We start from the raw sequence: 57,671 nt of genomic DNA on the forward strand, positions 1-57,671 counted from the left end.
GATATCTTTTATCCATGCCCCTGACCCTTCGGTTACAATCAAAGATGGGTTGTTGCTGTAAGGCCGCATGGCGTGCCAAATGCTTTCCATGTCCCGCGTTTTCATATCTTCCGACGAACGATTGGTTGTAGTCATATGGGTATCATCCTTTCTCTTTTCTATGTTTATGCTTCTTCTTGATTAAATGCTTCCGGATTCAGGAGATGGTCCGGCTTTCTCCCGGACAGGGCATCCTTTAAATTTTTTGCGGCAAGGCTGGCCATACGGTGCTCGTTTTCATACGTGGCCGCTCCAATATGAGGCAGTGTCACCGCATTGGGTAGAGAAAGCAGCGGATTATCCGCGGGCATTGGTTCCTCCGCGAACACATCCAGGCCTGCAGCACGGATTTCATTTGTCTGGAGAGCTTCTATTAATGCTTTTTCGTCCACGGTTTTCCCGCGCGATCCATTCACAAAAACAGCAGACGATTTCATTTTTTTAAAAGCTTTTTTTCCAATCAGATGATGGGTGTCAGAAGTGAGCGGCGTCATCAGACAGATAAAATCCGAGGTTTCCAACAGTTCGTCCATTCCGCAGTACCAGGCCTTATATTTATGTTCCACTTCCGGCTTTCGGGAACGGTTATGATAATGAATATTCATATCAAACCCGTAATGGCCCCGTTTCGCGATAGCTTCCCCAATCCGCCCCATGCCGATGATACCAAGGGTTTTATGATGAACATCAACGCCGAATTTATCCGCCGGCAGCACCGTCTGCCACTCTCCGTTTTTTACATACTGATCGAGTTCACACACCCTGCGTGCCGCTGCCATTAGAATCACAAATACCGCATCTGCTGTGGTATCCGTTAAGACATGCGGGGTGTTCGTCGCCAAAATTCCCCGTCTGCTTAATGCTGGCAAATCAAGATTGTCGTAGCCGACAGAGATATTACTTACCACCCGGAGGTTCGGTGCGTGTTTCAGCACTTCCTCGGTTCCTTTCCATTCTACACCAATTACTCCTGCCGCTTCCCCCAATTCCTGCAAAAAAGCTGGGTCCGATAAGCTTTCTCTTCCTGTAAATTCCGCCACATCGTAGTCCTCGCGCAGTTTTTTAACCACCTCCGGACTAACACGCTTATAAGCAATGATTTTTTGTTTTTTCACACTACCTTCTCCCTTTTGTCGACAAACGACAAACAGCTAATGAAATTATATTCAATGTCACACAATTCTTTATGTTTGTCAATTGATCTTTTTTTCTTAAATAGCAAGTCAAATTACTATGATATGTTTTCTTCCAAAACAATTGATATTGCAGTGAAACAATGATTACATAGACGCCAACGCAACAACAACTGCCTGTTTCAGCCAGGCTTTCTTTCTTTTCAAAAAAACAGTTTGACATTTCTGAAAGTGATCCTTAAGATATGGGATAACGCTTTCATTTTTGTCGACAATCGTTATTAGACAATAAACATCATGGCTCGCTTTACCTGCTTTATTTTTGATATAACAGAAACAAGAATAAATTTTCTCAATAAAGGACGTTGATGTATGCAATCAAGGATCATGAACCATAATCCGCGGGCCATTAAACAACAGTCGCTAAGCCAGATGGTCGCTGATGAACTGCGGAAACGGATTTGGATCGGAGAATTGAATTACGGGGAGCGCCTTTTGGAAACGGAACTTTCTACGGAGCTTGATGTGAGCCGCAGTTCACTGCGCGAAGCTTTTCAAACGCTCGAATATGAAGGATTGATTACTAACAAGGCCAGAAAAGGCACGTTTGTTTACAACTTTACAAAGGAAGACATGGAGGAAATTAATGAACTCCGCAACCTTATTGAAGTACCGGCTCTGCGGAAAACGGTCCACCATATGACGGCTCAGGATTTTTCCTATCTGGATGACATACTTGCTTCGATGAAAGAAGAGATTGAAGCGGAAAACTGGTATGAATTGTTTAACCTGGATATGGAATTTCACTTATTTCTGGTTAACCAATGCGGTAATACCCGGATTGTTAAAACATACGGCATTATACAGATGCAGATCCGCACCTTCTTATCCCAGCTTGAATCGTTTTATTCCGAGAATAAATCGATGTTTACAAAGGAGCACGAAATCCTCGTCGATGCGCTGAAAGCACAGGATGAAGACCATGTAGCGCGGTTAGCTGAGGCTCACATTAAGCAGATCGGCAGTCATTTTTAATACTTGCGGAGGAGATCTTCTCCACCGCACTGCTATTTTTTTCGTAATATTATTAATTTTCATAAAGGAGTGGGCTCTATGACCCTGCGTTCCGCAATTCATCATTATATCAAACAAACGAAAGAGTCCTACTTAACATTCTTTCAACAAACCATAAGGGAAGCCAGCGTGGCCGGTAAAGAAGAAGGTGTCCAGCAGCTGATTGCAGATCGGCTGAAGCAGGCCGGTCTTGAGGTTGACACCTGGGAGCTTTCTTATCATGAGTTGTCCCAAAGTTCATTTTTCAATTCCACGCGGAAAGACTTTGCCGGCAGCCCGAATGTAGTGGGAGTCTGGAAAGGAAGCGGCGGCGGTCCGTCTCTTATTTTAAACGGTCATGTCGATGTCGTCCCAGAAGGGGAAAGAAGCCAATGGGACGAGGAGCCATTTTCAGGGACGATTAAAGATGGGAAAGTTTACGGACGTGGAACAACAGATATGAAAGGAGGGAATCTCTCCGCCCTTATTGCCCTGGAAGCTCTTATTCAAAACGGGATCCCATTAAAAGGTGATGTTATTTTTCAAAGTGTAGTAGAAGAAGAAAGCGGCGGCTCCGGCACCCTTTCCTGCATTCAGAGAGGCTACACGGCAGATGCTGCTATCATTCCAGAGCCGAGCCAGCTCCGGATTTTCCCAAAACAGCAGGGATCTGTCTGGTTCCGTGTCACCGTTCACGGAATTTCGGCCCACGGCGGCACACGGTATGAAGGTGTAAACGCGGTCGAAAAGGGGTGGCATACCTACCGTGAGATTCAAGCCTTGGAAAAGCGCCGCAATGACCGTATCACTGAGCCTCTTTATGACAATAACCCTATTCCTATTCCTATTAATATAGGAAAGTTTTCCGGCGGATATTTCCCCTCAGCCGTCCCGGACAAGGTAACGATTGAAGGACGAATGGGAATTGCTCCAGGGGAAACCATTGAGGCAGCTCAGGAAGAATTTGAGGAAATGCTCCGCGGTCTGCCCGATGTGGATGACTGGTTTACAGACCACCCAGCCGAAGTGGAATGGTTCGGCCTTCGTCTTCCTCCGGGAGACTGCCCGCTCGATCATGATGTCATCAAATACCTGTCTCGGCATCATGAAACCATAGTCGGGGAAAAACCCGATATCGCCGGTTCTACCTGGGGCACAGACGGAGGTCTTCTCACGCAGGCCGGGGGTATTCCTTCTGTCATATTTGGTCCCGGCACTACGAGTATGTGTCATTTTGCCAATGAATTTATTGAAGTAGATAACATTTTCACCACCGCAGAAATTCTGGCTCTTACCATTGCGGACTGGTGTCAGGTAGCAGAGAGAGGATGAAATCAAGTGAAAAAATTACATTTTGTTAACGGAAAATGGTCTGGACAACACCTGGAAACAATCAACGTCTACAACCCGGCTACTCAGGAAGTAACCGGGGAAGTACCAAAAGGAGGCCGGGAGGAAGCAGCGAACGCCATTAAAGCAGCTCATCTTGTATTTCCCGAGTGGCGCGGAAAAACCGCATATGAACGGGCAGCCTACATGCAAAAACTATACCTTCTTATGCTGGAACATAAAGAAGAGCTTGCCCATATTATGACAACAGAAATGGGGAAGCCAATCGCAGAAGCCCGCGGGGAAGTAGAATACGCCTCTTCGTTTCTCGATTGGTTTGCGGCTGAAGCAAAACGGATGTACGGGAAAACGATACCGGCCCACGTTCCAAACAAACGGCTCCAGGTTTGGAAACAGCCGGTCGGAGTGGTAGCAGCCATTACTCCATGGAACTTCCCGCTTGCTATGCTGACCCGGAAAATGGGTCCCGCTCTCGCTGCAGGCTGCCCGATTGTCATGAAACCTTCCGGGGAAACCCCTTTATCCGCTATCCGTTTAATGGAATTATGCGAAGAGGCTGAGTTTCCCGCGGGAGTGGTTAATCTTATTACAGGATCTTCCTCTGCCATCGGGGCAGAAATAATGGCAAATGAAAAGGTACGCAAAATAACATTCACTGGTTCAACGGAAGTGGGCAAAACCTTAATGCGGCAGGGAGCTGATCAAATCAAACGTCTTTCCCTGGAACTTGGCGGTCATGCCCCTATCGTTGTGCTGGATGATGCCGATGTGGAAAAAGCAGTACAGGGAGCCGCCGTCTCTAAATTTCGAAATGGCGGGCAGACTTGTATCTGCGGCAATCGCATTTACGTGCAGTCCGGCATTTACGAAACCTTTATTTCCCGGTTTTCGGAAGTGGTGGCAAAGCTGAAAATAGGAAACGGTTTAGAAGCAGGAGTGGATGTCGGCCCCCTCATTAATCAAGCAGGGGTGGAAAAGGTGGACAAACATGTACAGGATGCTGTTTCACGCGGAGCATCTTTGATGGTAGGAGGGGAACCTGTACAAGACCTCGGACCCTGTTACTACAAGCCAACAGTCCTGAAAGATGTAGATCATTCGATGCTTATCATGAAGGAAGAAACCTTCGGACCTGTGGCTCCGATACAGGCGTTTGAAACAGATGAGGAAGCAGCGGCACTTGCCAACAGTTCTCCTTACGGCCTCGCTGCTTATGTCTTCACAGAAAGCCACCGCCGCGGCATTCATCTTATCGAAAACCTGGAGTATGGAATTGTCGGCTGGAATGACGGCGCCCCATCCGCTGCCCAGGCACCATTTGGAGGCATGAAAGAAAGCGGCCTGGGACGCGAAGGCGGAGAACAGGGACTTGAAGACTTTCTGGAAACCCAGTATGTATCCATAAGTGTTTAACTTAATTAAAGGAGTGAATGTGTTGATGAAATGGAAATGGACATTACTTTCTGGAGTCGTTTCGGCAGCCCTATTGAGTGGTTGCGGAGCAGAGGACAGCGGAAGCAGCAGTGATGCCGAAGGGGCTGACAGCGGGGATTCCGGGACTTCTTCTGAAGAATACACTATCGGCGTTTCCCATACCATCCCCGAAACCGGCTCCACGCATTTAGGAATGGAAGAATTTAAAAAAATTGTAGAGGAAGACACGAACGGACAGGTCACCGTTGAAATTTATCCAAACGGGCAGTTGTATTCCTCCGAGCGGGAAGCCATTGAAGCCGTGCAGTCCAATAATATAGAAATGACCGTTACTGCTTCCGCGCCAGTTGCTGGCTTTAACCCGAAATTTGCCGTATTGGACCTGCCTTTCTTATTCCCGGATCATGAAACAGCTTATGAAGCCCTGGATGGAGATTTTGGGCAAAGCCTTCTGGACGAGCTTCCTGAAAGCGGCTTGCGCGGCCTCGCCTATGGAGAAACCGGAATGCGCCAGATCACCAATAACAGCGGCCCGATCGAAACCCCGGAGGACTTAAAAGGGGTGAAAATCCGCACTATGGAAAATGACGTGCACATCTCCACCTTTGAAGAATTCGGTGCCGACGCCTCTCCTTTTGCTTTTGGAGAATTATACAGCGCCCTGCAGCAGAACACTTATGATGCCATGGAAAACCCGATAAACCTGATTGACCAGATGAAATTTTACGAAGTTCAGGATTATCTAACGATCAGTAATCATGCCTACACTGCCACAGTAGCCTTTATGAATGACGATTTCTATACCTCCATGCCGGAAGAACTCCAGACTGCTGTTTCCGACGCAGCAAAAGAAGCGCTTAATTATCAGCGTGACCTGGCCCGTCAACAGGATGAGGAGGGATTGGAAGTCGTTGAAGAAAACATGGAAATTAATGAGTTAAGCGAAGAGCAGCGCCAGGAGTTTATAGATGCGGCAGAACCAGTATATGAAAGTGTAGCGGACGATCTCGGAGAAGATTTGGTAGAAGAAGCCAGATCGTTCAGCGAATAACGAAGGTGCAAGTGCGGGAACAGGGAGAAAGACTCTAAGGCTGCTGAAAAAGTTCACCTATCAAAAATACGATGCCTATAAAAACAGATGCTGTTATATCAGCACAGGAGTTGTGACCGCAGAAGGCGACACTCCTGCGGAAAAAGCATGAGTCGAAGACCCCGCAGAACGAGCCGGTAAGGCTCGTTGGAGGAGGCTGAGGCCATGCCCGCGGAAAGGAAGCCTTCGCAGGGAACAACGGACTATATTCAAGGCATCTTCTAAATATACAGCATGACATTCTTATATATAGTTTTTCAGCAGGCTCAAAGACTCTCCCTGAAAACCCGTCCTTTTCCGTAGAGGAGGACTAATGATGTGGCAGCGAATATTGGATGAACGAATAGAAGAAGGGCTTCTCACAGCGACCATGGTAGTCATGGTTATTCTCATTTCGATGCAGGCCTTATCCCGTTATCTGATCGGAAGTTCTTTTGACTGGGGAACCGAATTGGCTATTTATCTTCATATCTGGCAGATCTGGATTGGAGCGAGTTTAGCCATAAAAAAACAAGAACATATTCGTATCGATGTGTTTGTAAAAATGTTCCCCTCGAAAATGAAATTAGGTCTTGATCTGTGTGCTCTTTTTATTTGGTTTGGCTTTGCCCTCTTTCTGGCGATTCAGGGAACGATTTTTGTGTTCGGATCGATTTATACAAGCGGTCAGACTTCCCCCACACTGGATATCGGCATGTGGATTCCTTATCTCGCTGTCCCACTTGCCGGGGCCTTAATGGCTGTACGATTAGTTCAGCAGATGTATCACATGCTGAAGCAGAGCGCACCAGCGGATGAAGGAGTGAAGTAAATGACGGTAGCGTATTTATTCGGAACTTTCTTTTTTCTTATATTAATAGGGACACCAATCGCCCTTTCCTTAGGCATTGCCTCCCTTATCACCGTGGTGCTGGCCACAGATGTAGCGGTGAATACGATCGTACAGAACGCCTTCACTTCGCTCGACTCCTTTCCGCTGCTGGCCATCCCGTTTTTTATTCTGGCAGGCTCCTTAATGAGCAGCGGCGGGATTTCCAGACGTCTGCTTGATTTAGCCAATGTATTAATAGGGTATGTCGTCGGTGGGCTTGCTATGGTCACCGTTGTCGCCAGTATGTTTTTTGCAGCTATATCCGGCTCAGGGCCCGCTACTGTAGCGGCGATTGGCTCGTTTATGATTCCGTCGATGAAACAGCACAACTACGGGGCGGGATTCGCTGCTGCGATTACTGCTGCAGCTGGCTCTGTTGGTGTTCTGATTCCACCGAGTATCCCATTTGTCATGTATGGAGTTGTCGGGAGTGTCTCGATTGGTTCCATGTTTCTAGCCGGGATCCTGCCGGGTATTATTTTAGGACTTTGCCTTTTAATCATCGCCTACGCCATTTCAAAGAAAAACAATTATGTCGGAACAGGAGAAGCCCCCAGTCTGAAAGATGTACTAAAAGCTGTAAATGAAGCAAAGTGGGCACTTCTTATCCCGGTCATCATCTTAGGAGGAATTTACGCCGGTATCTATTCTCCGACAGAATCTGCTGCCATTGCTGCCTTGTACGCGTTAATTATTGGGGTATTCATCTATCGGGAGCTTGACCTAAAGGGTTTGTATAAAGCCTTTGCAAGTGCGGCCCTGACCAATTCCACCACCGTCATCATTATCGGCTTTTCCATTTCCTTTGCCTATTTAATGACACTTGAGCGCATTCCAAACACGATTGCCTCTTTTATTACAGGAGCGTCTGAAAATCCAATTATCATTCTGCTTATCATTAACGTGTTTCTGCTTGTCGTTGGAATGTTTATTGACACCATTTCTGCACTCGTTATTCTTACCCCTATCCTGCTGCCTGTAGTAACAAGCCCGGAAATAGGAATGGACCCGGTTCATTTTGGTGTCATTCTTGTCACCAACCTTGCCATCGGTTTCGTCACGCCTCCGCTTGGAATTAATTTATTCGTAGCCTCCGGTACTGGAAAAGTTCCTTTTGAACAGATATCAAAAGCGATTATCCCGATTTTTCTTATGATGATCGTTGCGTTAATGGTGATTACTTACATTCCCGAACTCTCTACCTTCCTCCCAGACTTGGCCGAATAAATCAAGTCTGGGACAAATTACATAAGATACAAACTTTCTACCGTTGTTTCTCTAACACACAATTTTTCTGGTATCCTGAGCTCCTCCTTACAGATAAATGCAAGTTAAAGATGAAAGCGCGGGGTCAGAGCAGCGTAGTCGCCTGCGAGGCGGGCAAGCGGTTTCCAGTTATCCATGTCGGTTTTGTAATTGCCTAGATACGCTTCAGCTTCGACATGGGCTCGTTGAATACGTCCGAGAACCAGATGGTCTGTTCCTACGGGGATAACTTGATCCAGGGTGCACTCAAACGAAATAGGAGCTTCACGAACCATCGGAATGTCTATTGTTTTCGAAGGGTGAGGAGTTAACCCTGCTTCTGAAAATTCGTCCACTTCCGGAGCATAATGCTTGGAAGAAGTCTGCATCTGTTTGCCCAGCGCATATGGAACGATATTAATGACATATTCTCCCTGTGCCCGTATATTTCCAAGCGTATCTTTAACGGTACCTTTCCTCTCCTGTACACCTGGACCAATCGACACAGCCAGGGTCGGCGGCTGTCTGGAAGCGACCGTGAAAAAGCTGAACGGCGCCAGATTCAGTATGCCTTTGCTGCTTTTTGACGAAACCCAGGCTATAGGGCGCGGCACTACCGAGCCAATCATAATTTTATAAAAATCCTGTGTTTCTTCTGCAGCCGGATCAAAGATTTCAGCTCTATCACTTGGCATATGTATATACCTCCTTTCTTTTTTCGTCTTCAGTATTCCCTTTTTCCCCTGCACAGAAACCGAAGCAGTCTCAAACCTTGCAGAACCACATTTCAAACGAACGTTATCCTCTTTTGACAGATTGATATAATTCAAACTTCTCTCTTCTCCAACAATTTGCTTAAAATATAACGCGCAAAAGGGTGAACATCTTTATTTTCCCCAATATTTCCCGGGAAATTTAATACGACATGTTAGAAAGACTCAGGTTATACCCGACTTATGGCGATTGCTGAAGTTTCCTTGCCCCACAATAAAAGAACGGGCCCTACGCCTTCAATCCGTTTCTTTTTTTATAACATTAAAATTTTTTCCTGTTTAATATGGTTCATCACTTCCGCGGGCTGAAAGTGATCATCCACAATAACCCGGCCTTTCTGATGATATTCTGTTTTCTGAAGTACTTCCAGCTTTAATACGAATCGAAAGAGAAGTGTCACAAATTGCTTCAGAGTCGAAGACTGATATTTAGTTAAAGGCTGCAGGTTTTCATAAAACCGTTCGTAATAATCTTTGGCAGTGAACGGCGACTTCGTCTTCCATTGCTCCAGATTAGTAAGAAACTGCATAAAGAACTTTTCCGCCGCGGTATAGGTCTGCGGCTGTTTTTTTATCTTAATTAGTGCATCTTCCGCTATGTAATATAAAATCAGAGTCTCTGCTTCCGGATTTTTCTTCGTCTCGTCCTTTTCTTCTGCAGCAGGAACAGGAGGTTCCGAACTGGGTATGGTAATAAAATCCTCGATTCCTGCTAATTTTCGTAAATGGACAATGGACTCTTCTGCTTTATCAAATTTCCCATTCTCAATAGATTCAGTAAGAATAAGCTGCAACTGTTGTTCTAATAAAGATGACATAATCGCAGGCCGAACTCCTTTCGATGTTTAGTGGGGCATCTATGAAAACAATGTGTTTCCCTGTTGAACAAGTCCTCTTATATTGTTTCGGAATCTTTTTAACAATTTTTAGTATTAACGTTTTCCTCTATTAAAACAGCTTGGGCAGCGCCCAAGCTCAGAGAAAATTATTTGTGTTTTTTTACAGCTGAACAACCTTCTTTTCAAATATTTCATTCATGACCTTTTCCGTCTCCATATCCCTTGCCACCACATACCGGCTGCGCTGTGGAGGGGTCGGCTTTTCCAGCAGGCCCAGCTGATAGGCTATCCGGAACAACAGGGTAATAAACTGCCGAAGCGTTGAACTTTGATACGTTGAATAAGGCTGAAGGCTATCAGCAAATTGGTCAAAATAATCTTTTGAACTGAAAGCCTCCCTCCCTTGCCATTCCTGTATATTTTCAAGAAACGTCTGTAAAAATTCCACCTGGACTGCATACGTCTGAGGTGGTTTTTTAAATTTGATAAGGTTTTCTTCCTTTATGTAATAGATGGTAACTCCTTCTCTGGTACGTTCGCTTCCTGCCTCCCCTTCCTGAACGGCTGCCGCCGAGTGGGACGAAGCAGAATCAGACTTTATTCGGGCTCCTTGTCTTCTCTCTGCCGTCTGCCTGCCTGCCCGACGTTCCTCCGCAATGAATGCCTCTATTTCCGATAATTCTCTCAAATGGCCGACAGCCTGTTCCGCCCGCTCAAATTGATGATTATCTATAGAGTATTGAAGGATAGCCTGAAGTTTTTGTTTCAATTCAAAAGACAAGAACAAAACCCCTTTCTATTCATTGTTCATTTTACACAAAACCCGATTCTATGGCTATGGGACTTTAACAACTGCGACGACAGCCCTAAAGATTTCTTTTCTTTGATCTCCTCCTTCTATGCCCAACGCTCTTTCTTTTTATTATATCTAATAAACTTCAGGAAAAATATATATTTATGACGCAAAAAAGCCCCGGGCGAACCGAGGCTTTAACTATTGCGTGAGCTTCCTTCAAGCTTTTTTATAAAGACCATTTTCCCGTCAAAACATATCGATGTTGGAACAATTGCCACATTCGGCGTAGTTCTTACTTTTCATGAGTTCATCGATATACTGTTGGTCATGGGTTCCTTCTCTCTGTTCCAGCGGAGTTTGATATAATTGGCATGCGTCTCCAGCGTAAGGTGTTCTGTGAATCAAGCAGGTCGTGTGGTCGATTAGAAACTTCAATGTGTTATATCCTCCTTGCCGCATTTCGTTTAAACAAACGTTTAATTAAATAAAGAAAACTCTGGGAAGGCCCTTAGGAAGTGAATTTTTTACAGTAACTAATCTATCGATTATCTCCCATTGATGTAAAAAAGCCGAAAAGGAGGGAATCCTCCTTTTCGGCTTATGTTCGGCTCTATTTATCCGACTCATTTCCACCGTTCGGCTGGCTGGGTTGTAAAATGATAATAATATAGCTTTTATCCCTATTGAAATCCCAGTCCACAAAGATGTTATTGACTTTTGTGTCCAGTATTTCTTCAAAATGGCTGGCATCAAGCAGTCTTTTTTCTAAATGACGTTTTGCCAGCCTTAGGTGCTCTCCAAATCCATTCTGTATAAGTTCTTTTTCGATTTTCACCAGAATCCCGAACCTGGTAATAATGAGGGTGCGGTCATTTAAAAGGCAGGAATCTACGGCTTCCGGCCATTTTTCCGCCTGCATACTCACCTTTCCAATTTCTTCATGAATGGCTGCTTTTTTCTCATAATTGTCGAGATGAACTTCTTCTTTGTCGTTCCCCATCTCCCCGACGAGAAGGCCGGTTTGGTCATCAAGAGACCAATCGTAATACATATTCTTAATGTCTAGATTCCCGCTTGCTTTTAACGTGGCTTTGATATCGGGAAGGAGCTCCTGCATAAGCAGATCTCTTGTTTCCTCCACTTTCATCATTTTATTTTGACTGATCAGCACCCGTTCCATCGGAGCAAGAAAATCTCTTAAATAAATAGTGACAAACGGGCGTTTAATCGAAACATATACGGAAGATGGCCCTTTACCAAAATTATCACGCAATAGTTTACCTGTATAGCTGGCGATCTCCGCCTGTATGGAATTCTTTTCCATGGGGCACCTTCCTTTTTATATAGACAGAGACATTATTTTCCCTATCCTATGACTTATTATACTTATATTTCTAGCGTAAAAAAGGGTAAACCGGATCTAGGTTTTCGAATCGTTAACTGGCTACATCATTCCCCAAACCCTGCTTCTTAAAACATTACTACTCATGCGTTATTGGTATAGACAACTATAAATATAGATGATAAAATAACCAAAGCATTTATCCTATAGGGTCAATTTTAGGGATGTTTGAAATAAAGAAAGGAGTTTCTTGTAATGCTTAATTTTTTACAGCGGATTGGAAAGGCATTGATGCTTCCCATAGCTACTCTGCCTGCCGCTGCATTGCTGCAGCGATTGGGACAGGACGATCTATTTGATATTCCGTTTATGGCGTCAGCTGGGGCAGCATTGTTTGACAACCTTGCCCTGCTCTTTGCTATTGGTGTAGCAGTCGGCCTCTCGAAAGATGGCAATGGAGCAGCAGGACTTGCTGGTGTGATAGGGTTCTTTGTGTTACAGGAAGGAACTGCTGCCATTAATGAAAATGTGGATATGGGATTTTTAGGCGGTATTATTTCAGGTATTATTGCGGGTCTTTTATACAACCGCTTTCACGATATTAAACTGCCAAATTGGCTCGGCTTTTTCGGAGGCCGCCGATTTGTCCCGATTGTTACGGCTGGAACGATGGTTCTCCTTGCCGGTATTTTCGGATATGTCTGGCCGCCAGTCCAGGGTTTTATCGATTCGATCGGACAGTGGATCATAAATGCCGGGGCACTCGGCGTCGGCGTATATGGCTTCTTAAACCGGCTGCTGATTCCAATCGGCCTTCACCACGTACTGAACAGTTTAGTATGGTTTGAGTTTGGTTCCTTTGAGGGGGCTACCGGTGATCTTAACCGCTTCTTTGCCGGGGATCCATCGGCCGGTATATTTATGGCGGGGATGTTCCCGATCATGATGTTCGGTCTTCCAGCTGCCTGCTTTGCGATGATTGCAGCTGCAAAGCCGGAAAAACGGGCCCAGGTTTCCGGGCTGCTCGGCGGGCTTGCCCTGACCTCTTTTTTAACCGGTATCACCGAGCCGATTGAATTTTCTTTTATGTTTATTTCCCCACTGCTTTATGTTGTGCATGCCTTATTGACAGCGGCTTCGATGGTGATTGCCAATTTGGCCGGAACACTGCATGGTTTTGGATTTTCAGCCGGAGCTTTTGACTACTTCCTGAATTTCAACTTGGCCACCAAACCCCTGTTGTTAGCTGGTCTCGGAATTGTTTTTGCCATCATCTACTTCATTGTTTTCTACGCAATGATTAAGGGGCTTGATCTTAAAACGCCCGGACGGGAAGATGATGGAGAAGAAGCCGTTGTCCATGAAGGCGATGACAAGTATAATGCCATGGCAAAAGAGTATGTGGCAGCAATTGGAGGATATGATAATATTCAATCTATTGATAATTGTGTCACACGCCTTCGCCTGCAGATGCATGACATGGACAAGGTAGATGAAAACCGGCTCAAGCGCAACGGAGCCAAGGGAGTAATGAAAGTAAGTAATACAAACTTACAGATTATCGTAGGAACCGATGTTGAGTTTGTCGCAGATGCGATGAGAAACAATCAAAGAGACGGAACAGAAACAAACACAGCTCAACTCACGCTGTCGAGTCCATTAAAAGGGACTATCCTTCCGCTCGATCAAGTAAACGATGAAGCTTTTGCCAGCGGAACGCTCGGCAAAGGAACAGCGGTCGTACCGGAAAGCGGAAATTTATATGCACCTTCAGCTGGTACAGTCAGCACTGTTTTCCCAACAAAGCATGCCTATGGTATTACCACAGGGGATGGCCACGAAATACTTCTTCATATCGGCCTGAATACTGTAGAATTAAATGGAGAATTTTATACGGCTCACGTCCACCAGGGAGAGGAAGTAAAGGAAGGACAGCTGCTTGCTGAGTTTGATGATAAGCGGATCCGGGAAGCCGGATATGATATTACCACTCCTATTATCATTACAAATGCCGATGATAAACTGGACGTTATCAGCAGCCGGGAAGCTTCCATTCAGCCGGGCGATGTACTCCTAACTATCCAATCTTCCTGACAAAACAAAATGGCTGGGAAACATCGTCATCACAAGGTAAAAAACTTCCGAACGATTCTTTATTATGAATCCGTTCGGAAGTTTTTTATATCTTTCATCGCTGCAACAAAATTCTGCGGACATGGCTTTTTTGCAGAGGATACAACAAGAGAAACTACGAAAACCGCGCACGTCCTATGCCTGAAGGCGACCGGCCGGCTGCTGCTTTTAACATGAAATATTCGCTTTTGCCAGGACGTTTATCTTTTGATTATTTTAATAAAGGAATTCTTTGTTTGTATTTTTCGATGAGCCGGCGGTTGTGCTCATCCGCACCGTCCACGTTACCGGATAAAAAAACCGGTGGGGTTTCTCCTTTATCTGCAAGCTTTTCAATAATGCCGGCAAACAAACTCTGAATCAGAACCGCTCCTATTACGGTGGAGCTTGCTGCGTATGGTTCCGGCACCCTGGGATGTGTCAGCAGGGCGTCGCCTTTTTTGCTCAAATTGTCGAGAACCAGATCGACGCTGTCAAAAAGGCGGTCCCCGCTTTCATGGCGGGACGGCTGACTTTTTGAGTATTCAATTGATGTTATTCCCATCACAAACATTCCTTTGGCTTTTCCATATCGGGCGACATCTATCGGGACGGGGTTGCGTCCGGAAGTAGAAATAACAATGAGCGAATCCTCGGACTGAAAAGAAACCTGTTCCAGAAATTCTAAAATATAATTTTCTTTCCGTTCATTCAGCGACGACTGACGTGCACCTTGATGAAGCATCAGAGATTCCTCCAGCAATGGATTTACCGGCACCAGCCCTCCTGCGCGGTAAAATACTTCTTCGCTGAGGACATGGGAATGACCCGCACCAAAAACATGAATAACACCGTTATTGCTGATAGTATGGGCCAAGTGTTCTACGGCCTGTGTCATTGTGTCAGCCTGGTTGATTTTCACTGCTTTCAATAATTCCTGAATGTGATTAATATAACGAAACACCATACAGTCCCCTTTTATCTGCAGACTTTTTCCTTTCTATATTCTACACTAAGTTATGACACAATCAATCGCAGCCTCCATAAAATAAAAAGAAAGGAACCGCCTCTCCTCCCAGTAAAGGCCGGTTCCTTGTTTTCTCCAGTAGAAAAGCAGCTGGATCCGTTTATCGAGTATTCTTTATCTGGGCATTTTAATTGTAAATTTATAGCGGTCCCCGCGGTACGCAGATTTCACATATTCCAGCGGGGTACCGTCTTCCAGATAAGTGATGCGTTGAATCAGCAGGATTGGATCTCCTTCATTGATATCGAGGCGGCCGGCTTCCTCTGTGTTAGCAAGAGAAGCTTCAAATGTCTGCTCTCCATCGCCTATTTTAAATCCCTTTTCTTTCTCAAGAAAATAGTAAATCGAGCGGTTTTCTATATCTTCCGGCAGTTCCCCGACAATGGCACTGTTTATAAATGTTCTTTCATAGGCCATCGGAACATCATCGGCCAAGCGGATCCGTTTAATTTCATAAACCGGCACGTCCGTATTGGCCTGAAGTTTTTCAGACACTTTCAATGGAGCAGTTCGGAGAGTGTACTGAATCAGTACACTTCCGGGAGTAAGCCCGCGTGCTTTCATATCTTCGGTAAAACTGGTCAGCCCCTGCAGCGGCTGCTCAATTTTCGGTTCAGCGACAAATGTGCCTTTCCCTTTCTCTCGGTGGAGAAGACCTTCATTCGCCAGCTCCGTTACAGCCTGGCGGACCGTCATCCGGCTTACATCAAAATCTTCCGCAAAGATCCGTTCGGAAGGGAGCATATCTCCGGGTTCCCATTCTGCGGTATCTATTTTTTTTCGTATCATTTCCTGGATTTGGTAGTAAATCGGTAAGGGTGAATTTTTATCGATCATCGCAGCTCCCACTCCCTTTGGTCGGCCATATATTCTGCAGCCGGCTCTCCTTTCTCAAAAGAAACAGCCGAAAGAGCCGGTTCATCCGCTATTATTGTAACATATGGATGATCCTGCAGGATCGAAGCAGGAAAATCTTGCGTTTTTTCCTCATTCAACAGCTTGGCCATGGCCTGCTTTTTTCGCTCCCCGGACGCCAGCAGTATAATCCGGCGGCTGTCCATGATGGAGGCGATTCCCATTGTAATGGCTCGGTTGGGCACATTTTCTTTTTTTTCAAAATAACGGGCGTTTGCTTCGCGGGTGGATGGATTTAAATCTACAATGTGCGTCCGTGACGTAAAGGAGGTGCCTGGTTCGTTGAAACCGATATGACCATTTTCTCCGATTCCAAGCAGCTGCACATCGACCCCGCCCTTTTCTTGAATGAGTTGTTCATAACGCTCTGCCTCGTTTTCCAGATCTGCTGCATCTCCCCGTGGCAGATGGGTTTGAGAAGCCTTCAGCTGCAATGGTTCAAATAACCGTTCTGCCATGTAACGATGATAACTGTTCGGATGCGACGGAGACAGCCCCTCATACTCATCCAGGTTAAATGTATGAATCCTGGAAAGATCCAGGTCCTGCGATTTTTGAATCAATGAACGATAGGTAGCTTCAGGGGTTCCTCCGGTAGCAAGGCCGAGCACCACCTCTGGATCATTCTTTATTTCCTGTATAAACAGCTCTGCTGCCAGATCACTCATTTCTTGATAATTATTTACTGGTATCACTCGCATAGTTACCCCTCCTTTCCTTTTTCATAGGCGATTTCTCCCCGGCACCACGTGCGGAGTACTTCCTTCTCCCTGTCTAGCAGGACAAAGTCCGCATCTTTGCCCGGTTCGATACTTCCTTTACGGCTCAGACCAAGCTTTGCTGCAGCATTCCAGGCGGTCATGGCCGCGGCTTCTTCCACTGTGCATCCAGTATAATCCAGGATGTTTCTCATCGCTTCATTCATTTTTAACATGCTCCCGGCAATCGTTCCGTCTTCAAGGTATGGCTTGTTCCCTTCCACCGTAACCGTCTGCCCTCCCAAATCATACGTGCCGTTGTGAAGACATTTGGCACGGATCGAATCCGTGATTAAAAGGAGACCAGCCGCTCCTTTCATGTGAAACGCCAGCTTCACCATAGCTGGATGAACATGAACGCCATCGGCAATGATTTCATTGGTAACGTTTTGATTCAGCAGGGCGGCGGAAGCGACACCCGGTTCGCGGTGATGGAGACCGCTCATGCCGTTAAACAGATGGGTCACGTGGGAGACGCCGCTGTTTGCTGCCTTCTCCACCTCTTCCAGCGAGGCGTTCGAGTGTGCCGCGGCGGTGATGACTCCATTCTTTGTAAGGTATCGGATAAGAGCATGATCTGGATCCTGCTCCGGGGCCAGGGAGACCCATTTAATGAGGCCTTCTGCTTCCTTCTGCCACTTTTGGAACAATTCTACGTCGGCCTGCATTAAATGCTCCTTCGGCTGTGCCCCGGCTTTATCTTTTGAGAAAAATGGGCCTTCCAGATGAACGCCGATCATTTCCGCACACCCGGCAGACCGATCTTCTGCCGCAAATGACGCGGCATTTTTTAAAGCCTTTGTGATCAGGTCCGGATGCTGGGTAATCGTCGTGGCAAGAAAAGAGGTTGTTCCCTCCGAAGGAAGGGTTTCAGCCATTGTTTTCAGCGCTTCCTGCGTTGCATCCATCGTATCTACATTGTTTGTACCGTGAATATGCACATCAATCATGCCTGGCACAAGGACAGCACCCGATTCGACTTCTTTTTCCTCTACTATCTCCGGCAGGTCTTGTGTGATATACTGATCTTCTCCAATGGCTGCAATTTTGCCGCCCTTCACCAGTACATAAGCATTATCCATAGTGTGATCTGGATTGACCACTGTAACATTACGAAGGACAAACTCTTCCATCCCTGCTTCCTCCCCTGCGTTTCTCATTTCCTCTATCATATCAAAATAAAAATATAGTTGTCTATACCATTAATCTTCTATATCCCATCCTTTCAAAACAGTATCGTAATTACGAAATAAACGGATATAGACGAATGATAAAGAGACTATCCCCGCTGGATAGCGGTAAAAAAGCGTTTACCGCATAATATACGAATTGCCAGGGCATACTTTCATGGTACAGTATAAAAAGGACAACGTTTCGACATTTTTCACTATTTTGGGAGGATATTGGCATGAACCGGAATATTATGGACTGGCCTACGTTTTTTGGTGCCCTGCTTTTATTGATTGTCGTCGCAGCACCATTAGTCATGGTTCCTGATTTCGGCGCAGCAGTCGTCGAAGCCGCAAATACGTTCGTTTCTAAAAATTTTGGGGCATTATACTTAGTCATTGGTATGATTTTGTTTATTTTTCTGTTATATATCGCCTTCAGCCAGTACGGCCGTATTGTACTTGGCAGCCGTGGTGTCGTCCCGGAATTCAATACATTAACATGGGCAGCGATGCTGTTCGCTGCCGGGATTGGTTCGAGTGTGCTGTATTGGGGAACGATTGAGTGGGCGTATTACTACACGGGGCCTCCGTTCGGCCTGGAACCAGAATCCGATGCAGCGGTGGAATGGGCAACGACGTACGGAATCTTTCACTGGGGCCCGATTGCCTGGGCGATTTACTGTCTTCCTGCTCTTCCAATCGCTTATTTCTTTTATGTCCGTAAACGCCCGGTCTTGAAAATCAGCGAAGCCTGCCGTCCGGTGCTGAAGAAATATTCTGATGGGATCGTGGGCACGATCGTTGATATTTTGTTTATGTTCGGACTCTTGGGGGGAGCCGGCACCACGATGGCCCTGGCCACTCCTCTTATTGCCGAAGGTGTGAATTATTTCACCGGAATTGACCCGAATATGGCAGTAAACACGGTCGTATTGATACTATGCACGATGATTTTTGCGGTCAGTTCCTATACCGGACTCCGTAAAGGAATCCGCTGGCTCAGCGACATTAATTTATGGCTTTCCTTTGTTCTGCTTGGCTTTATTCTGATTATCGGACCAACTGTATTTCTTACCAATACCATGGTAAACAGTATTGGTACCCTGGCGGATAACTTTTTCAAAATGAGTATGTGGACGGAGCCATTTGCCGGTATTGGAGGATTTGAAGAAACAGCCTTCCCGGAAAGCTGGACGGTATTTTACTGGGCCTGGTGGCTTGTTTATGCTCCGTTTGTCGGGTTATTCGTAGCCCGGATCTCACGCGGCCGTACCATTCGGGAAATGATTGTCGGTACACTCGTATATGGAACCATCGGCTGTACCCTGTACTTTGGCATTTTGGGTAATTACGGCCTGTATCTGGAATTAAGCGGTCAATACTCTGTCGTGGATGTTTTGAATAGTGAAGGGGCTCCAGCCGCCATCATCGGCACCATTGCCCAGCTTCCGGGCAGTGCTTTGTTCGTCGGTATTTTCGTAATCCTTGCCATCATCTTTCTATCCACCACTTTTGATTCCGGCTCCTACATTCTGGCATCCGTGACCCAGAAGGAGATTGATGATGAACCGGAACGCTGGAATCGGCTGTTCTGGGCTTTTGTCCTCGCCGCTCCATCCCTTGTTCTCATGTATCTCGGAGGACTGGAAACCCTGCAGACCGCAAGTATCGTAGGCGGTTTCCCGCTCATTTTTATCATGATCATGCTCGTCATCTCTTTTACCCGCGCGATCAAAGAAGACATGCCAAAGACATTTGGAAGCAAGTATTTTATTTATCGAGAGGATAAGGAGTAGGAGCTGTCTAAAAGGTACAGAAAGAGAAGTCTATCAAGGGCAGGAAGCCGGCGACTTCTGCGGGAATGAGGCGCTTCCCGCGGCAAAGAAGATACGGCGATCCGAAGGGATATAAGGTAATGTGTCCGGCCTGCAAACTTACTGAATCGTTGGAGAACGCGGTTCTAAATAGTATTACAGAGTTCCAGCTGCTTTTTCCAAAAAAGAAAATTACCACGAACATGATATATGAGTGGACACAAATGAAGGGGGACAAACAACGGGTTCATCGTATTCTCGCCAAACACTATAAACAAAAAAAGCAGAGAAAACATACTTATTATGTATGACTGAGCAAGTTTGGCTGACATTTTTGCTGTGATATTGAAAATGTAACGCTTAGGTTGGTTTTAAGCGTTAGTATTTCACTAATATCCTTAAAAAGTAACGTTCACTTCGCCTGTCAGCCTCGCATTTTCGAACTAACAAGAAAAATGTAACGCTAACCTCTTCCCTCGCAGGCATCGAAGGCTCTCGATTAATACCCATACCCAAGTTTCTTCGATAATTCCATTCCGGTTTCTTTAAGCAATTCGATATAACGGGCCATCTCTTCCTCGCTGGTTCGCATAATGAGGGTGGAGATGCTGGCGGCGGCGGTAACACGGCCGGTATGATCACGGATGGGAATGGCCGCGCAGCGTACGCCGGGTTCATTTTCTTCAAGATCTTCAGCATACCCCTGTTCCCGGACTTTTTCGATTTCTTTCCAGAAGGCGTCTTTCCCGGTGATGGTATGAGCAGTGTGCTGGATAAAGTCATAGTCCTTCAAAACAGAAGCAATCTCTTCATCGGGCTGAAAGGCGATCAGCGCTTTGCCGACACCGCTGCAGTGCAGCGGGATACGCCGTCCGATGCGGGAATATAATATCGTGGCGGAAGTGCTTTCGACTTTATCAATATAGACACCTTCCTGACCGTCCTGAATCACCAGGTGGACCGTTTGATCCGTGTTTTTGGATAAGTCATATAAAAAATCCTGAGCAACGGCCCGGATATCACGGCTTCGAATGACGTAGTTGCCGCGTTCAAACAGCTTCATGCCTAAGCTGTACTTCCCCGACTCTTCTCCCTGCTCGATGTACTGATATTTTTCCAGCGTTTTCAGCAGCGAATGAACGGTGCTTTTATGAAGATGCATGCGTTCGCTGATGTCGGTAATTTTTAATTCTGTTTCGTGTTCATCAAATAAGTCCAGAATTTGCAGGGCTCGTTCAACGGATTGAATAATAGGCATCACACTGTCTTCCTTTCTGTCACATATATTGTAAAACGAGAGCTATGATCGTCCCCCCGCTGCTGAACATAAAGGCAAAAGGGAGGTTCCAAAGCGAAACACGGTATGGATTTTGATGAAGCAGCATGCCGGTCAGCGACACCGAGATATTAAACGGTCCTGCCATGACGGTGGACAACCCGGAGGTAATTAAAACAATTGCAGCACCAGCTGGCGAAATAGGGCCGAGCAGCGGCTGCAGCATTTCCCCTGCCAAGGTGATCGTGACAATCGGATGAAATCCGATCATGGCTAATCCAAGAAACATAACCTGCAGCGCCAGAAACAATAATATTGGAACACCTTCCAAATACATAAAGGGATATTGCAGGTATTCCATCCATGCAGACTCTTCCAGCACACGGATGAAAAATCCTACGGACAAAAACAGCACGATATAATTTTGCAGAGATCCCGTCCGCGCTTTCCAGTTCCGAATGCCATATATCAAAAACGAGCGGATCCTCCCGATGACAAGGGCCCATCCAAACGAAAAAGGAATAATGACAAGAGCTACCGTTTCCAAAAAAGAGATGGGAAGCAGGTCATGCAGACCGATAATCGCTGAAATAAATAAAAGCAGGAAAAAGGAAAGCCCTGCAATTTTTTTATAGACAGGCCCCATGTTTACGTCTTCTGCATGAATCGTCGTTTCTGTGTGCCGATACTTGTGTCCGGTGATCATCGTAATCAACAGAAACGAAAGGGCAAAAAAGAGAAGCAGAGGCAGCAGCTCCAAATATCCCGCCCCCGTAATATCCACCGATATGGCCACCAGCAGTTCCATCGGGCTCCATACGAGACAGAGTGCATATCCCCGCAGCATCGCGGAGCTGATAAAACGAGCGGAGAGCCGGGCCGCCTGACCTTGTAAATTGCGCCGCAGTACACTGACCACCAGCGGCAGCGTACTAATATTTAAAAAGGTTCCGATAAGAAAACTAACCCCGGCTGCCCGGCGGTACAACTGCCCGAGATGGGTGATGTTTGTCTTCAACAGTTTGTTAACCTTTTGATCATATCGTCCCACCACAATAACACTATTTATAAAAGGAAGGACATAAAATACCATAATCAGCATGACCATCGAAGTCATATATAATGGATAATCTGAAACCGGCAGTTTTTCCGTCCACGCCACCCCGGCTGCGATGCATAAAAAAACAGCTGCCGTTCCCTGGTACAGCCGATTTGCTTTCGGAAAGGAGACCGCCACAGCAGCGATTGCGATCCCTCCCGTAAGATAATGCAGCCATTCGGCTTCTACAAACAAAGAAAGACCGTATGAAGCCACCAGAGCAGTATACAAAATAAAGTAGATCATACCTAACTTTCCTTTATTTTCTATGTTTTGGCAATAATAGCAGGGGGAAAATAAGAATACACTTCCTATGAAAGGAGGGAAAACGTATGCTTTTTATAAAAGCAAGAGAATTATTCGGTAAAGATGCCGGTTATGTGCCACCGTCAAAAACAAAGCGCCGCCTTTTAAAGAAACAGCAGGCGCCTCGGCCTCAGAAACAATAAAAGTTTAGCAGGGCGCATACTATAAAAAATAACGACGCCCTACGGTAACGCAACAATCAAAAGAACGTATGCCCCCTGCTTTATCATACCAGCATAAGTTATTGAACCGCCTCTTTAAATGCCTCCGTAAACGCACGCGCCTTTTTCGTAAGAGCTGCTTTTTCTTCACTATTCCAAGGTTTCTTCGTATTGACGAGTGCACTCCCCACACCTACTGCAACGGCACCCTGATCCATATAATCTTTAACATTATCCGTTGTAATACCGCCTGTCGGCATAAGCGGGATATGCGGAAGCGGTCCTTTAATATCTTTTAAATAGGTAGGACCAAACTGGTTCGCAGGGAATACTTTAATAACATCTGCGCCGCTTTCATAAGCCGTTAAAATTTCCGTTGGGGTCATAGCCCCGGGAATGCTTATCACCCCGTAGCGTTTGGGCATTTTGATCGTTTCCGGATGTACCGTCGGAGAAAATATAAACTGAGCTCCTGCCATAATCGCGGATCTGGCTGTTTCCGGGTCAAGCACTGTACCGGCTCCGGTAATCAATTCATTCCCGTAAGATTTACGTAGTTTTTCGATCGCGGCAAGAACGTTCGGTGTTTCCATCGTTATCTCCAGCGTCCGTACGCCTCCCTCCAGAAGCGCTTCCGCCATGTCTTCAATATTATCCGGATCTGCTCCTCTTATGATCGCTACAATTCCATTTTCTTTAATATCCTGAATCGATGTCATAATTATTACTCTCCTAACGCTGCACGTCTTCTGTGCTTATATTTTCATTCACCAACGACTCCACATCGGCTCTCTCAGGAAGGCCTTCCACATCTCCTTCGGCCTGTGTCACCAGTGCCCCGACGGCATTTCCCCGCCGAATTGCTTCTGTTGGAGAGAGGTTATCGAGCAGCCCGGATAAGTAACCCGCAGCAAATCCGTCCCCGGCCCCAACTGGATCGACGACGGTGTCCACTGAAAATGCCGGCACAAACTTGGACCCTTCATTATGGAAATAGTAGGTGCCGTGGTCTCCAGCCTTTAGGACCACTTCCTCTGCCCCCTGCTGCAGAAATAAACGGCCAAGCTCAGCGGGGTCTTCCGTTCCGAACAAAAAGGCGCCTTCCGCCAGTCCGGGAAGAATGATATCGGCTTTCGCGGCCAGAGCCAGCAGTGTTTCCCGTGCTTCTTCTTCACTCCAGAGCGAGCGGCGGAGATTCGGGTCAAACACAACCTTCACTCCATTTCGCTTCGCTATTTTAATAGCTTCGAAGAGCATCTCCCGGCAGGTATCACTTAATGCCGGGGTGATGCCGCTGATATGTAAATATTTTGCCTGTTTAATATAATTTTCATCTATATCTTCTGTACTCATGCGGCTCGCTGCCGATCCTTTCCGGTAGTACTGCACCCGGATATCCCCGGCCTTTCGGAACTCTTTAAAATACAATCCGGTTGGCGCCTCCGCATCAAGGGTCACTCGATCAGTGTTCACTCCTTCCCCCCGGATAAAATGAAGCATTGCTTTGCCCAATTCATCCTCGCCGACGCGGCTGATCCAGCCTGCCTGATGACCCAGCCGTGCCAGGCCGATCGCCATGTTTGATTCCGCTCCTCCAAATTTCCGGGAATAGGAATGAGCATACCGCATTAATCCTTTTTGATCCGGGGTAAACAAAGCCATCGTTTCCCCAGCGGTTACTACGTCCATGTCTCCACCTCATTTGTTCCGTATTATAAAACATAGTTCTGCAATTATAATTCTATCGTACCGAAAGATGCTTCTTTCGTCAATTTTGACCTAACTCTGCATTGGAGTTGATAAGGAGGAACAAATGTTCTATAATGAAAAAAACTGTACCCCAGTCTGCCTTAATAATTTATAACGATGGAGGTCAGCATGTTTTTAAAACGGATTGAATTAAAACGGGAACATATTCCAGCTTTAGATAGGTATCCTTTTTCTATTCCCTCTATTAAGGATCTTCACCGGCTGGATCTAAAAAGCAATGTCACCTTTTTTGTCGGAGAAAATGGTTCAGGTAAATCCACGCTGCTTGAAGCGGTTGCTGACAAATGCGGATTTAATACGGCAGGGGGAGGACGGAACAACTATTATGATGTCCATGCTTCTGAATCCGCTCTTGGGGATTATATCCGGCTTTCCTGGCTTCCGAAAGTAACGAATGGATTTTTTCTGCGGGCCGAATCTTTTTACAACTTTGCGTCCCACATTGATACGGTTGGCGCCCATGAAGCCTACGGCGGCCGCTCTTTACACGAACAGTCGCACGGAGAATCATTTTTATCCCTTTTTTTAAACCGCTTCCATCGAAAAGCGATCTATTTATTGGATGAACCGGAGGCCGCTTTATCCCCCGGGCGCCAGTTGTCCTTTTTAAAAATCCTCCATGATTTAGAGACTGCCGGGGACAGTCAATTTATTATCGCTACCCATTCGCCAATCCTATTAGGGTATCCGCATGGGTCGATCCTCAGCTTTGATGATGGTCCCATCCGGGAAATAGAGTATGAGGAAACAGATCACTATCAAATAACGAGCTATTTTTTACAGCATAGGGAAAAGTTTTTGAAACAGATATTAGAAGACTGACGGGCGATATTCCTCCTATAAAAAAAGAGCCTCTTTTTTTAAAGAGTGCTCTCTTCGTCCGGCATATAAGATGGGTACCAGTCCCATCCAAGCTTCAGCAGACGTACAATCTCATCCGCTATTTCTTCTTCCTGTTTTTCATCCGTTTTTATTTGTAAAGTGTGAAGCGCATATGCCTGTTTTCTTTCATAAAAAAGCTCTTCTATTTCTTCCATTGTCTTGTTCTGAAGCACCGGCCGATCATCGATAATCAAGCTTAAACGTTGCTTCCAGGCATCCCAGCTTAGCTCCAGTAAAATCACTATACAATACTTCATACACGCTTCCCTTATTTCCGGCTGAGTATAGGCACCGCCGCCGAGCGCCAGTATTTTCAGACGTTCTTTTTCACAAAGAGCAATTGTTGTCTCTTTTTCAATCTCCCGAAACCCCGCCTCCCCTTTTTCACGAAATATATCAGGAATACTTTTCTGATAATGTTCTTCAATATAGTCATCTACATCAATAAAATCTCTATATATTTTTTTGGCAAGAAGTTCTCCGATTGTAGATTTTCCGGAACCCATAAATCCAATAAGGGCAATATTTCTTTCTTTCAATGCTGGTAGTTTTCCCATTTTTCTCCTCTTTCTATTTCCCGTTAATTTAAGTATTGCTCAATTTCTCGTACTACTTCTATAGGGACCTGACCGGGAGCCGAGCTCCCACTTCCGACTGCAAATGTTAAAAGAGAGCCGAATTTCCACCCTGCCAGCCTGGTTAAAGCTCCATCTTTCCCCATCGACATGGTGATTATTGGAATGTTCAGACTCTCGTCCGCCACCCGGGTCAATTGCAGTAAAGATAACACATCTTCCATGTTTTTCGGCATAACGGCTAATTTACCGATATCCGCTCCATACGATTCCGTTTTTTTCAGCGTATCCAGCATTTCCTGCTGGGAAGGAGTCACGCTAAATTGGTGGTGGGAAAGAATTAACTTAACGTTGTCATTCCGACAGATAGATTGTAATTCTTTGATGGCCGCCGGATCATTATCTACCTCATAGTCTATCAAATCGACCAGTTTTTCGGCACTTAGTTTTTTGAACAGCGATATTTTTTCATTTTCACTGATAGAACTATGATTGCCGCCTTCTTTTTTTGAACGTATCGTGAATATTAATGGAGCGCCCCCCCGCTTCTCTTTTAAATGATAGGCTGTTTCTAAAACTATATCCGCGGCTGCAATATCCTGAAAAAAATCTGCCCTCCATTCTATAACGTCCGGTTTTTTTATGAGGAGAGCGTCTGCTTCCTTTAACAAATCTGTCTGTCTGGTACCAATGAGGGGGGAACACACAGCCGGCTGCTGGCTATGAAGGGTACAATTTCCTGCCTGAATCGTTTTATTTTTCATATATAACTCCTTTTATATTGGCAGGTGCTCCGTTCATTCAACGGAACCTGCCGGCTTCATTTCTCATCCATTTTACAGTTAAAGCATCTTCACATTTCGGTTGATTCCATGTAGAATCCTGCTTCTCTTATCTTAACAGCTTTTCATTTAAGCATCACTGTATACCCTCATGCTTCTATTTATTTTTTGAAAAAGGGTCTTTCGTTCTATGTCTTCAATTTACCGGTGCGTATCTCAAACACATTATAAGTAAACGATATTTTTCTATCCGCAGCCTCCCATGACTTGAGCCCAAAGATTTCTAGCCGGGAGAAAAAAAACTTATATCAGCCCAAACGCCCTTGAAACATCTAATTCCTTGCCAGTATGTTAAAGTAAAGGTAAAAAGGGAGGTGTTCTGATGCAGATAGGACGAAATGAACCATGCCCGTGCGGCAGCGGCAAAAAATACAAAAAATGCTGTGGAAATAATAAAATTACGCCCATTACGTATACACCGGGGCAGATTAATGATTTTATGCAACGGACATATCACTATGCGCTGACTCATTACATCCAGGAGTTCGAAGATTACATGGCGGACCTGTACAGCGGGGACGTATTCGAATCCCTTTCCGATGAGGAACTCAATGTCCTTTCTATTTTAACAGCGGCCTACTGGTTGTTTGAGAAGAACAATCAAGAGAAATATGGGAGCATTGATAGAATCCTTCAAGCTTCTTCGTGGAATGCAAGAGAACAACGCCTATTGGAAAAGTGGAAAGAGGAAGCAGTCTTTTCGTTATTTGCGCTGGAAGAAAAAAACGAATGGACCGCCACTGCCACAGATTTACAAAACAGAGATTCCTATGATGTGAAACTACCGGCAGGTTCCTATGAAGAATATGATAAAGAGATTAGTTTTATTTGTCTTGTCCCCGTACAGGATCAATGGTACATGTTTGGTGTACCTTTCGTCACTGCCACAGCGGACGACAGTGAAACATTCCATCGATATCAGTCCGTTATGAAAGACCTTATACAAACCGCCCAAAACCGGAGACCGAGGGAAGAACCTTTTATTTCCATGATCCATGAATTTTTATCCATCATACTGCCCGTGCAGGACAACTCTCCCTCCCCCGTGCCGGACACAGAAACTGATTTAACACCGGAAGAACAACAGGTTCTGTCGGTTTTCAATGAGAAGGCGGACAATACCTTACAGGCACGGGGAGGCGTGGAGTATGGAGAAAAATTATGGACAGCTTATGCCAACGCGGCAGCTCCGATTATCAAAAAGCCCGCTGCCTATGCCGCTGCCCTTGATTACTACCTGTGCAAAGACATCTATCAGTTACCCGGCGTCACCCAAAAAAAGATCGGAGAAAAATACGGAGTAGCTCCCGGCACGATTTCGGCCAGGTCGCTCGAAATGGACAAGGTGCTTGCTGATCTAAACGGGAGTCATGATCCAGGCCCGTCCTCCACTAACATAAATATTGAAATGGAACGGATGATGTTTATTATCACAAAAGAAATAGAACGTCTTGGCTTATCTACTGCCGAAGAAATCCACTCCTTTCAACAGACATTCCAGCTCGATAATGCGGCTGTTGAACAGTGGAGCGAGGAAGATCAACAGCAGCTGCGTCTGTATGATGCCATGTTGGAACCCGATCCCCATCGCAGGCAGGAATTGCTCCAGGAAAACCTTCATCAAAACAAAGCTCAGACGGATGTCTATTTACAGCTGATGGAACGCTCTGAGGATCCTGAAGATACATTGGTGTATGCCCGGCAGGCCGTAGAAGCAGGGCGCCGGGAACTGGGGGATTCTTTTTTCCACGAAAACAAAGGAGATTTCTGGGCATTGATTGAAACCCGCCCATTTATGCGGGCGATGTATCAATATGGATTTCAGCTCGAATGGTGGGATGCAGAAAAAGCTATTTCTGTTTACGAAGAAATGCTTGAACTGAATCCAGATGACAACCAGGGCGTCCGTTATATGCTTCTTCCCCAATATTTGCATAGGAAGGCGTATCAAAAAGCAGAGCAGCTGTTAAACAACTATCCGGAAGAAAGTACATTTTGGCTGTTTCACCGGGCCTTTATCGAATACAAAAAACATGGCCGCTCCCGAAAGATTGAACAATTGCTGCGTGAAGCCGATCAGGCCAACCCCTATGTCCTAGAATACATGCTTTCTCCAGAAATGATCCCCATAGAATTAACCGATGATCCAATCGAAGCTTACTCTCCAGGCAGCAGGGAAGAAGCTGTTCTATTTTTGGACGAGGCGTTCTGGTTCTGGGAGGAGGAAGAAGAGCTGATGGAGGTTCTCCACCATATTTAAAAATCCTCTTAGTACAGCTGGTATTACGGGAGCAGGGAAATCTTAAGCCTGCTCCCCAAATTTAATAAACATGGTTTCATTTTCAATTAATCCGCAGGCGGCACACTGTATTCTCCGCTCCGGGCCATTATATTGGGTGTGAAACGGGCCTGGATTTTCGGAGGCCTCGAATCGTTCTATCGTTTCCCCGGTCTGCGGATCGAGACGGACAGCGTGCGGCACCTGCTCCACGACATTAAACCTTGAACGGTTCGTTTTGCATTTTGGACAACAATATCTGGTAGACATATAATCCCTCCTGGGAAATAGAATTTCTATTAGGATGCCACGCTTCTGCCAAATTATAAGGAACCCCTTCTCTGTATCTGACTCCCAATGCTCTCTCTTCTTTCTGCATATCCCATATTTGTCCGTATCAGCAAGGATTTCCTTCAAAGCTTATGATAAGATTACCCCATTAGAATCCCTTTATTCTTTGAAAGGAGGAGGACGATGCAGCAGATTGGATTTGGCCTATTGCGAATACCAGAATGGATACTGAAGCTTGTCTATGTCAATGTGTTATGGCTGTTATTTACGGGGGCCGGCCTTTTTTTTCTTGGTCTTTTTCCCGCAACTGCCGCCATGCTTACGGTTATCCGGGAGTGGCTGAAAGGAAGCACGGATCTTGCTGTTTTTCCTGCCTTCTGGAAGAGCTGCAAATCCAGTTTCGTGAAAAGCAATTTTCTCGGATGGCTCCTTGCCGCAACAGGAGGTGCCTTATCTGTCTATTATCAGCTGATTCAGCAGCTGGAGGGCGGTATGTTTTTTGGGCTCTATTCGGTTTGGCTCCTCATTATTGTTATGTATGGGTTCACTGCTCTTTATGCCCTTCCTGTTTATCTGGAGGAACGCAGCCGCAGTCTTCTGAACATCCTGGTGCAGTCCTTGTCCCTTACTATCGTGTCCCCATTTTCCAATCTTATGGTGGCCGCAGGTATTGTTATTCTTTATTTTCTTTCCCTGCAGTTTCCGGGCTTAGCTGTACTGACGGGAGGTGCCAGCTTTTCATTTTTGCTGATGTTTTCTGTTTTGATGTCTTTTTCCAATATCGAACGAAAACAACAAAAGTTTCAGGCCCAGGGCAAAATACCACAGCAGTAGAAAAGTTTCCACTGTCTTCTATGCTTATCGTCCGTTTAGGAATATACAATGCCAGGGGGTTATTTTTTGAAAATCATCATGGTCTCGATAGATTCACTCCGTACTACAAGAATGAGCAGTTATGGATATTCCAAACCAACTACTCCATATCTGGATCAAATTGCTTCTGAAGGCACGTTGTTCAAAAACGCTTATGCCACAGACATTCCGACCGAAGCCGTGCATACTGCCATCTTCTCTGGAAAAACCGGAATACGCACCGGAATTGTTTCCCATGGTTCCGCCCTGACCTGGCTTCCACGGACAGAAGACTGGCTGCCCTCCATCTTTCGTCAGGCAGGCTTTACCACAGGGGCGGTTGACAACCTGTATCAACTAAAAGAATGGTTCGCCCGAGGGTTTCAATACTACATTAACAGCTCCCACCCTAATCAGCGCTGGATTGACGGAGAAACGGTAAATCAGCTGGCGTTCCCGTGGCTGCACGATCATAAAGAGGAGGATTTTTTTCTATTTCTTCATTACTGGGATCCTCATACTCCTTATCTACCACCTAAAGAATACATTGAACCTTTTTATGACATGGATAATAAAGATCCTTTTGATCCCCATTATACGAGCATGAAAGCCGCCTATAATCATACAGCCTATCCTTTTTTTAAACACCATCATTTTGATCTTATCGGCCATGTCACAGATGCCGAATATGTTAATGCTTTATATGATGCAGAAGTTCGTTATTTGGATGAGAAAATAAAAGAATTAGACGAATGGCTGGACCACCTTGGCATAAAAGAGGAAACACTGCTTATTCTTTTCGGAGATCATGGAGAAAGTCTCACGGAGCATGACATTTATTGGGATCACTGCGGTCTGTATGACACTACCGTTCACGTTCCTCTGATCATGAGATGGCCGGGTTATATCCCTGCCGGAAAAAAAGTAAACGGGCTGGTGCAGCAGACAGACTTGATGCCGACCCTGCTCGAAACAATAAACAACATCTCTTGTCCTGAAACAGACTGCCTGGATGGATACAGTTTATGGCCTTCCATCACAGGCAGAGCAGATGGTACAAGAGACAAAATTTTTTTAAGTGAATGCGCCTGGCAGGCGGCCCGGGGAATTCGAACGCCTTATTACAAATTCATCCGAACCTACGACAGCGGTCCGTTTCAGCGGCCGCCCCGTGAATTATATAATCTGGAACAGGATCCGGCGGAAACTCATAACATTGCTGGTACTTCTCCCAGTTACGCTGATCAATTCGACCAGGACCTATCCTCCTGGGTAAACCATCATTTAAAAGGACGGGAAGATCCAATGGCTGTCCAACTTCGGGAAGAGGGACTCCCTTTTCGAAAAAGAATCGAAAAAATTCTTCATTCAGCCGGAATCACGTGGGAAGAATGGCTTCAAAACCCATCCCGTGAAAAATTAACCGACCAGTCCCGGAAATCTGTTTAAATTAAAAAGGAGTCCAGGTAATCCCTGCCCTGGACTCCTTTTTTCTTTGATTTATTTATCTTTCGCCTGTAAGGCTCTTGCTCTATGAATCGAACCTAAATAGAGGTTATCATACGCTTCCTGGGACGTTTTAAATGGACCTGTACCAAGTCCATGATAATCCGTGTTGGTGTACATCGGGTTTTCACGAGCGGTTTCCCTTTCTCGTTTCTTGATATGGTCTTCCATTCGCTGCTTCAGCAGGGCCGTTACTTCCGGCTCTTCATCGACAAGATTGTGGTTTTCCTGGGGGTCTTTGACCAGGTTATATAACTCTGTCATCGGTTTAAAGTGAAAATCCGGTTCCAGAGCCTGAATCAACTTCCATTCCGGGGTGCGCCAGCCGTGCTTTCTCATCCATGTACATTCTGTAATATAAAACTCGGATACTTTTTCGGTTTCTTCGTCGTGAATAAATGGCAGCAGGCTCCTTCCCGTTCCCTGCAGCGGCATGCTTACCCCAAGCAGTTCAAGAACGGTAGGCATAATATCTTCAATCAACGAGACATCGGAGACCCGCTTTCCTTCCGGCAGCTTCCCGGGAAACTTCAGGATAAGCGGAACAACCAGGCAATTATCATACATCCCGTGATGATCAAAATAACATTCGTGTTCATACAGGGTTTCTCCGTGGTCAGACGTTACAATAACCAATGTCTCTTCTTCAATGCCGAGCTCTTTTACCGTCTGAAAAATATTTTTTATACAGGCGTCCATATAAGCCACAGCTCCTTCGTACTGGGCAGAAATGTACGCTTCGTCTGTTACCCCTTCCGGCATCCATGACTTAAAGAAATCGGCATGCGGCTTAAATTGGTATACTGGTTCCATCGACGAATTATTTGGATCTTTTTCATCTCTATCGTAAAACATTCGTTCAAACGGACGAGGAGGGAGATACGGGGAATGCGGATCCATGTGACGCAGGAATAAGAAAAACGGCTGTTCCTCTCCAGCGAGCCTTTTCAATTCCGGAATCGCGACTTCATTTAAATGTTCTGCTTTTGGGCATTTTCCTGTTTCATCCGGCATCCAGGCTTCATAATCAAGATAGTGCTGAAACCCCCGGGACGAGGGATTGTTCGTGAATCCGACACAGGTGGTCTGATATCCATGATCTCCCAGTATTTCAGCCAGGGTTTTTGAATGTTCCTGTCCAATGGGCCCCTTATGCCTGAGACTAACGACGTTGGTATCAAAGCAGTCCCCGCCTAACAGCATATTCGCATAGGCCGGGGTCGTTGGAATACTGGGGCTGAAATGCTGTTCAAATAACACCCCTTCTTCCGCAAATGCATCAATATGCGGCGTCGTCTGATGGTGATATCCATAGCTGCTCATATAATCCCGCCTTAAACTATCTATTCCAAAAATAATGACGTTGGGTCTGCTCAATTTTTTCAGCCTCCCGTTTTCTTTTTAATGTTTGATAAATGCTTCCGGGTCACTAAGCTTTCTGTATTTTCCCGGGGAACATCCAAGCTGGCGGGAAAACAACCTCGTGAAAAAGGCTGGATCTTCATAGCCAACTTCCATGGCGATCCAGATAATTTTTTCTGACGTTTGAGACAGCAGGTATCTGGCTCGTTTAATGCGAATCTGATGTACCGCTTCAATAACGGTCTGGCCGGTCGCTTCCTTGAAAATCCGGTTTAAATGTCTGGAGCTGATATTAAAAAGATCTGCCAGACCGGAAAGGGTCACCTTCTGATCATAATGACGCTCCAGGTAACCCCAGATCCGCTGGACAAGCATTTTTCTTTCGGGGTTAGGCTCCCGCTTCTTAGCGGGAGGTTCTACTTGCCTCCTATAAATTCTGGAGAGCTGAATCAGGATTTGCATGAGCTGAAATCGTATGACTGTGCTGTAGCCTTTCTTCTTCTCTTCATACTCATCAATCATCCGTTTAAACTGAGCATAGATATCTTCTGCTTCCTCGCCGCGCAGATTTAAACAGTGATAAAACCGCTCCTTTTTGTTTAAAAATGGGTGAATGTAAAAATAGTCCATGGCTTCGGAAAACCCTAATTCCCGCAGCCAAATATCATCGATCAATGTTGATAAAAACAGGCAGTTAACAATTTCCAACGAGGCGCTGGACGTTATCTTATAGGTATGAACCTCCCCAGGGTTAATAATAAAGACATCTCCGGCGCAGACAGTATAACTTTCTCCTTCAAAAATGTGATCGGCTTCCCCCTTTACCACAAAAACCAGTTCAATGAAATTGTGTGCGTGGAGTGGTGGAACGTTTTCCTGTGTGTGAATTTTTCGATTAATACAGAAGGGAAAATTCTTTTCCTTCATAAACTCACTATAAAATATTTTCACTTCATTCCCTGCCCTTCTTTTTCAGGACTTAAGAGATATACAAATGAAGAAAAGCGGCTGGACGCTGAAGCTGGATCTCAAAAACGCCAACCTTTTAAACTTTCTTATCTAATAAGGAAAAACATTCGGTCCGCATCACCTTTTGCCTGGATGGCTTTTGTCTATCCTATTGAAAAATCAGGGATGTTCGGTTGGCAGTTCCTCCGCCCTTTTCGTCGTTGGAGCAGGAACATCTATCACAGCTCCGTTTTCGCGCTGCGAACGAATCGCTGCTTCAATAACTTCCTGTCCTGCTAACGCATCTGCCCCTGAGGCTTCCATCTGCGCCGGATCGGTTCCATCTTTTACCTGCTGAATAAAATGAAAGAGTCTATTTTTAAAGGTTTCCTGAAAGCTTCCGACTCCTGTCATGATGGAGTTTCTCAGGACAAGCAGTTCATCGCTTTCATGAGGATAAAAAGTAAAATTCTCGTATACATTGTCTATGACAAAGCGGCCCTTATTTCCTGCTACTTCACAATATTCGATAGGGTGACGGCCGGCCATATCATAACTCCCGGTTAGATGGCCGACAGCGCCTGAGGCAAATTCGAGATTAATAGAGGCGGTTGACCAGATGGTACGTCCCGGTGCTTTTGTCATAAAAGCCTGAACCCGTTTAATATCTCCGGCAAAATAACGGATGACATCTATCGAATGGGGATGAAGAGCACGGAGATGAAACCATGGGCTCGATTCGTTTGGATTTTGGATGGTTAACTTCATGTTGACAAACAGGAGGTCTCCCAGCCGTCCCTCTCCAATCAGCTCCCTGCCTTTATATGCAGCGGGAACAAAACGGTGGTTCAAATTACTTACCAGTCTGACGTTTTTTTCAGCAGCTGCCTGAACCATTTCCCGTGCCTGTTCTATATTATTGGAAATCGGCTTTTCGACCAGAACATCCTTGCCTGCGTCAATAGCTGCCATGGCAGGTTCAAAATGATCTCCGCCATTTTCCTCCCCGGCTGCAGCAATACTGATCACATCGATTTCTTCCCGCGAGAGCATTTCCTCTATATCCGTGTAAGCCTTGCAGTCATAAAGGGAGGCTGCAGCCTGCGCTTGGTCTTCGATAAGATCACAGACAGCGGTAAGTTCTGCATCTGGATTTTCCCTGTAATACCGGCAATGTATCTTTCCAATGTTTCCGACTCCAACCACTGCAGTTTTCACCATCAATGAACACCCTTTCTTTCTTTTGCTTCCTGAAACAACCGACTCAAGTATCCATGGCTTTCCCCGGCGATCGCTGTGACCTGAGGAAGCTCATACTCCCCGGCTCCGATAATTTCCAGTACCACTGCTCCTGAATAGCCTGTATCCATCATTTTTTCTGTTATTTCTTGTAACGGAACCGTGCCCCGGCCCGCAATCTGATGTTCTGGAGCGGCAATTTTCAACTGCTCTAAAAATGTATCACGGATGTGAGTATGGATGATGTTATCCTGCAGGGCTTCAATGGCAGCCACCGGATCATCCCCGACACGGCCAACGTGGGTCGCATCAAAATTCAGGCCGAGCGCAGGGTTCTTCACCTCTTGGAGCAGGCGCTCCGCTGTCCGGGTGTTGTAAATACTTTGCCCGTAATGCAGCTTGAGCGCGTACTGAATTCCTGCTTCTCCTGCAGCCTGAGCCAATTCTTCTATCGCGCGGAGGGAGGCTTCTGTCTGTTTTTCATCATCAGATTTCCCGCCGCTTCCTGTCGTTACCATTGGAATGCCGAGTTTTGCAGCACGGTCAAACACTCTCTTTGTTCTTTCCCGATTTTCCGGGACTAAAATATCTGTGGCGGCCTCAACACAATAAAGGTCGAGTTCCATTTCTTCTGCCCACTGACGAATCTCCTTAAGTTCCGCCTCCTCCGCTGTATCACTCAAGTGCTCAGCCATTCCGACAATCGAAGCCAGCTCCACTCCCTGGTACCCGCTGAATTTAATATATTCCAGCGCCGTTTTTAAATCATAGCCGCCAAATAATACGGAATTCACCCCTAATTTCATAGCTTTCTCCTTTCTGTTTTTCAGCCTTTGACTGCTCCCGCCGTCATTCCAGCTACGATTTTCTTATTAAAGAAAATAAACAAGATAAGCGGCGGAATCGAAATCAATATGACATTGGCAAATAGGTAATGATACGAGGTGCCAAACATTCCCGTGAAGTTATACAGGGTTAACTGAACGGTTGCATTGTCTGCCCCCGGGAAAAAATAGAGCATATTTTCAAAATCGTTATACACCTGAATAGAGGACAATACGATAATGGTGGATGTGACCGGCTTCAGTAACGGAAAAATGATCTGAAAGAATAACCGTAATGGACCGCAGCCGTCTATTAACGCTGCTTCATCAAGCTCTCTAGGAATCGTTGCAACAAAAGCACGGTACAAGATACACGCAAAAGAGAAGCGGAGCGCACCCTCGAGCAGGACAATACCGGGCATCGTTTTGAACAGCCCCAAGGTTTGCAGAACAGAAATAGTAGGAACAATAGCCGGCGGAAGCATTAAACCAATCAGCACCAGGTAATTCAGCTTCTTAGAGAGTCCCTCCCGCCGCGCTAACACAAACGCTGCCATCGAACAGATAATAATTAAAATCAATATCGTAAACAGTGTAATGATGGTGCTGTTGAAGAAAGCTAACAGCAGTCTGCCGTCATTGATAGTCAACACTTCTTTGTAATTTTCCAGCATGTGAAAAGAATTCGGCCAGCTCAAGTTCATCTGAGCTGCTTCTTCAGCCGGTTTCAATGAGTTAATAAACACAAAATAGAAGGGGACGCCGAAAAAAATCACTGCAGCCAGGGTGCCGAGAATTTCGGAAACGAGTATTTTTTTTGGTGTTTTTTTCTGAGAAAACCGGACAGCAGATTTTTGAGCAGCCCCGGCGGAGAGCACCTCTTCCTTATTCTCGTAATGGACACTCATAGATCCACCTCTCTCCGGTTAATAAATTTAAAGACGGGAAACGCGATCAATGCTATAAATAAAAACAAGATAACGTTTCCTGCTGTGGCGAGTCCGTAAAACCCACCGGCATACTGCTTGTAAATGATAGAGGCAAGCACATCGGAACTAAATCCTGGACCGCCGCCGGTCATGGCCCAAACCAGATCAAAATTTCGAAGTCCGTCTATAAGCGCGAGAATAATAACGGTATTCATCGCAGGCCGGGAGAGGGGAAGTGTAATGTGCCAGAATTCCTGAAATGAACTGCCTCCGTCAATCTTTAACGCTTCCCGGTATTCCCACGGAATAGCCATAATCCCAGCAATGAAAATAACAGTTGCAATCCCCACCCCCCGCCAGATATCTGTAAATGCTACCGAAAAAATCGCAAGACTGGGTTCTCCAAGCCAGTTTGGTCCATTGAGTCCAATTTTTGCGAGATTGGAATTGATAATGCCGTCTGTCGGATGCATCATCACGCTGAAGGCAATCCCTATCGCTATTGCACTGATCAGAACAGGGAAAAATACAATAGACCGTAAAAGCCCCCGATTTCTAATCTTTGAACAGAGAAAGACGGCAAACAACAGCCCAAGTACTACTTTTCCTGTGGTAGCGGTGACCGCAAAAAATAGCGTGTTCCGAAACCCTATCCGCAGCGAAGGTTCCTGAAAAAAGTTAATGAAATTTTCAAACCCTATAAATTCCCAGTCGGTCAAGGTCCACCATGTAAAACTGTAGAAAAAAGACATCAAGGTTGGAAAAAGGAAAAACAAAAAGTAAATGATGGCGGCCGGCAAAAGGAAATAATAGGAATACATTTTATTATTCATTGTATTCATAAATCTCTCTCCTTTTGGGAGGAAAAGGGAAAAGAATTATTTTCCCTTTTCTGCTGTGGCTTCCTCCCTTATTTACCATCCATCGATCCCAAGCTGATTGGCCTGCTTTTCTGCATCATCATCATACATTTCCGCTGCTTCTTGAGGTTCCCGGATTCCGGCCCCGACTTCTGATGTAATCTGTGGAAGATTCGCCCCTTTGATCGGGCTTACAAATTCCAGAGCAGGGGCCGTACTGCCTTCGTCAAAATACGGCTGCATCTGCTTGACCGCTTCGAACGCATCGTCAGGCACCTGAATACCATCTACCACAAAGGGACCAATGCTTTTTGCCGCATCGGCATAGATTTCAAGGCCTTCTTTTGAAATGAAGAACTCGACCCATTGTTTTGCAGCTTCCATTTTTTCTGTATTTTTATTGATTAACAGGGCATCCGGCATCCAAACGGTAAATCCATTGATATCTTCCGTATCGTTTGGCTGGGGAAAAACACCGATATCACCGATTGCATCCGGATAGTTTTCTTCCATAATCGGAAGGACCTGGGAAAGCATTGGATAGTGGACCCCTTCTCCGGTAGCAAGCATTTCCATTCCCTGATTATAGGTAGTGGCATTAAAATCTTCGTTAAAAAAGTTTTCTCCTTCCACCCCCAGCTCCCAAATTTTTTCAAAACCTCTCAGGGCGGCAGACGTGTCTGCAAATTTGGCATCCCCGGCTGTATAATTTTCAGCGAATTCCGGCTCTTCTGCCTGAACATTATAAAAATCGGCAAGCAATGGAAGCTGGGCCGTCCAGATTTCGTTATAGGAAGCAATGACAGCCGTTTTTCCGGCGTCTTTGATCATTTGATTGTTTTCCATCAATTGGTCCCATGTCTTGGGAATCTCCAGATCAAGCTCGTCGTACACCTTTTTATTATAGAGCCAGGCGCCGACTTGACTTGAATTAGCAGGCACGCCGTATATTCTTCCGTCTGTTGTTACTGTTTCTTTATACGAGTCATGAACACGGTCCATATTAGGCTCGTCTGTTAGATCCACAAAGTTTTCCGGCGGGTCGATCGTTTGGAGCAGGGCACCTGAATTGAAGAGCACCAAATCAGACATGTCATCTGTTGCCAGCCTGGTTTTTACCACATTCTCCCCTTCTGGTCCTCCAGGACGCTGTTCGATTTCTACGCTGATGTTGTGTTCTTCTTCCACTGCCTCTGCCACCGCTTCAATACCATTTAAATTAGCCGTTTCACTAACAAGCATGGAGAGTGTAACAGAATCATTACCACTGCTTCCCCCAGCATCGTTACCCGAAGCTTCACCTCCTCCGTCTCCTCCACAGCCCGCGAGACTTCCTGCCAACAACCATGAACAAGTTACGGCCATAAGCTCTTTTTTCAATTTTTCCTCCCCCTCATCTAAAAAATGCGCCTATAGTTAAGCGCTTACAAAAGTAAGAGTGTTAAGGTTTACAGGGTTATGCTCTTGGAACGATGTTTCTCTGGTTCTCCCGACCGTTTCCGGACGAGCTCAGACTGCTTCCAGCTGGGTAACTGCTCTCTGACGATAATACCGGGAATGAATCTTTCTAATATTATAGCTGCGTAAATCATCGTAAACTTCATGTCCTGCAGCACTGTATTTATCTTAATATTATGATATTTCTGGAAGATATTCATGGTCATTATGGACAATTTTCCAAAAGTGAAAAACCGCCTGCTGCTTTCCCTTTCAGATTTTATAGCGGATTCAGCCAAAAACAGGTGCTTCTTATAATCCCATGTCCTTTCCGCCGGCTTTTAAATTCTACTGCTGTTTTGACTATTTCTGGATGACATGATAAGATTATGAATAATTACATAAGGAAGTCCACTAGGGGCGCTGTCACAGCTGAGATAAGGAATGTCTTAAATTCCTTGGTCCCTTTGAACCTGCTCTGGTTAGTACCAGCGAAGGGAAGTGGAGCCGGCAAAACCTGTCTTTTTGGGACAGAAAGGCGTATAACGTCTTTTCATCCATATTATCTCCTATGACAGAGCCGCTCCATTTCCGGAGTGGCTCTTTTTTGTGTAATCAAAATCATAGGAAAGCGGGGAAGATATTTATGCGTTTTTCAGAAAAATTACGACAAAAGGCAGACCACATGTTCACATCCTGCTATGATCATCCTTTCATTCAGGGGATCGGAAAAGGCCATTTGGAAAAGGAACAGCTTATTCATTACGTGAAACAGGACTATGAGTACTTAAATGCCATGATTCAGGCCCGGGCGATCGGCATGGCCAAATGCACCACCCGTGAAGATATGGAAATGTTCCATACCGGCATCGGCTTTATTTTAAACAGCGAAATTCATCCGCATCACAATTTATGCGACCAGGCCGGCGTCGGTTATGATGAGCTGCAGGGCTATCCGCTCGCACCCGTGGCCCAGCATTACGCCAAACACATGCTGCATACGGCATATGAAGGAAACCTTGGGGATATTATCGCGGCCACCCTGCCGTGCCCATGGATCTATCTTTATGTAGGAGAGCGGCTCGTTCAGGAATTTGCGCCGGAGGAAACACATCCGTTCTACGGCTGGATTTCCTTTTACGGAAAACAGGAAGAACCACGGATGCAGGAGTATTTGGATAAACTGGATCAGATGGCTGAAACAGCGACCGAAGAAGAATTAAACCGCTGGGAAGAACATTTCATTGATGGCTGCCAGCTGGAATACATGTTTTTTGATATGGCCTATAAAGTAGAAGACTGGCCGTTTGCGGAAGGAAAACAGCCGGAGCGTGCGGAAAAATGAAGCAGAAACGAACCATGAACCTCCGTGAAATTGTTGTAATGGCTTTTATTTCTGCCGTGTTTGGTGTCCTCTATTTGATCTGGATTTTTCTCGGGCAGATGGTGACGGGGGTGCTTGGCCCGGTGGGAGGCGGGCTGATGGCTGGATTCTGGATTATGGCTCCTATTGTCTGTGCCCTCATCATTCAGAAACCGGGAGCTGCCCTGTTCGCTGAATTAATCGCAGCCGGTACCGAAGTTATGGTTGGTTCCGTCAACGCCGGCTCTGTGCTGATCCTCGGGGTCACGCAGGGGCTTGGAGCGGAGATTATTTTTGCGATGTTTCGTTACCGCAGCTTTAAGATGCCTGTGCTTATGCTCGCAGGGATGGCCGGTACATTCGCAAGCTTTGTCACGCAGTTCGCCATGTACGGGTACAGCCAGTATGCTTCAATTGTAGTCTGGCTGATGCTGGGAACCATGCTGTTGAGCGGCATCCTGCTTGCCGGATGGGCGAGTCATTATTTAACCTTTGCTCTCGCCCGCACCGGCGTCCTTCATAACTTTGCCATTGGGAAATCGGAATACCAACGAAATAAGCAGGAGCCTGCATCATGAGTTATATTCAAGCAAAAGAACTCAGCGTCACGTACCCGATGGAAGAGATTCCTGCTCTTCCGCCATTAAATCTCGACATCAGAAAAGGAGAGAAAATCCTGATCCTTGGGCCGAGCGGCAGTGGCAAAAGCACCCTTGCCCTTGCCCTGCAGGGGTTAATCCCAAGAACGATAGAAGCGGAGAAAACAGGCAATGTTTCAGTAGACGGGACCGCTCCGGAAAACTGGGCTATCGCTGAAGCATGCCGTCATATCGGAATTTTATTTCAGGATCCTGACACCCAATTCTGTATGGAAACCGTGGAAGATGAAATTATTTTCGGAATGGAAAATATCGGACTTCCCGTTGGGGAGATGGAGGAAAGACTGAAAGAAGTGCTTAAAATAACCGGACTAGAGCAACGGCGTTTGGAACGGTTAAGCAGTCTATCCGGCGGATTAAAGCAGAAAGCAGCAATCGCCTGCCTGCTCGCCCTTGATTCGGATACGTATGTTCTTGATGAACCAACCGCTAACCTGGACCCGCAGAGTACCGAAGATATTTTACAGTTATGGATCGACATTGCGGACCGTCAAAATAAAACTCTGCTTTTTATTGAGCATAAAATGGAGAGCATTTTGGAAGAGATCGACCGTGTGATTGCGCTGCGAAAAGAGGGCGGCATTCTCGCAGAAGGGCCGCCCCGGGAAATATTTCGTCGGTCTCTTCCGGCCCTTGAAGAGCAGGGCGTATGGGTACCGGAGATCTGCCGCGAAGCTCTGGTACGGGAAGCGGAAGGAAAAATCACCTGGGACCAGCTTCCGCTTAACCTCAAGGAATGGGAAGCGGAATGCAGCCGGCACGGCATCGTAAAAACAAGGATAGAAAATAAAACCCCTGCCCGGCCGGCAATGGACACGATTCCTATACTCGAAGCTTCCGGTCTTTCGTTTTTCTATGATAAAAAACAGGTGCTCCGTGATGTCTGCTTCACCCTGCAGGCCGGGGAATTTGCGGCTCTTGTCGGTGCCAATGGGGCCGGCAAAAGCACCCTGGCCCATATTATATCCGGAATTCACAGCCCCTCCAACGGGACGCTTCTTCGAAAAGGAAAACCGTCGGAAACCTGGCAGCCGGATGACATCATGAAGCAGACCGGGTTTGTCTTCCAGAATCCAGAGCATCAGTTCATCACGGACACGGTCGAAGAAGAACTGACGTATGGATGGCGGATGGCTGGAATGGGGCCAGAAGAGTGGAAAACAGAACTGGAAGAAATGCTGGATCTCTTTCAGCTGCAGGAAAAGCGCAAGGCGAATCCTTTTTCGCTGAGTCAGGGCCAGAAACGCCGACTCTCCGTGGCCACCATGCTCACCAGTGATCAGGAGCTGCTGGTGCTGGATGAGCCGACATTTGGTCAGGATGAAGCAAACACCAATGCACTGATGAACATTTTAAAACGACTTCACCGCCAGGGTAAAACCATTTTAATGATTACCCATGATATGGAACTCGTTGATCAGTACACCGAAAACGTACTGCTGCTCGATCAAGGTACGATCGCCTATGAAGGCAGGACAGCGTCTTTTTTTGAGCAGACAGCCATGCTGCATTGGGCTTCCGTTCAGGCTCCGGTTTCCCGCGAATTGCGGCAGTGGCGGTTCGCATTGGAAAGGCAGGAAGCCCCATGCTAGAACAATATCAAAAGAAGAATCGATTCCTGCAAAAGGTAAACCCCTCCCTGAAACTGGCCGGCGTATTAATGATTATTGCCGTGATGGTGCCCGTGTTTGATCCATGGACCCCTTTGTTTTTGTTTGGCCTGACCGTGCTTCTGATTATTGGACTCGGCGGCGTTTCAATCCGTTTTTTAGGATTGCTTTTACTACCCTTTTTGGTTTTTGCTTTCAGTTTTCTTTGGATTCAGGTCGTGTTTCCCGATGAACGGGGAGAGACCATATTATTTTCCATCGGGAGTATGCCGGTAGCGCTCGAAAATGTGTACACCGGTATCTCTCTCGGCATGCGTGCCCTTGTTTTTGCCTCCTGGTCGCTGTTATTTGTACTGACGACAGATCCCACCCGTTTTATGTTGAGCCTTATCCAGCAGTGCAAGCTGCCTCCCCGGTTCGGATATGGGATGATGGCGGCCTACCGTTTTCTTCCCATGTTCCGGGAAGAACTCCAGCAGATTCGGACCGCTCACCGGATCCGCGGCCTTGGGGAGAAACGGGGATTGAAACAGTTCAAACGGTATTTTATCCCGTTGATGGCCGGCGCCATCCGGAAAGCCGAACGAACCGCAATCGCCATGGAGTCCAAAGGCTTTGACGGCCGGCGCAGCCGCCCCTTTTACCAGCGGATTCACTGGAACCGTTATGACGCCTGTTTCATCGGGTTATTTCTAACTTTATTAGTAGTGGTTTATATTGTCAGAGCGCAATGGCTGGTTTCATAAAAAGATTATTCGACAGGTGACAGGCACCACAAAAAGAGCTGGCTAAACATCCAGCTCTTTTTATCCACTACCTTTTTGTTTTATTACAATAGGTGTCATAGTAATCAATCAACCTCTTCACACCCGTTTCTATCTCTTCCTCTTTAGCCGCAAGCGACAGGCGGACAAATCCCGGTATTGTTTTTCCGAATGTGGAGCCTGGAGCTACTGCTACCTTTTTTGTCTTCAATAAATGTTTTGCTAAACTTTCTCCATCAATTTCTTTATTTTTCATATTTACGAGCATATAAAACGATCCATGTGGAACCTCATGGGCGATACCAGCCTGCCTTTTTAAAAAGGTTGATGCCAGATCCCGCCGCCTTTTATAAGTCGTCCGCATCTCCCTTACGAAGTCTTGCGGGCCGCCCAATGCTGCCTCTCCAGCTTTTTGAGTGATCGAGCTGGCGCATGACACTGTCGGTTCCATCATTTTGCTAATGAGTGCTGTTATATCTTTTGATGCGACCGTATACCCCAGGCGCCATCCAGTCATGGCGTAATTTTTGGAGAAGCTGAAAATGCTGACCACTTTTCCAGTCGTATCGATAGAACTCGGAGAAACATGCTTTTTGTCAAAAATTATTCCATCATATACTTCATCAGAGATAATGTATATTCCATATCTCTCTGCCAACGCCACGATTTCCTTAAGCTTTTCCTTTTCTAATACACTCCCTGCAGGATTTGAAGGAGAGTTGATAATCAATGCTTTTGTTCTCTCTGTAATTCGTTCTTTTATTTCTCCAATATCTGGTATAAATTGATTGGACGCTCGTATAGGGTAACGAATAATAACCGCCCCCTGAGAAAGAATCATTTGTTCATAGTTCGGCCATCCCGGATCCGGTATTAGAACTTCCTCTCCGCTGTCCACTATGCTCTTCAGAGCTAAGGCAAGACCCGTTACAGCTCCGGGAGTTATGATAATTTCATCATTACCGGCAGATATGTTGTATGTTTCCAGATGCCTTGATACAGCCTCTCTTAAAGTAGGTAAGCCCGCGTTTGGAGAATAATAAGAATACCCATCATTAATTGCCTGCTTTGCTGCTTCACGTACATGGGGAGGTATATCTGTTCCCGGCTCCCCAACTTCCAAATGTATGACCCCTTCCATTCCAGAGCTTAACGACATTATTTCTCTAATGCCTGATCTGGGAATGCTTTTAGTCAAAACAGAAAGAGATTTTTTCATAGGCCCTCCCCCTTCTCTTTTTCAAATATTTAAGACAGAACACAGCTTTTCCTCGAAATAAATTGCATGTCGACTTGGTCAGCCAAAATGTTAAAAATCTTCTCTACCTCCTTTCTATGTTATGGGTGATAAGCAATAAAGCTTTCCACAGTATTAGTCAACCGATTGATGATTAAAGTAATAAGTTTTTCTCCCTTTTCCTTGCTTGACAGAGTAGCATCGCCAAATGAACCATCCGCCGTTAGTTCATGAAAATGATATGGGAGTTCTACTTGATTTGGTTTGTTAATTGCAGTTCCGTGCACAGGGAATTGTTTTATTTTCCCAGGGTGCAGTTTGTTGTTTCTCACTATCTCTGGTGCTAAATACATGGCAAACGATGTTTCTATTTCACAAGCATGTCCATAACGTTCTGTCTCAGATTCTTGTGCTATTTCATTTTCAGCTGCGTTCCAATAAAAACAATTGAGAATGCTAACTTTTTCTTCATACCGAAGATAATGCGAAATAGATGTAAGAGCAGCTTGATTTCCTCCATGTCCATTCAAAAACACAAAATACTCTATTCCATGCACTTTCATACTGTGAACATAGTCTATTAACATCGCCTGCATCGTCTGAGGTGATATTGTCATTGTCCCTGCCCATGCCATATGATGATACGAAACCCCAACCGATAGGCTGGGGAGAACTATTCCTTTTCCATTCAACTGTAGGGCAACTCGTTCGGCGACTCGTTCTGCTAAAACCGTATCTGTATTTAACGTCGTGTTGGTACTGTGTTGTTCATTTGACCCAACAGGAATAATGGCCACTTTTACTTTATCTTTTATTATTGTAAATTCATCGGTGCTCATCCATTCTAGATTTACTTGTTTTCGGCTCATTAAAACAATCCTTTCGTCATTTCTGTTTGAACAAACATTCCTTTAAAACAGACTCATCAATATTAGAGCCGCTGGCAATGACGACCGTATTTTTTGTAATCGCAATTTGTTCCTCCATCACGGCAGCAAGAGGGACAGTACCAGAAGCTTCTACTACTAGTTTTCCGGATAAAGCGAACAATTTAACCGCTTCACGTATCGTCTTTTCCTTCACCTTTATGACATCGTCAACCCAGTCATTGATAAAAGAAAGCAAGTACGGCTCCGGCTTTTTGACAGATAGTCCTTCCGCCAGCGTATTGGTTTCGGTCAACGTTTTCATTTCCCCTGTTGTAAAACTTTCATAGTATGCGGCAGAGCCTTCAGCTTGGACTGCAATCACCTGGATGGATGAGTTCAAATTCTTGGCCGCCATAGCAATTCCGGAGACTAGCCCCCCTCCTCCAAGGGGGACAATGATCTGGTCTACCTTTGGAAGCTGTTCGAGCAGTTCAAGGGCAATTGTCCCCTGTCCAGCGACAACATCGGCATCCGCCACAGGATGGACGTATGTGCCGTCCATTTCCTCCGACAGCTCACGAGCATACTGATAAGCCTCATCATAGGTTGCTCCTACCTTATGGACTACTGCTCCAAACGCCTCACATGTATTTATCTTGATTGCTGGAGTCGTTTCTGGAACGACGACATTGGCTTCAGCTCCCTTTACACTGGAAGCATACGACACCCCCATGGCATGATTGCCCGCTGAAGCGGTGACCACCTTGAAAGGCTGCGTCTTCTTTTCAGCAAGTGATGCTATTTTATTAAAGGCCCCCCTCAACTTGAAGGATCCTACTGGAAGCAGGGATTCTGCCTTAATAAAAATGGAGGAACCCAATTCCATATTCAATAGCTCATTCTGTATAAGCGGTGTAGGGCGGGGGATGATTTCAGTTAGTCTTTGTTTTGCTGTTTTGAAATCCGTTAAAGCTACTGTCTCCAAACGTTGTCCATTCATCTTCAAAAGTCCTTTCCTTTATGAACCTTTTATCACTTTCATTATCCGCTTAATATCATGTTCTCCCACTAATGGTATATCCTTTTTCATTTCCGCAGATGCCATATCCTTTAAACCGTGCCCAGTTAATAGGAGTACAATGTGGTCTTCTGCTCTCACTTTGCCTAATTCAACATTATGCTTTAACCCAGCTAAAGCAGCCGCCGCGGATGGTTCCACAAATAGCCCTTCTAAAGAAGCTAATTCATGCTGGGCTTCCAGAATGCCTGCATCCGTTATCGCCATCGCGTTCCCTCCGGATTTCCGGATATGGCTCAAAGTATGGGTCCCGTCTTTAGCGTATCCCTGCAGACCATCCCCAATCCCTCCAGCAATTGTTTTCGGAACAACAACTTCTTGTACCTGATCTTCTTTTCTTTCATATGCTTCTGCGACAGTTGAACAACCTCGGGCTTGAACGCCTATCATCCGGGGAGTGTACTCTCTTTCCCATAAAGAAGCCATCTCCATAAAGCCTTTCCGAGTCCCAACGAGTAGAGGCCCCGCACCAATCGGTACGTAGATCTGATCCGGCCAGTATCCATTCAATTGATCATGCAGTTCAAAAGCAACCCCCTTATCCCCTTCTACTGTGTATGGATTTATAAAAGTGGTGGTAACGTTAAATAAGGATTCGGTTTCTGCCAGGATTTTGGCTAGAGTGAAGCTATTGCTGTAGGGCCCTTTTATTTTAATGACGTTAGCATTCAGAAACATCGATTGAGACACTTTTTCCTGCGGAGTGCTTTCAGGTACCAGGACCACCGCTTCCATTCCCGCTTTAGCTGCAAAAGCTGACACCGCAGCTGCTCCATTACCACTAGAAGCCACGATTAAACGTTTATGGCCGAAATGGATTCCAGCTTTCACCCCCATTGCTACAGGCCTGTCTTTAAAGGAACCGCTAGGATTCATGAACTCTCCTTTTAGATCAATTCTTGCCACTCCTAATTTTTTTTCTAAACATTTAGCTCTGATTAAAGAAGCATTACCTTCTCCCATGAAAACACCCGGAGAAAATGGAAATGGCTGCAGCTCCTGCTTGACAGCATCCCCTGTGCTTGCAGTCACCCTATCAAGATCATATCGAACTTCCAAAATTCCTTTACAATACGGGCAATGATAGTATTCCAAAAGGTTAAAGGAAGAATTGCAAGATGTACAAATCAGTTCGGTTCGTGACATGTCATTCCTCCTTGTTCAAAACGTTTACAGAGATGGGGCACCAAGTTTGTAAAAGTATGGACAGCCCTTATATACTGTTCTTTCTCCACAAATTCGTCCTTAACATGGGCTTGCTCTAATTCACCAGGCCCACATACAATGGTTGGGATTTGTTTATGAAAAGCGAAAAACGGAGCTTCACATGTGGCTCCAAAAACTTTGATAGAAATCGGTTCAGTGTTCACCTGCTGAGATACCCTCTCTAAAGCTTTGACAAATGGGTGTCCCTCAGATATCTGACTTGCTGGAAGAAAGGAATCCGTTTTAAGTTCAAAAGAAAATCCCGTTTCTTCCTGTACTTTACTTAATGACTGAACAATTTCTCCTTTAACCTCCTCTTCCTGTTCACCAGGAAGAAGCCGGCGGTCAAGAACAACGGTACACTCCTCGGGAATAACATTCGCTGCGGTTCCCCCATTAATTTGAGTAATATTTAGTAACGCCGCACCTAACGTTTGATCTTTTCGTTCTTTTATAACATCACTCAAATTTTCTAAAGCTGTTAAAAAAGCCCTCATTTTTACAATGGCATTATCCGGCTGTCGGACAAAAGCGGAATGTCCGGGGGTGCCCTTGGTCTTAACATGAAATCTGGCTACGCCGCGATGGCCGATTGTTATATCCATCCCTGTAGGTTCACTGATTAAAGCATAGTCCGCTGTCAAAGAGTCATCTAGAAATTGTTTCATGCCCTGATTAGTTACTTCTTCATCGACATTGAAAAATAGATGGAGTTCACCGTGAAAAGGACAGCCCGCTTTTTTCAACAGCAATGCAGCCTGAATCATAGCCGCTACACCTGCCTTCATGTCAGCCGCTCCCCGACCGTAAATCTTCCCGTCTTTCAAAGTGGAATGAAAGGGTGGGAAGGTCCATCCATCCCCTGCAGGGACAACGTCGATGTGACCATTAAAAATGATGGAAGGCCCCTTCCCCTTCCCTTTCTCTTTCCCTTTTAATACGGCATAGACATTTGGGCGGTCTGGAGCTGCTTCTTTCAAACACGCTTCTATTCCATTATCATTCAACAGTCGATAAATCCAGGCGGCTGCCTCTGCTTCGGTTTTTCCAGGCCTGTTCTCACTATCAAATCCTATTAACTCTTTTAATATAGAAACCGCTTGTGTTTCATCAAAATTTTCCATCATCCATTTCTTCATAGAATTCACCCCGCGTAATGCCTTCCTCTGGCATTTATTTGATATCGTCTCTCTAAGTTTCCATTTCTAATGCCAAAAATCTCATGGTGAAGATTCGGTACCACACATGCATGATTCGGGATGATTTCAAGAGTATCTCCTATCTGAAGAGATGTTTCTTCAGGATTATATTTTAGAAATCCGTGTTCTTCGTTCAATTTAACAATGTTTATGCCTGGGCGGTTGATGACTTTTCCATACTGTTTTCCCCGTAGCGGGTCATCTGTGGTCATTGTCTTAGATCCCGCATCCATTGTTGCGTGACCCCAATAAGGGATACTTACCACTTGCGAAATGATGGTTAAAGCACACTCGTCTGTCGTAACAACTCCAGAGTGGACTGCATTCATATCATAAAAGATGTAGTTTCCTGCTCTTGATTCTGTGATGCCATCCAACTCCTCGGATAAATGGGAAGAGATAGTAGAGCCGGCAGATAATGTGCCTATGAAAATTCCATTGTTTTCTAATCTCTCTTTTTCTTTCAATAATAACTGGGCTTCTGTTCTAGCACTCACCTTCATGTCTTCTTTTTCTTTCCCATAAATATCCCCATTATAGGTAAACAGACCTTTTAAATTTAGACCGGGCAAGGTTTGAAGATAAGAAGCGAAACGCTGAACGTCCTGTCCTGGCTGAACTCCCTCTCTATGACCACCTCCATCTATATCAAGAAGTACACAGATGGGGACTTGGAGAGCTTCTCCTAGCTTCGATAAATCTTCAGCCCCTTTTTCGCTCTCCACTATTGTCGTAAATTGAAAAGAAGAGTCTTTAAGTATATCTTTTAAGTAGTCCAGCTTAGCTTTTCCTATAATGGGATAAGCGAGAAGAATATCTTTTATCCCTGCCCTTGCCATAATCTCGACTTCATACAAAGTGGCACAGGATATTCCTTCTGCTCCTTTTTCTATCTGTAAATCCGCAAAGTCAATACTTTTATGAGGCTTGATATGAGGTCTATGTGAAATACCGAACTTATTTAGCTGGCTGACCATATTATCGATATTTTTTTCCATTTGATCTAAATTAATTTTTATATAAGGAGTTGCGATCTGCATAAATTAGTCACCTCTGTTTCATTAATGCTATTTCAATTTATTAACCCAGGGATCCACATCGTAAGCTGCGGAATATAAGTCACTAATAATACAACAGCTAATCCCGCCACCAAATAGGGCCATAAATCTTTTAACGTTTCCTCGATTTCTACTTTAGCTAAATGAATCGAAATAAATAATGTTGTTCCTACCGGCGGAGTGAACAACCCCAATGCAAGGGTACTTAGCATAACTATAGAAAATTGGATGGGGTCCATTCCAAGCCCGATTGCCAAAGGAAAAAAAACTGGGATTAGAATAAATAGATTCGGCACCAAATCCATGACCATTCCAAATAAAAGCATGATTAGAACCATAACAAATAATAATCCCCACGCTGGCAGTCCAAAACCAAGTAATAAATCAGAAATTAATTGAGGAATTCCCTCGCGGATCAGTACCCACGTGAACATACTTGCCGTGCAGACAATCATCATAATAACGGTAGTGGAATAAACACTTTCTCTCAATGCCCTAATTAACCCATTCCAATTCAGGGAGCGATATACCATTAAAGCAATAACAAACGCGTAAACTGCTGATAAAGCCGCTGCTTCTGTCGCTGTAGCTATGCCCAGTACAATAACGGAAATTAAAAATAATGGTAAAAGCAAAGCCCAAAATGCTCTTACTATACTCCCAGCCAGTTCTTTGAGAGTGGGCCGGGGTTCGCTCGGATACCCTCGTTTCATTGAAATTAAAACGGTAACTACAAGATAAGTAAGCCCTATCAACACACCTGGTATAATACCTGCTAAAAACATTTGAGCTACTGATAAATTTGTCAGCCATGCAATAATAATCATGGTACTGCTCGGCGGGATAATGATCCCTACTACCGAACTAGAAGCATTTATCGAAGCAGCAAAGGAAGAATGATAGCCTTTTTGTTTCATTTCTGGAATGAGGATACTTCCTACAGAAGCAGCATCCGCTACAGACGATCCTGAAACACCAGCCATCCCCATACTTGTGACAACGGATACGCATCCTAGTCCACCAGGCAGCTGTCGAACCATAGCATTTGCTAAATCAATGATACGGCGCGCTATTCCTCCATGAACCATTAAATTCCCTGCCAATATAAAAAAGGGGACTGCCAAAAAAGCAAAAGACTGTGTTTCTGAGAAAAATTGTTGAGCCATTGTCGAAAGCGGAATTCCTTCCACCACCACATATAAAAGAGCGGCTCCTCCCATAGCAAAAGCAATTGGTACACTGAAAGCTATCATGAGGAAGAAACTAATGATCATAATCCAAATCATTTGTTTCCCCCCTCTTTTCCTCTTCACTTGTTATTTCATCAAAAATCTGGAATAAAAGAACAATCCCCATTCCCAGAAAAGATACTGTGACAGATCCATAGAGCCAGCCTCTGGAAATTCCTAATATGGGATGGGCTTGATTCATTACGCTCTCGACCAATCCATAGCTTGAAATGACCATATAAATGGAAAAAAATAGCATAATAAGCTTTGTTATCACATTGACCACCTTCTGCAAAAAAGCTGGGAGTTTATTACGAAAATAATTAACTCTAATGTGATCGTTGTTTTGAGTAACTGCGATGGCTGCAAAAAAGATCATCCACGGGAAGATCATAGCTGTCAAACCGGACGTCACATTTGAAGGGGAGCTGAAAACATAACGCATAATTACTTCTCCAAATACAACTATTGTAAGAATAACGAGCAGAATGTTAGAGGTTGTGGTTAATATTCGGTCCAACATTAGAGCAGGGCGTCTTTTTGAAATTAATTTCTCTGTCATTTTGATCCCTCGTTTAGCAGGAACTGCCCTGCCAATGAACAATAAATTCATACAGGGCAGTTCACTAAAATTAATTTTCTTCCCGGTACTCTTCAATAAAGTCCTGAGTTTTATTTATAAAATCTTGATCCACCGTTTCACTAAATTCAGAATAATCAATCGCTTCTTTAAATGGCTGCATATCAGGTTCAGTTATCTCTTCGAACTCCCCTTCGAGAGTGCTTCTCATCTCTTCATCAACTTCTTGAGTGAACTCTCTGGAAGCATCCCGGGCCTCCTCTGCTGCTGTCTGAACAACTTCCTGCAGTTCAGGGTCAAGTTCCTCCCAAAGCGGAAGATTCATTATGAAATTGACATGATAGTAAAAGTGATTGGTCATAGCCAAGTAATCCTGAACTTCATGGAAGTTATTTTCATAAATAGCATCCAACGGGTTAAATTGACCGTCAATCACTCCCTGCTGAAGCCCTAGATAAACCTCAGTGAACGCCATCGTAGTAGTCGAAGCCCCCAGTTGTTCAAATGTGCTGATAGAAGTCGGTTCTTCCGGACTGCGAATTTGGATGCCCTCCAAGTCTGACGGTTCATTTATGGGTCTTACATTATTAGTGATTTGAGCAAATCCTAAGTCCGTGTGGGAGAGAATTTTATAGTCAGCTTCTTCTGCGAGAGACTTTAACTCATCGCCAATGGGGCCATCTAAGACTGCATAAGCCTCATCAAAGTTTTCCACCATAAATGGCAATTGTAAAACGGCGTATTCTGGAATAATATTTTGCATAGATCCTCCACCAGCTAATTGAAAATCCAATGCTCCAGTCTGAATTTGTTCAAGCATTTCCTGCTCTGAACCCAGACTTTCAGCAGGCTGAATATTAACAGTGACATTTCCGTTCGTTTCTTCTTCCACAATTTCTTTAAATCGTTCAGCAGCAACATCTCGGACAGAATCTTCAGGTGTATTAAAACCAATGGTCCATTCGTATGATTCTCCGTTATATCCTTCCTCGCTTGCATCTCCCCCCTCTTCTTCAGAATTAGAATCCATTTCTTCTGCAGAAGATTCACTACCCGTCTCATCATTTTCCCCTCCACACGCTGTCAAAAAAAGAATCATAGAGAAAACAGCGATACTACATTTCCAAAGGTTTTTCATACTACCATCCCCTTTTAAAAATATTGACCTACGAACCAATATAAATCATATTTTTCTAAATAATCTGATATTTAATAATTTATTATGTTCAATTTTGTATTTTAATTTATTACTTCAACAATCATTTCTATTTCAACTGGTGTGTTAAATGGGAGTTCATTACATGCCACCGCAGATCTAGCATGTTTTCCTTTTTCACCTAAGATTTCCACCAAAAATTTCGACGCCCCGTCGAGTACATATGGCTGTTCAACAAACCCATCTGTTGAGTTGACAAATCCTAATATTTTCACAACCTGCTTGATTTTATCCAGATCACCTATTTCTTCTTTAATAACAGATAAACAATTAATAACTCCCTGCTTAGCAGCTTCTTGTCCTTCCTCGACACTGACATCCTTTCCAAGCTTTCCTTCAAACATTAACTTCCCATTTACTCTGCAGTCTTGTCCAGATGTATAAACATAGTCCCCAAACTGTTTCGTAGCAACATAGCTGAATTTAGGAGTATTAGGCTGTGGCAGTTCAACTTCTAATTCCTGCATTTTTTCTTCAACCTTAGACATTTTTGCTCCCCCCTTGAATTTTCAAAATTATTTAAAATTAATACAAATTTATTTTATATCTTAAAAAAATATTTGTCAATGTCAAAAAATAATAAATTTTAAGCAATTTTTTTATAAAAAAAGCGCCCGCCTATAACAGCAGGGCTTTTTAACATAATTTTCAGTTTTTAATGATTACTAAAAGAATAGAAGGGTTAAATTTGATTATTTTCCTCCAAACTTCTTGCCTCTTCTAAATAATTATATATGGTGAATTTTGAAATGCCTAAGAAAGTTGCTACCCGATTCATAGAGCGTTTAACGGTAAATACACCCTTTTGATCTAGAAACCTTAAAACCTTCATTTTGTCTTCTTTTTGCATATATGGTATAGGTTTTCCTACCATATTAATGGCCTCTTCTAACAAATTTTCGATAACCTCATTAATATCACCGGCAAAGGTTTCATCTACTTCTTGGTCGGTTTTTATAAAATCATTCAAGACATGGGATACAAGTAAGAATTCAGAAATATCATAATTAATGCATATAGAACCCATTATTTCTCCATCATCATTTCTAAGATAGATGGAAGAAGATTTTAGAACTTTCCCATCCTGAGTTCTAGCTCGATAATTCAACATGTTCCCTTCTTTAGGCGGATGTTCTTTCATTATTTCTAAACCCAGGTTTGTACTGGAATCTCCAACTTTTCTTCCAGTCACGTGACCATTTTCAATAGCTACAATAGAATGTTCAAGCTCTCGAGTATCATGTAAAACCACTTCACAATTTGGCCCTAAAGCTTGAGCTATAGGTTTGATTAAGGGTTTTAGAACGGAACACATTTCATCAAAATTTTTCATAAATAAGATCCTCTCCACGACATTTTATTTTATAGCAATTATACAATATTTCAACTATATTTTTATAGATATTTAAAAAATTTTTAAATACTCCATACAAGAGCATCCTTCAGCATAAAAAATCCCATCATGATATCATGACGGGATTAAACTATTTTTGATCATTTTCTTATCCTACTGCAATTTATTTTTCCTTCTCCACTGCTGCCGAATCAGATTCATTCAGGCTGACGATAGCTGGAATGAATAAGGGCAGGATGACAAGACCAAAGAGCATCAGGCCGGTCACCACCACGGTACCTACCTGCATAAGAGTCAGTACGCCGGATGGAATCATCGCGCCAAAGGTACCGGAGAGAATGATGGCAGCGGTGATGATGACCGTCCCCATTTTTACCATTGCTTTCATCAGTCCTTCGCGCACGCCGAGTTTTGATTCTTCGCGATACCGGTCAAACAGGAAAATCGAGTAGTCCACGCCGAGAGCGACGAGCATAACGAAGGCGAAAAACGGAACCGGCCACATCATGCCGGGATAACCAAGGGCGTTCACAAAGACCATCTCTGCCACTCCCATGGCGGTGAAATAGGTCAACAGCAATCCTCCAAGGATAAAGACCGGCTGGAAGATCGAGCGCAGCAAAATCGCCAGGATAACGAAGAGTCCGATTAAAATAATGATAATCGTGTTTGTGAAATCTTCGGAAGAAATATCCTGTAAATCTGCATTTGTCCCGGGCACACCGCTATAAGTAAAAGTATCATCTTCGAGCGGTGTGCCGGCTGTTTCCTGGTCCACGATTTCTTTTACCTGCTCGACAGCATCAATAGCTTCCAGTGAATAAGGATCTTTCTTCAGACTGACTTCCATCGTCATACCGGTTTCACCGCCGAATGCATATTGATCGACGCCTTCCTGAAAATCTTCATTTTCGAGGAGGTCATCCGGGACATATACGCCGGTTCCCCGGATATAGGAAGCTTCAGAAGCTTCAGCCGTATACGTTTCTGCTTCTTCCAACCCTGATTCGATATCTTCCAGACCATTGATGGCATCCTGCACGCCGTTAGTCAGCTCATCGAGACCAGCTGCAAGCTCATTGGCCTGTGCTTCCTGCTGATTGCTCAGCTGCTGACTGCCCTGCTGCAAGCCGTTCTGGACCTCAGTCAACCCCTGCTGCACGCCTGCCAGCTGCTGAACCGCGGTCTGCGTATTGCCGGTCTGCTGAAGCTGTTGAGATATCCCGCTTACTTGATTATTGATGTTTTCTATATTAGCAGCGGCCTCGTTCAGGGAACCTCCGGGGCCCCGGGTACCCTGGACCTGGCTGTTCATCTCCTGCAGCCCATCCCGTACATCGCCCAATCCATTTCGCACGTCCGCTAATCCATCCTGGGCCTCTGTTATACCGGAAGAGACTTCTTCCAGCTGCGTATCGACATACATATCCTCCAGCACAGAACCAGTCGGGCGGGTTATGCCGCGGACTTCCTCCACTACGTCCGAACGTTCCAGCGTATCAGCCAGCGCTTCGGAGGCTGCCAGTTTTTCTTTCGTGACGATATCATCCTCAGAATCAATAACAATCTCAAGCGGCAGAGCATCCCCCATACCGAAGGCATTCTCAATAACCCGCAATCCTTCCACCGATTCAGCACCAGCGCTTATTTCATCCGTATTATTATACGAAACATCATTATCGTAGGTTAGGATAAAAGGCAGGGTTACCACGGCCACAACAATAATTGAAACAATCGGACGGAATACGGAGATCCGCCCCATCGCCCCCCACAGTTTATTATCATGATGGGCGGCTCCTTTTTTCGCCGGCCAGAATAATTTTTCTTTTAACGTCGCCATGAAAAAAGGAATAAGGGTGTATAACACAAGAAGCAGGACTACAATGCCGACGGCAACTCCCACGGCCGACTGAAAAATAGCAAAGTCGGCAAAACCGATGGCCGCAAAACCGACAAAGACCGCAAGCCCGCTGTAAAACAATGTCTTTCCTGCTGTTTTATACGTCGTAACGACCGCATCAGAAACGTCCTGCCCGGCAGACAGCTCTTCTTTATAGCGGCTGAGCAGCAGAATACAGTAATCCGTTCCTATCCCGAATAACACAGCCACAAGAAAAATCTGAGTGTACGTCGAGAGCGGAAAACCAAAGGTGTCTGCCAGAAACGCAATGATAGACTGGCTGAGCAGGTATGTCACTGCCACAGAAATAAGCGGCACAAACGGCGTGACCACCGCCCGGAATACAAAAAGCAGTAATGCAAAAATGAGGGCGACCGTGATTCCTTCTGTCCGTTCCAGCCCTTCCTGTGTTGTTTCATCCACATCATTACTGATTATTGCATCCCCTGTGACGTAACGATCCATTCCTTCGGGGGTTGAAAGGGCCTCTATCTTTTCTCCAGCCTGAACGGCTTCCTCTTCCCCTCCATTTACAGAAATCGGAACAAGCACCACGTCTTGATCTTCGGAAATTAATTGATCCCTGATTTCTTCCCGTTCAAACGGAGACGTCACATCCTCAATGTGTTCATCTGCTGATCTGATGTCTTTGAGAAAAGAGGTGATGTTCTGCTCCGATTCACCGGATAAAGGCTCTTCCATATCCAGGACAAGGCTGATGGTTTCCGCTCCTTCTCCTGCTTCATCGAGAACTTCTTTTGCCTGCTGGGAGGTCATATCCTCCGGCAGTTGAAAACTATCTTCTTCTTCCGCAAGGTTGGATAAATCCGGTGACCATATAAACATTACTGCGGTAACTGCGATCAATGTGATTGCAATCACCCAGCGGAATCGTAATATCGTACGCATAATTTCTCTCCCCCATAACCAAAATTCGACAGGTGACAGGCACTTTATCGCAGGAGTGCTTTGACTTTCTGAAAGATGTAAATGAATTCGTCGATTTCTTCGTCTTTGATTCCTGCTAATACGGAGCTTAAGTATTCGTTTACCTGCTGGTTTGCTTTCTTATAAGCGGAAGCTCCTGCTTCTGTCAACGCAACGTATTTCACGCGCCGGTCGTTTTCGTCCGGGATCACCCGGACATAT

At 45.1% G+C, this 57,671-nt stretch carries 54 protein-coding genes and 1 riboswitch (2 of these 55 running past the window's edge); of the genes, 16 read left to right on the forward strand and 38 right to left on the reverse strand.

From position 1 onward, the window contains the following. Both G475_RS0100570 and G475_RS0100575 read right to left on the reverse strand, forming a co-directional pair. Positions 1–135, reverse strand: the beginning of a protein-coding gene (locus G475_RS0100570; protein WP_026699592.1) for an aspartate aminotransferase family protein. It extends 1,239 nt beyond the left edge of the window; 135 of the gene's 1,374 nt are visible here — the first part of the coding sequence; the start codon lies at positions 133–135; the stop codon falls past the left edge of the window. A gap of 29 nt (positions 136–164) precedes the next feature. Beyond that, positions 165–1,154 (reverse strand): 2-hydroxyacid dehydrogenase, encoded by a 990-nt coding sequence (locus G475_RS0100575; protein WP_026699593.1) that lies wholly within the window; start codon positions 1,152–1,154, stop codon positions 165–167. Positions 1,155–1,544: 390 nt separating this feature from the next. Between G475_RS0100575 and G475_RS23865 the strand changes: the two genes are divergently transcribed. The 6 genes from G475_RS23865 to G475_RS0100605 all read left to right on the forward strand — a co-directional run bounded on the left by G475_RS23865 (position 1,545) and on the right by G475_RS0100605 (position 8,197). Next, positions 1,545–2,207, forward strand: a complete 663-nt coding sequence (locus G475_RS23865) for a GntR family transcriptional regulator (protein ID WP_051301998.1) — start codon at positions 1,545–1,547, stop codon at positions 2,205–2,207. A 78-nt stretch (positions 2,208–2,285) separates the two neighbouring features. Then, positions 2,286–3,557, forward strand: coding sequence for a peptidase (locus tag G475_RS0100585; protein WP_026699594.1), 1,272 nt, complete (start codon positions 2,286–2,288; stop codon positions 3,555–3,557). A gap of 6 nt (positions 3,558–3,563) precedes the next feature. Then, a complete protein-coding gene (locus tag G475_RS0100590; protein WP_026699595.1) occupies positions 3,564–4,988 on the forward strand; it encodes an NAD-dependent succinate-semialdehyde dehydrogenase in 1,425 nt (474 codons plus the stop codon). A 25-nt stretch (positions 4,989–5,013) separates the two neighbouring features. Beyond that, on the forward strand, positions 5,014–6,060 hold the full coding sequence (locus G475_RS0100595) for a DctP family TRAP transporter solute-binding subunit (protein WP_026699596.1): 1,047 nt from the start codon (positions 5,014–5,016) through the stop codon (positions 6,058–6,060). Between the two features lie 355 nt (positions 6,061–6,415). Continuing rightward, positions 6,416–6,910 carry a TRAP transporter small permease gene (locus G475_RS23870; RefSeq protein WP_051302000.1) on the forward strand — a complete coding sequence of 165 codons (495 nt, stop codon included), beginning with the start codon at positions 6,416–6,418 and terminating at the stop codon, positions 6,908–6,910. After that, entirely contained in the window at positions 6,911–8,197 is a 1,287-nt protein-coding gene (locus G475_RS0100605) for a TRAP transporter large permease (RefSeq protein ID WP_026699597.1), read from the forward strand. 104 nt (positions 8,198–8,301) lie between these two features. Here the strand turns inward: G475_RS0100605 and G475_RS0100610 are convergent, their stop codons facing one another. From G475_RS0100610 to G475_RS0100630, 5 genes are all read right to left on the reverse strand, one after another. After that, positions 8,302–8,910 carry a flavin reductase family protein gene (locus G475_RS0100610; protein WP_035709728.1) on the reverse strand — a complete coding sequence of 203 codons (609 nt, stop codon included), beginning with the start codon at positions 8,908–8,910 and terminating at the stop codon, positions 8,302–8,304. A 332-nt stretch (positions 8,911–9,242) separates the two neighbouring features. Next, on the reverse strand, positions 9,243–9,806 hold the full coding sequence (locus G475_RS0100615; protein WP_026699599.1) for a hypothetical protein: 564 nt from the start codon (positions 9,804–9,806) through the stop codon (positions 9,243–9,245). Positions 9,807–9,987: 181 nt separating this feature from the next. After that, positions 9,988–10,608 (reverse strand): hypothetical protein, encoded by a 621-nt coding sequence (locus tag G475_RS0100620; protein WP_026699600.1) that lies wholly within the window; start codon positions 10,606–10,608, stop codon positions 9,988–9,990. Positions 10,609–10,869: 261 nt separating this feature from the next. After that, positions 10,870–11,058: a hypothetical protein gene (locus G475_RS23875; protein ID WP_035709731.1), complete on the reverse strand. Its 189-nt coding sequence runs from the start codon at positions 11,056–11,058 to the stop codon at positions 10,870–10,872. A 175-nt stretch (positions 11,059–11,233) separates the two neighbouring features. After that, a complete protein-coding gene (locus G475_RS0100630) occupies positions 11,234–11,947 on the reverse strand; it encodes a Na-translocating system protein MpsC family protein (RefSeq protein WP_026699601.1) in 714 nt (237 codons plus the stop codon). A gap of 273 nt (positions 11,948–12,220) precedes the next feature. On the opposite strand from G475_RS0100630, the gene nagE reads away from it, so the two are divergent. Further along, on the forward strand, positions 12,221–14,059 hold the full coding sequence (gene nagE, locus G475_RS0100635) for an N-acetylglucosamine-specific PTS transporter subunit IIBC (protein ID WP_026699602.1): 1,839 nt from the start codon (positions 12,221–12,223) through the stop codon (positions 14,057–14,059). Positions 14,060–14,309: 250 nt separating this feature from the next. Here the strand turns inward: nagE and G475_RS0100640 are convergent, their stop codons facing one another. The 4 genes from G475_RS0100640 to nagA form a co-directional block, all read right to left on the reverse strand. Then, positions 14,310–15,044, reverse strand: a complete 735-nt coding sequence (locus G475_RS0100640) for an SIS domain-containing protein (RefSeq protein ID WP_026699603.1) — start codon at positions 15,042–15,044, stop codon at positions 14,310–14,312. A 174-nt stretch (positions 15,045–15,218) separates the two neighbouring features. Beyond that, on the reverse strand, positions 15,219–15,941 hold the full coding sequence (locus G475_RS0100645) for a GntR family transcriptional regulator (RefSeq protein WP_026699604.1): 723 nt from the start codon (positions 15,939–15,941) through the stop codon (positions 15,219–15,221). Continuing rightward, positions 15,938–16,720: a glucosamine-6-phosphate deaminase gene (nagB, locus tag G475_RS23880; protein WP_051302001.1), complete on the reverse strand. Its 783-nt coding sequence runs from the start codon at positions 16,718–16,720 to the stop codon at positions 15,938–15,940. Before nagB ends, G475_RS0100645 begins: the two co-directional genes overlap by 4 nt. 2 nt (positions 16,721–16,722) lie before the next feature. Then, complete coding sequence (nagA, locus tag G475_RS0100655; RefSeq protein WP_026699605.1) at positions 16,723–17,910, reverse strand: N-acetylglucosamine-6-phosphate deacetylase; 1,188 nt, start codon at positions 17,908–17,910, stop codon at positions 16,723–16,725. 275 nt (positions 17,911–18,185) lie between these two features. Here nagA and G475_RS23885 point away from each other — a divergent pair, with 275 nt between their 5' ends. Next, positions 18,186–19,745: a BCCT family transporter gene (locus G475_RS23885; protein ID WP_035709733.1), complete on the forward strand. Its 1,560-nt coding sequence runs from the start codon at positions 18,186–18,188 to the stop codon at positions 19,743–19,745. Positions 19,746–20,262: 517 nt separating this feature from the next. On the opposite strand, the gene G475_RS0100670 is transcribed toward G475_RS23885, so the two are convergent. From G475_RS0100670 to G475_RS0100690, 4 genes are all read right to left on the reverse strand, one after another. Continuing rightward, positions 20,263–21,021, reverse strand: coding sequence for an IclR family transcriptional regulator (locus G475_RS0100670; RefSeq protein WP_026699607.1), 759 nt, complete (start codon positions 21,019–21,021; stop codon positions 20,263–20,265). A 19-nt stretch (positions 21,022–21,040) separates the two neighbouring features. Continuing rightward, on the reverse strand, positions 21,041–22,384 hold the full coding sequence (locus tag G475_RS0100675; RefSeq protein WP_026699608.1) for a hypothetical protein: 1,344 nt from the start codon (positions 22,382–22,384) through the stop codon (positions 21,041–21,043). Positions 22,385–22,685: 301 nt separating this feature from the next. Beyond that, the gene (locus G475_RS0100685) at positions 22,686–23,324 is read right to left on the reverse strand and encodes a bifunctional 4-hydroxy-2-oxoglutarate aldolase/2-dehydro-3-deoxy-phosphogluconate aldolase (protein WP_026699609.1); all 639 of its coding nucleotides are present in this window, start codon (positions 23,322–23,324) and stop codon (positions 22,686–22,688) included. 13 nt (positions 23,325–23,337) lie between these two features. Continuing rightward, on the reverse strand, positions 23,338–24,294 hold the full coding sequence (locus tag G475_RS0100690; protein ID WP_026699610.1) for a sugar kinase: 957 nt from the start codon (positions 24,292–24,294) through the stop codon (positions 23,338–23,340). Positions 24,295–24,483: 189 nt separating this feature from the next. Between G475_RS0100690 and G475_RS0100695 the strand changes: the two genes are divergently transcribed. Continuing rightward, on the forward strand, positions 24,484–25,197 hold the full coding sequence (locus G475_RS0100695; protein WP_026699611.1) for an AAA family ATPase: 714 nt from the start codon (positions 24,484–24,486) through the stop codon (positions 25,195–25,197). Between the two features lie 38 nt (positions 25,198–25,235). On the opposite strand, the gene G475_RS0100700 is transcribed toward G475_RS0100695, so the two are convergent. Next, complete coding sequence (locus tag G475_RS0100700; protein ID WP_026699612.1) at positions 25,236–25,814, reverse strand: shikimate kinase; 579 nt, start codon at positions 25,812–25,814, stop codon at positions 25,236–25,238. Between the two features lie 23 nt (positions 25,815–25,837). Further along, entirely contained in the window at positions 25,838–26,596 is a 759-nt protein-coding gene (gene aroD / locus G475_RS0100705; RefSeq protein WP_051302003.1) for a type I 3-dehydroquinate dehydratase, read from the reverse strand. A 400-nt stretch (positions 26,597–26,996) separates the two neighbouring features. Between aroD and G475_RS0100710 the strand changes: the two genes are divergently transcribed. Further along, positions 26,997–28,934: a tetratricopeptide repeat protein gene (locus tag G475_RS0100710; protein WP_026699614.1), complete on the forward strand. Its 1,938-nt coding sequence runs from the start codon at positions 26,997–26,999 to the stop codon at positions 28,932–28,934. A gap of 42 nt (positions 28,935–28,976) precedes the next feature. Here the strand turns inward: G475_RS0100710 and G475_RS0100715 are convergent, their stop codons facing one another. Continuing rightward, positions 28,977–29,222 carry a hypothetical protein gene (locus G475_RS0100715; RefSeq protein WP_026699615.1) on the reverse strand — a complete coding sequence of 82 codons (246 nt, stop codon included), beginning with the start codon at positions 29,220–29,222 and terminating at the stop codon, positions 28,977–28,979. 204 nt (positions 29,223–29,426) lie between these two features. Here G475_RS0100715 and G475_RS0100720 point away from each other — a divergent pair, with 204 nt between their 5' ends. Next, on the forward strand, positions 29,427–30,077 hold the full coding sequence (locus G475_RS0100720) for a YesL family protein (protein WP_026699616.1): 651 nt from the start codon (positions 29,427–29,429) through the stop codon (positions 30,075–30,077). A gap of 66 nt (positions 30,078–30,143) precedes the next feature. Continuing rightward, positions 30,144–31,544 carry a sulfatase family protein gene (locus G475_RS23890; protein WP_051302005.1) on the forward strand — a complete coding sequence of 467 codons (1,401 nt, stop codon included), beginning with the start codon at positions 30,144–30,146 and terminating at the stop codon, positions 31,542–31,544. Between the two features lie 51 nt (positions 31,545–31,595). On the opposite strand, the gene G475_RS0100730 is transcribed toward G475_RS23890, so the two are convergent. The 7 genes from G475_RS0100730 to G475_RS0100760 all read right to left on the reverse strand — a co-directional run bounded on the left by G475_RS0100730 (position 31,596) and on the right by G475_RS0100760 (position 39,143). Next, complete coding sequence (locus G475_RS0100730) at positions 31,596–32,978, reverse strand: sulfatase family protein (protein WP_026699617.1); 1,383 nt, start codon at positions 32,976–32,978, stop codon at positions 31,596–31,598. A gap of 24 nt (positions 32,979–33,002) precedes the next feature. Next, positions 33,003–33,914, reverse strand: coding sequence for an AraC family transcriptional regulator (locus G475_RS0100735; protein ID WP_051302006.1), 912 nt, complete (start codon positions 33,912–33,914; stop codon positions 33,003–33,005). A 177-nt stretch (positions 33,915–34,091) separates the two neighbouring features. Continuing rightward, positions 34,092–35,132: a Gfo/Idh/MocA family protein gene (locus G475_RS23895; RefSeq protein WP_051302008.1), complete on the reverse strand. Its 1,041-nt coding sequence runs from the start codon at positions 35,130–35,132 to the stop codon at positions 34,092–34,094. Then, positions 35,132–35,956, reverse strand: coding sequence for a sugar phosphate isomerase/epimerase family protein (locus G475_RS0100745; RefSeq protein ID WP_026699619.1), 825 nt, complete (start codon positions 35,954–35,956; stop codon positions 35,132–35,134). Before G475_RS0100745 ends, G475_RS23895 begins: the two co-directional genes overlap by 1 nt. 20 nt (positions 35,957–35,976) lie before the next feature. Beyond that, the gene (locus G475_RS0100750) at positions 35,977–36,882 is read right to left on the reverse strand and encodes a carbohydrate ABC transporter permease (RefSeq protein ID WP_084413928.1); all 906 of its coding nucleotides are present in this window, start codon (positions 36,880–36,882) and stop codon (positions 35,977–35,979) included. Then, entirely contained in the window at positions 36,879–37,745 is an 867-nt protein-coding gene (locus G475_RS0100755; protein ID WP_026699621.1) for a carbohydrate ABC transporter permease, read from the reverse strand. The genes G475_RS0100750 and G475_RS0100755 overlap by 4 nt, the downstream gene beginning before the upstream one ends. A gap of 72 nt (positions 37,746–37,817) precedes the next feature. Beyond that, positions 37,818–39,143, reverse strand: a complete 1,326-nt coding sequence (locus G475_RS0100760) for an ABC transporter substrate-binding protein (protein ID WP_026699622.1) — start codon at positions 39,141–39,143, stop codon at positions 37,818–37,820. A gap of 463 nt (positions 39,144–39,606) precedes the next feature. After that, positions 39,607–39,717: riboswitch (TPP riboswitch) on the forward strand. A 129-nt stretch (positions 39,718–39,846) separates the two neighbouring features. Here G475_RS0100760 and tenA point away from each other — a divergent pair. Genes tenA through G475_RS0100785 form a run of 4 tightly spaced genes read left to right on the forward strand, consistent with a single transcriptional unit; the run spans position 39,847 to position 43,578 of the window. Continuing rightward, entirely contained in the window at positions 39,847–40,545 is a 699-nt protein-coding gene (gene tenA, locus G475_RS0100770; protein ID WP_026699624.1) for a thiaminase II, read from the forward strand. After that, on the forward strand, positions 40,542–41,141 hold the full coding sequence (locus G475_RS0100775) for an ECF transporter S component (protein ID WP_051302011.1): 600 nt from the start codon (positions 40,542–40,544) through the stop codon (positions 41,139–41,141). The genes tenA and G475_RS0100775 overlap by 4 nt, the downstream gene beginning before the upstream one ends. Continuing rightward, entirely contained in the window at positions 41,138–42,814 is a 1,677-nt protein-coding gene (locus tag G475_RS23900; RefSeq protein WP_051302012.1) for an ABC transporter ATP-binding protein, read from the forward strand. Before G475_RS0100775 ends, G475_RS23900 begins: the two co-directional genes overlap by 4 nt. Continuing rightward, positions 42,808–43,578: an energy-coupling factor transporter transmembrane component T family protein gene (locus G475_RS0100785; protein WP_026699626.1), complete on the forward strand. Its 771-nt coding sequence runs from the start codon at positions 42,808–42,810 to the stop codon at positions 43,576–43,578. The genes G475_RS23900 and G475_RS0100785 overlap by 7 nt, the downstream gene beginning before the upstream one ends. A 67-nt stretch (positions 43,579–43,645) precedes the next feature. Here G475_RS0100785 and G475_RS0100790 read toward each other — a convergent pair whose 3' ends face one another. From G475_RS0100790 to G475_RS0100855, 13 genes are all read right to left on the reverse strand, one after another. Next, positions 43,646–44,815 carry a pyridoxal phosphate-dependent aminotransferase gene (locus tag G475_RS0100790; RefSeq protein WP_035709735.1) on the reverse strand — a complete coding sequence of 390 codons (1,170 nt, stop codon included), beginning with the start codon at positions 44,813–44,815 and terminating at the stop codon, positions 43,646–43,648. Positions 44,816–44,934: 119 nt separating this feature from the next. Next, complete coding sequence (locus tag G475_RS0100795; protein WP_035709738.1) at positions 44,935–45,702, reverse strand: creatininase family protein; 768 nt, start codon at positions 45,700–45,702, stop codon at positions 44,935–44,937. A gap of 16 nt (positions 45,703–45,718) precedes the next feature. Further along, positions 45,719–46,702: a threonine ammonia-lyase gene (locus G475_RS23905; RefSeq protein ID WP_051302014.1), complete on the reverse strand. Its 984-nt coding sequence runs from the start codon at positions 46,700–46,702 to the stop codon at positions 45,719–45,721. Positions 46,703–46,720: 18 nt separating this feature from the next. Next, positions 46,721–47,926 (reverse strand): threonine synthase, encoded by a 1,206-nt coding sequence (gene thrC / locus G475_RS23910; protein ID WP_051302015.1) that lies wholly within the window; start codon positions 47,924–47,926, stop codon positions 46,721–46,723. Beyond that, positions 47,908–49,125: a M20 family metallopeptidase gene (locus tag G475_RS23915; RefSeq protein ID WP_156911592.1), complete on the reverse strand. Its 1,218-nt coding sequence runs from the start codon at positions 49,123–49,125 to the stop codon at positions 47,908–47,910. Before G475_RS23915 ends, thrC begins: the two co-directional genes overlap by 19 nt. Before the next feature lie 5 nt (positions 49,126–49,130). Continuing rightward, positions 49,131–50,225: an alanine racemase gene (locus G475_RS0100815; protein WP_026699629.1), complete on the reverse strand. Its 1,095-nt coding sequence runs from the start codon at positions 50,223–50,225 to the stop codon at positions 49,131–49,133. Positions 50,226–50,257: 32 nt separating this feature from the next. Beyond that, positions 50,258–51,529 (reverse strand): TRAP transporter large permease, encoded by a 1,272-nt coding sequence (locus G475_RS0100820; protein WP_026699630.1) that lies wholly within the window; start codon positions 51,527–51,529, stop codon positions 50,258–50,260. After that, a complete protein-coding gene (locus tag G475_RS0100825; protein ID WP_051302018.1) occupies positions 51,507–52,034 on the reverse strand; it encodes a TRAP transporter small permease in 528 nt (175 codons plus the stop codon). The genes G475_RS0100820 and G475_RS0100825 overlap by 23 nt, the downstream gene beginning before the upstream one ends. 70 nt (positions 52,035–52,104) lie before the next feature. Continuing rightward, a complete protein-coding gene (locus tag G475_RS0100830) occupies positions 52,105–53,190 on the reverse strand; it encodes a TRAP transporter substrate-binding protein (RefSeq protein ID WP_026699632.1) in 1,086 nt (361 codons plus the stop codon). A gap of 101 nt (positions 53,191–53,291) precedes the next feature. Beyond that, positions 53,292–53,756 carry a RidA family protein gene (locus G475_RS0100835; RefSeq protein ID WP_026699633.1) on the reverse strand — a complete coding sequence of 155 codons (465 nt, stop codon included), beginning with the start codon at positions 53,754–53,756 and terminating at the stop codon, positions 53,292–53,294. Between the two features lie 194 nt (positions 53,757–53,950). Then, positions 53,951–54,601: a helix-turn-helix transcriptional regulator gene (locus G475_RS0100840; protein ID WP_026699634.1), complete on the reverse strand. Its 651-nt coding sequence runs from the start codon at positions 54,599–54,601 to the stop codon at positions 53,951–53,953. Between the two features lie 184 nt (positions 54,602–54,785). Continuing rightward, entirely contained in the window at positions 54,786–57,431 is a 2,646-nt protein-coding gene (locus G475_RS0100850; protein ID WP_026699635.1) for an MMPL family transporter, read from the reverse strand. A 44-nt stretch (positions 57,432–57,475) separates the two neighbouring features. Continuing rightward, positions 57,476–57,671, reverse strand: partial view of a MarR family winged helix-turn-helix transcriptional regulator gene (locus G475_RS0100855; RefSeq protein WP_026699636.1) — the end only. It continues 239 nt past the right edge of the window; 196 of the gene's 435 nt are visible here — the last part of the coding sequence; the start codon falls outside the window, past its right edge — the gene reads right to left on this strand; the stop codon is at positions 57,476–57,478.

The sequence above is a fragment of the Salibacterium aidingense DSM 18341 genome, from assembly GCF_000429685.1.
In the GTDB taxonomy this organism is placed as follows: domain Bacteria; phylum Bacillota; class Bacilli; order Bacillales; family Marinococcaceae; genus Salibacterium; species Salibacterium aidingense.

Coding starts and splice junctions, on each gene's coding strand:
- G475_RS23865 (WP_051301998.1), top strand. CDS start 1,545: ATGCAATCAAGGATCATGAACCATAATCCGCGGGCCATTAAACAACAG.
- G475_RS0100585 (WP_026699594.1), top strand. CDS start 2,286: ATGACCCTGCGTTCCGCAATTCATCATTATATCAAACAAACGAAAGAG.
- G475_RS0100595 (WP_026699596.1), top strand. CDS start 5,014: ATGAAATGGAAATGGACATTACTTTCTGGAGTCGTTTCGGCAGCCCTA.
- G475_RS23870 (WP_051302000.1), top strand. CDS start 6,416: ATGTGGCAGCGAATATTGGATGAACGAATAGAAGAAGGGCTTCTCACA.
- G475_RS0100605 (WP_026699597.1), top strand. CDS start 6,911: ATGACGGTAGCGTATTTATTCGGAACTTTCTTTTTTCTTATATTAATA.
- G475_RS0100610 (WP_035709728.1), bottom strand. CDS start 8,910: ATGCCAAGTGATAGAGCTGAAATCTTTGATCCGGCTGCAGAAGAAACA.
- G475_RS0100615 (WP_026699599.1), bottom strand. CDS start 9,806: ATGTCATCTTTATTAGAACAACAGTTGCAGCTTATTCTTACTGAATCT.
- G475_RS0100630 (WP_026699601.1), bottom strand. CDS start 11,947: ATGGAAAAGAATTCCATACAGGCGGAGATCGCCAGCTATACAGGTAAA.
- nagE (WP_026699602.1), top strand. CDS start 12,221: ATGCTTAATTTTTTACAGCGGATTGGAAAGGCATTGATGCTTCCCATA.
- G475_RS0100640 (WP_026699603.1), bottom strand. CDS start 15,044: ATGGTGTTTCGTTATATTAATCACATTCAGGAATTATTGAAAGCAGTG.
- G475_RS0100645 (WP_026699604.1), bottom strand. CDS start 15,941: ATGATCGATAAAAATTCACCCTTACCGATTTACTACCAAATCCAGGAA.
- nagB (WP_051302001.1), bottom strand. CDS start 16,720: ATGCGAGTGATACCAGTAAATAATTATCAAGAAATGAGTGATCTGGCA.
- nagA (WP_026699605.1), bottom strand. CDS start 17,910: ATGGAAGAGTTTGTCCTTCGTAATGTTACAGTGGTCAATCCAGATCAC.
- G475_RS23885 (WP_035709733.1), top strand. CDS start 18,186: ATGAACCGGAATATTATGGACTGGCCTACGTTTTTTGGTGCCCTGCTT.
- G475_RS0100670 (WP_026699607.1), bottom strand. CDS start 21,021: ATGCCTATTATTCAATCCGTTGAACGAGCCCTGCAAATTCTGGACTTA.
- G475_RS0100675 (WP_026699608.1), bottom strand. CDS start 22,384: ATGATCTACTTTATTTTGTATACTGCTCTGGTGGCTTCATACGGTCTT.
- G475_RS0100685 (WP_026699609.1), bottom strand. CDS start 23,324: ATGACATCGATTCAGGATATTAAAGAAAATGGAATTGTAGCGATCATA.
- G475_RS0100690 (WP_026699610.1), bottom strand. CDS start 24,294: ATGGACGTAGTAACCGCTGGGGAAACGATGGCTTTGTTTACCCCGGAT.
- G475_RS0100695 (WP_026699611.1), top strand. CDS start 24,484: ATGTTTTTAAAACGGATTGAATTAAAACGGGAACATATTCCAGCTTTA.
- G475_RS0100700 (WP_026699612.1), bottom strand. CDS start 25,814: ATGGGAAAACTACCAGCATTGAAAGAAAGAAATATTGCCCTTATTGGA.
- aroD (WP_051302003.1), bottom strand. CDS start 26,596: ATGAAAAATAAAACGATTCAGGCAGGAAATTGTACCCTTCATAGCCAG.
- G475_RS0100710 (WP_026699614.1), top strand. CDS start 26,997: ATGCAGATAGGACGAAATGAACCATGCCCGTGCGGCAGCGGCAAAAAA.
- G475_RS0100715 (WP_026699615.1), bottom strand. CDS start 29,222: ATGTCTACCAGATATTGTTGTCCAAAATGCAAAACGAACCGTTCAAGG.
- G475_RS0100720 (WP_026699616.1), top strand. CDS start 29,427: ATGCAGCAGATTGGATTTGGCCTATTGCGAATACCAGAATGGATACTG.
- G475_RS23895 (WP_051302008.1), bottom strand. CDS start 35,132: ATGGTGAAAACTGCAGTGGTTGGAGTCGGAAACATTGGAAAGATACAT.
- G475_RS0100745 (WP_026699619.1), bottom strand. CDS start 35,956: ATGAAATTAGGGGTGAATTCCGTATTATTTGGCGGCTATGATTTAAAA.
- G475_RS0100750 (WP_084413928.1), bottom strand. CDS start 36,882: ATGAGTGTCCATTACGAGAATAAGGAAGAGGTGCTCTCCGCCGGGGCT.
- G475_RS0100755 (WP_026699621.1), bottom strand. CDS start 37,745: ATGAATACAATGAATAATAAAATGTATTCCTATTATTTCCTTTTGCCG.
- tenA (WP_026699624.1), top strand. CDS start 39,847: ATGCGTTTTTCAGAAAAATTACGACAAAAGGCAGACCACATGTTCACA.
- G475_RS0100775 (WP_051302011.1), top strand. CDS start 40,542: ATGAAGCAGAAACGAACCATGAACCTCCGTGAAATTGTTGTAATGGCT.
- G475_RS23900 (WP_051302012.1), top strand. CDS start 41,138: ATGAGTTATATTCAAGCAAAAGAACTCAGCGTCACGTACCCGATGGAA.
- G475_RS0100785 (WP_026699626.1), top strand. CDS start 42,808: ATGCTAGAACAATATCAAAAGAAGAATCGATTCCTGCAAAAGGTAAAC.
- G475_RS0100790 (WP_035709735.1), bottom strand. CDS start 44,815: ATGAAAAAATCTCTTTCTGTTTTGACTAAAAGCATTCCCAGATCAGGC.
- G475_RS0100795 (WP_035709738.1), bottom strand. CDS start 45,702: ATGAGCCGAAAACAAGTAAATCTAGAATGGATGAGCACCGATGAATTT.
- G475_RS23905 (WP_051302014.1), bottom strand. CDS start 46,702: ATGAATGGACAACGTTTGGAGACAGTAGCTTTAACGGATTTCAAAACA.
- thrC (WP_051302015.1), bottom strand. CDS start 47,926: ATGTCACGAACCGAACTGATTTGTACATCTTGCAATTCTTCCTTTAAC.
- G475_RS23915 (WP_156911592.1), bottom strand. CDS start 49,125: ATGAAGAAATGGATGATGGAAAATTTTGATGAAACACAAGCGGTTTCT.
- G475_RS0100815 (WP_026699629.1), bottom strand. CDS start 50,225: ATGCAGATCGCAACTCCTTATATAAAAATTAATTTAGATCAAATGGAA.
- G475_RS0100820 (WP_026699630.1), bottom strand. CDS start 51,529: ATGATTTGGATTATGATCATTAGTTTCTTCCTCATGATAGCTTTCAGT.
- G475_RS0100825 (WP_051302018.1), bottom strand. CDS start 52,034: ATGACAGAGAAATTAATTTCAAAAAGACGCCCTGCTCTAATGTTGGAC.
- G475_RS0100830 (WP_026699632.1), bottom strand. CDS start 53,190: ATGAAAAACCTTTGGAAATGTAGTATCGCTGTTTTCTCTATGATTCTT.
- G475_RS0100835 (WP_026699633.1), bottom strand. CDS start 53,756: ATGTCTAAGGTTGAAGAAAAAATGCAGGAATTAGAAGTTGAACTGCCA.
- G475_RS0100840 (WP_026699634.1), bottom strand. CDS start 54,601: ATGAAAAATTTTGATGAAATGTGTTCCGTTCTAAAACCCTTAATCAAA.
- G475_RS0100850 (WP_026699635.1), bottom strand. CDS start 57,431: ATGCGTACGATATTACGATTCCGCTGGGTGATTGCAATCACATTGATC.